Source organism: Allobosea sp. P4_E12, from assembly GCF_056401655.1.
Genome location: NZ_JBFUIY010000017.1, coordinates 104,289 through 158,887 on the forward strand (window position 1 = coordinate 104,289; position 54,599 = coordinate 158,887).

Consider the following 54,599-nt stretch of genomic DNA (forward strand, 5'->3'; position numbering starts at 1 on the left):
CAGACGGCAGGCCAAAGGCGGCAGGCCAGGGATGGTGATCGTCCCGCCCGTGCCTGGGCGGATGCCGGGATCGGACTGGGCGAGCAGCAGCGTTCCACCCAAGCCGAGGTCGATCGTCTGCGCGTTGAAGGTCGTGGCGCCGAAGTGTCCCTCGACCGGATACTCCGCAGGGAACCTGTCATGCTGGCGGCGGTCGGCGAAGACGGTGTGCCGCAGCAATGGCACGAAGCGCCCCATCAGTCCTTCGGCCTGGCGCGCGCCATCCGACATGGCGGCGCGCGCCTCGGCGCTGCGGGCCGCTGCGCCCAAGGCCATTTCGTCGATCTCACCGACCTGCCGGGAAACCGTATCGATGAAGCGGGCCGTCTCGTCGGCGCTGCGCGACAGTTCCGAGGCCGCTGCTGCCTGCTCGAGCGAGGCGCTGCCGATCGCCGCGATCACCGGATTGACGTCCCGCACCATTTGCAGCGCATCATTGACGATCGCGGCCGAGCCCTGGGCCGTCTGGGTCAGCCGATCGACACGGTTGCGGATATGGTCGACCGCGTCGCGCACCTCGATGGAAAGCGCCTTCACTTCCTGGGCAACCACGCCGAAGCCGCGGCCGGCCTCGCCGGCGCGCGCCGCTTCGATGGTCGCATTCAAGGCAAGCAGATTGGTCTGGCGCGCGATCTCGGCAATGGAATCGACGATGCTGCGGATCTCGACCGTGGCGGAGGCGAGGCCTGTCATCATGTGCGTCGCCTCGCCGGCACGCATGGCCGCCGCCTCCAGCATGTCGCGCGCGCCATTCATCGAGCTGCCGACCTGCTCGGCCGCGTCGGAGACCTGCTGGGTGGCGGTCGCGAGCGCGCTCGAATTCATGCTGGCCGTCTCGGCCGCCTGCCTCAGATCGCCGGTACGCCTGTGAATGCCGATCGAACCACCCTCGGCCTGGCTCGATGTATGCTCTGCCTCATAGAGGCGCCCGGTGAGGCGTCGCAGGGCGGCAACGACATCCTGCTCGAGCGCATTGACGGCTTCGCGGATCGAGGCATCGTCGAGCGGATCGGGAAGTTCGATCGCTTCTGCCGGCGACGTCGGCTCCGCAGTGGCGACAGGCCCGGCTGCAACGGCACGGTCTTGGGTGCCCAACCAGCGCCGGACCCTTTCGCGAAACATCAGCCAATCCCGGACAGCGCAAAGTCGAACCTTTATGGTCGGGCAATGTTAACAAAGCTTCTCCCGAAGCCACGACTTGCCCAAACGAGAGGCCGAAAGCGCGCAGGGCCATGCGCCGGAAGCGGGATTCGCCGTCCCGGACCGGCATGGACCCGATGCGAGGCTGCAGCTAAAGCTCTGATCATCCGCATTGCCCTCCCCCAGGCCAGCCCATGACCAGTCATAGCTACGACGTGATCGTTGCCGGTGTCGGTGCCATGGGCTCCGCCGCCTGCTGGCATCTCGCGCGGCGCGGACTGAAGGTCCTTGGCCTCGAGCGCTTCGACCTCGGCCATGCGATGGGCTCGTCGCATGGCATGACGCGGATCATCCGCCTCGCCTATTTCGAAGGCTCGCATTACGTGCCGATCGTCCGGCGCGCGCATCAGCTCTGGTCCGAGACCGGCGCGGAAGCGGGCATGCAGTTGCTGCACGTCACCGGTTCGCTCGATCTCGCCCCCGAAGGCGCCGGGCCGGTCGAGTCCTCGCTGCGCTCCTGCCTCGACCACGGGTTGACGCATGAGGTGCTCTCGGGCCAGGAGATCGCGCGCCGTTTCCCTGGCTTTCAGCTGCCGGCGGGACATGTCGGTCTCTGGCAGCCCGATGGCGGGTTCGTCGCCTCCGAGAAGGCGATCTATGCCCATGTCGGCCTCGCCCAATCGCGTGGCGCCGAGATCCGGACCAATGAGCCGCTGCTCGACTGGGCGCCGACAGCGCAAGGCGGCGTGGTCGTTCGCACCGAGCGCGGCACCTATTCCGCTGGCCGGCTGGTGATCACCTCCGGCGGCTGGATCGCCGACGCGGTCCCGGCATTGGCTGCGAATGTCTCGACCGTGCGGCAGGCCATCGGCTGGTTCACGACGCGACGGCCGGAGCTGTATCGTCCGGGCGCCTTCCCCGTCTTCATCCTCAGTGTCGAGGAAGGCACCTTCTACGGCTTTCCGCTCTACGAGCATCCCGGCTTCAAGCTCGGCGGCCCGCATTTCGGGCGCGAGCCGATGGATCCGCGCGAGCCGGACCGCACGCCGAGCCCGCGCCAGGTGGCGCTGATCCGCGATTGCCTCGCCCGCTACCTGCCCGATGCCGCCGGAGAACCGCTCAGCCTCAAGGGCTGCGTCTACACGGTGACGCCGGACGAGGATTTCGTAATCGACGCCGTGCCGGGCGTCCCGCAGGCCGTGTTCGCATCCGCCTGTTCCGGCCATGGCTACAAATTCGCCAGCGCTATCGGCGAAATCCTCGCCGACCTCTCCACCACCGGCCAATCCGCTTTCGATCTCAAACCCTTCTCGCTCAGCCGCTTTCCGGAAGCGTGAGCCGCCGCGAGCCCGGCGCAGAACTTCTGCGCGACGGCCTCTCGACGCCACCAGGACCTTGCCTTGGCCAGTTCAGCCGAAAACCGTCGCGGAATCATCGCCATGCTGCTGGCGATGTTTCTCTTCACCTGCAACGACGCGCTCATGAAGCTGGCACGTGAAGTCTACCCCGTCGGGCAGGCGATCTCGCTGCGGGCCGTCTTTGCGGTGACGACGGCCCTCGCCATGATCTGGATGATGGGCGAAGGCCGCAAGCTCGGCGAAATGTTCAGGCCGCTGGTCCTGCTCCGCGGGATGATAGAGGCCGCAATCGCCCTGATCTTCATCTGGTCGGTGGCCAAGCTCCCACTCGGGAACATCACCGCCATCCTGATGGCCTCACCGCTCATCATCCTCGTCCTCGCGGTGGCGCTCGGCATCGAGAAGGTCGGCTGGCGCCGGACGGTTGCCGTCGCGGTCGGCTTTATCGGCGTGCTGGTCGTGATCCGGCCGACGCCCGAGCATATGAACATCGCCGCGATTGCGGCCCTCGTCAGCGCGATATTGGCGGCGGTTCGCGATCTGGTTACCCGCAGGATTGGCAACCACGTCCCTTCGACGGTGATTTCGTTCACGGCGACGATCATCGTCGGCCTCTCCGCCTTCGCACTCGGCTTCTTCGAGACCTGGGTGCCGGTCCAGCGGATCGAGACCGTCTATGTCGGCGGCGCGGCCGTGCTGGTTTCGCTTGGCAGCTTCTGCATCGTCAACGCCTTCCGGAACACCGATGTCGGGGTCGTCACCGGCTACCGCTATTCCGGCGTCGCCTTCGCGGTGCTGATCGGGCACCTGCTCTGGGGCGAGATTCCGGACGCCTGGGCCGTCACCGGCATCGCGCTGATCGCCGGCAGCGGCCTCTACACCCTGCATCGCCAGCGCGTCGTTCCCAGTGCCAAGCTCAAGATCGAGGGTGGCCCTGCGTCATGAGCGGCCAGCCTGTTGCAGCGAAGCCCGCCCTGCTCGTCCTGGTCGCGATCTCGACCCTGCAGCCGATCGCCCTCAACCTTCTCGCGCCTGCGACACCAGCCGTGGCGCGCCATTTCGGCACGAACTACGCAACGATCCAGCTCACGCTGACGCTGTATCTCGTCTCTGTCGCGCTGATCCAGTTGCTGATCGGCCCGCTCTCGGACCGCTTCGGGCGGCGGCCCTGCGTCAATGGCGGGATCATCGTCTTCATTCTCGGCTCGATTCTCGGAGCATTGGCCCCCACCACGGAAGTCCTGCTGGCGGCGCGCGTGCTGGAGGGCGCTGGTGCCGGTACGACCTTCGCGCTCGCCCGGGCCATCATCCGCGACAGCGCCCATCGCGACGAGGCAGCGAGCCAGATCGCCAGCGTCACCATGGTCATGGTGGTGGCGCCGATGATCGCACCCTATCTCGGCGGCCATATCGAAACCTGGTTCGGCTGGCGGATGATCTTCTGGGCAATGACCGCAGCCGGCGTGCTCGTTCTCCTGCTGACGGCGGCCCGATTGCCGGAAACCGCTCCGAATGTCGGCATCAGGACATCGCTGCTCGGCGTCTTCCGCTCCTTCCCGCTCCTGGCGCTCGACCGGGAGTTCATCGTCAACGTCATCGCGCTTTCGATGACATCGGCCGCGTTCTTCGCCTTCGTCGCCGGAGCCCCCTTCATCGTCGTCGAGACGATGGGCCGGGGCTCGGATGTCTATGGCGCCTACTTCATCCTGAGCGCGTTCGGCTACATGGTCGGGAATTTCGCGATGTCGCGGCTCGCGGTCAGGCGCGGGGCCGCTCCCCTGGTGCGGCTTGGCCTGATCATCTCCGTGGTGATGATGAGCATCGCGATGGTGTTCGCGATGAGCGATTACTGGACGCCGCTGACCCTGTTCCTGCCGCTGGCGATCAGCTCGGTCGGCAATGGCTTGACGATTCCCGGTGCGGCAGCTGCAGCGCTGTCCGCCAAACCCGAACTTGCCGGCTCCGCAGCCGGGCTGATGGGAGCCATCCAGCTCGGTGTCGGTGCGTTGGCCACGATCGTGATCAGCTGGCTTGTCATACTTTGGCCGCAGTCCCTGATCGCCACGATGTGGCTGATGATGGCGATCGGGCTATTTTCCTTGCGTTTCAGCGGCTTCCGGCGACACAGCTGATCCCCAGCCTGTCGCCCTGCGTAATCTTGTGCTGCCCCAGACCTTCGTATAACCAGCGCTTAACCAGCGCGACATGGCCCTCATGCGTCGCGTGCATTCATAATCTGGGAGAGCGGGTGTGCAGGGACTTCTCAAGGTCAGCCGCATCATCGACGCGATCAACAGTCAGATCGGCAAGAAAGTTGCCTGGCTGATCCTGCTGGCAGTCATCGTCGCAGCGGTGAATGCGATTATCCGCAAGATGTTCAACATGTCGTCGAATGCCTGGCTCGAGCTGCAATGGATGCTGTTCGGCGCCGTCTTCCTGATGTGCGCCTCCTGGACGCTGCAGGTGAAAGAGCATATCCGCATCGACATCCTGAACAGCCAGTTGCCGAAGCGCGTTCAGCAATGGATCGACCTTCTCGGTCATCTCCTGTTCCTGCTGCCGTTCTGCGCGCTGATGATCTACCATTCCTGGCCGTTCTTCTGGCGCTCCTACGCGGTCAATGAGCAGTCGCTCTCGGCCGGCGGCCTGCCCCAGTGGCCCGCCAAGGGGCTCCTGATCGTCGGCTTCTTCATGCTGTTCTGCCAGGGCATTTCGGAGGTCATCAAGCAGATCGCGATCATGCGCGGCCTCCTGGAGGACGAAGAGACGTTGCGTGGCCATGCGGCCGCTGCGGAAGCGGAAGCGCAACGCCTGCTGGATCAAGCCAAGGCCCAGGGCCTGGCTTCGTGAGCAACCCAGAAGAACTCCGGAAACCGCCGATGACCGCCTCCCGCTTCGCGCGCGCAGCCGGGCTTTTGCTCGCGCTCACCCTGACTGCCTTCTTCAGCCTGCATATGGGCGATGCCCATGCCGCGGGGATCGGGGATTTTCTGCGCGTCAACATGGCGCCGGTGATGTTCGCCGCCCTCGTGCTCTTCCTCCTGCTCGGCTACCCCGTCGCCTTCGCACTCGCCGCCAACGGTCTGCTCTTCGCGCTGATCGGCATCGACCTCGGCATGTTCCAGGAGAACTTCCTGCAGGCGCTGCCGGAACGCATCTACGGCACGATGAACAATGACGTGCTGCTCGCCATTCCCTTCTTCACCTTCATGGGATTGGTGCTCGAGCGCTCGGGCATGGCGGAAGACCTGCTCGACACCATCGGCCAGCTCTTCGGCCCGATCCGCGGCGGCCTCGCCTATGCCGTGATCTTCGTTGGCGCCCTGCTCGCCGCCACGACCGGTGTCGTTGCCGCCTCCGTCATCTCGATGGGCCTGATCTCGCTGCCGATCATGCTGCGCTACGGCTATGACCGCCGACTCGCCTCGGGTGTGATCGCAGCGTCCGGAACGCTGGCGCAGATCATCCCGCCTTCGCTGGTTCTGATCGTGCTTGCCGACCAGCTCGGCCGGTCCGTTGGCGACATGTATGAGGGCGCCTTCATCCCAGGCCTCGTCCTCGCCGGGCTCTACGCCGGTTACGTCTTCCTTGTCACCATCGTCTACCCGAAGCGCGCTCCCGGCCTGCCGCCAGAGGCACAGACCCTGCGCGACGCCGACGGCAAGACACGCCGGTTCTCGCTGCTGGTTGTCGCGATCATCTCCTTCTGCGTCGCCTACGCCTATATGAAGCTCTATACCAAGGTCGATGCCGGGGCCGATTTCGTCGTGCTGACGATGTCGATCATGGTTGGCGTCTCGCTGGTCATCGCGCTGATCAACAAGATGCTGGGGCTCAAGCTGCTGTCGCGCATGACCGAGCAGGTCATCTTCGTGATGGTGCCGCCGCTGGCGCTAATCTTCCTCGTGCTCGGGACGATCTTCATCGGCGTCGCGACACCGACCGAAGGCGGCGCGATGGGCGCGGCGGGTGCGATCCTGCTCGCCTTCAGCAAGCGCCGCCTCTCCTTCGAGCTGCTGAAGCAGGCGACGGAGTCGACGGCCAAGCTCTCGGCCTTCGTGCTCTTCATCCTGGTCGGCGCGCGCGTGTTCTCGCTGACGTTCTACGGCGTCAACGGCCATGTCTGGGTCGAGCATCTGCTGGTCGGGCTGCCCGGCGGCGCGACGGGCTTCCTGATCGTCGTCAACGTGATGGTCTTCCTGCTGGCCTTCTTCCTGGATTTCTTCGAGCTGGCCTTCATCGTGGTGCCGTTGCTCGGCCCCGCGGCCGAGAAGCTCGGCATCGACCTGATCTGGTTCGGCGTTATCCTGGGCGTGAACATGCAGACGAGCTTCATGCACCCGCCCTTTGGCTTCGCGCTGTTCTTCCTGCGTTCGGTCGCGCCCAAGCACCGCTACAAGGACAAGGTCACGGGCCTGCAGATGGAGCCCGTCACCACCGGCCAGATCTATTGGGGCGCCGTGCCCTTCGTGGTGATCCAGTGCATCATGGTGGCGCTCGTCATCATCTTCCCGAAGATGGTGATGCACTACAAGGCGTCGGCCATTCAGCTCGACCAGAAGTCGATCGACAAGCAGTTCGACTCGATCCAGATCCCGGGACTGGGCGGCAGCATGCCAGGTCTCGACCTCAACGCCCCGCCGACGCTCAACCTCAAATAGGCGCCGGTCAGCCGAAACAAAAAGGGCGGGGAGCGATCCCCGCCTTTTTTCATGTCCGTACGGCAGCGCTTGGGATCAGCGATAGAAGCTGTCGCCGAACAAGCCCCGGTCGGATTGAACCTTGCCGCGGACGATCGCGCGCACGGGCCCGAGGGTGGACTCGCCGCGTGCCTCGAGCTGGGCCGTGGCACCGACGGCAGAGCCATAGCGATTATCGGAGCGCTTGCCGAATTCGGCCCGAACCGAGCCGCCCGCGCGCACGCAGAAAGAGGAACCATCGACCCTGACATAGCCGGGGCCACATTCCGGGCAGGGACGCGTCGCCTTATCCAGCTTGGGTGCAGGCAGCTTGGCCGACGGGACGCCGCGGCCAGGGAGGGGCTCGCCGATCGACTGAGCCGCGGCGGGGACCGTTGCAGCGAACACGGCGAGCAGACCGACAATCAGACGCGGCATTCGCAAGACTTCCCGAACAAATGCGCAAGCGGCGCGCAAGGCGTGACCAGCCCTGAGTCTAGCCCGCAAGCGCGGCAAAGCAATGGCCGGCCGCCGCCCCATTGGCATGCCCGGCGGATGCGAAAAACCCCGGCCTCGCGGCCGGGGTCCGACAGGGATCGAGTTCGCCGGTTTCCCGGCGGGTCGCTCTCTTCAGAGCTGGTTGGCCGCGCGCGCGCGGATCAGAAAATTGTCGAAGCTGTATTCGGCGATCTGGAACCAGAGATATTCGTCGCCGCGGAAGGCCGACATCGCCTCATAGACCTTCTTGAAGTCGGGGTTCTTGGCTGAGGTCTCGGCATAGACCTCCTTGGATGCCTTGAGGCAGGCTTCCATGATCTCCTGCGAAAACGGTCGCAATTGTGCACCGGCGCCGACGAGACGCTTCAGGGCCGCGGGATTCCTGGCATCGTATTTGGCCTGCATGTCGACATTCGCCAGTGCCGCCGCCGTGGTCAGCACCGATTTGTAGACCTTCGGCAGCGATTCCCACTTCGCCTGGTTGATGAAGAAATGCAGCGCAGCGCCGCCTTCCCACCAGCCCGGATAGTAATAGAACGGCGCAACCTTGTTGAAGCCAAGCTTCTCGTCATCGGCCGGGCCGACCCATTCGGCCGCGTCGATCGTGCCCTTTTCCAGCGCCGGATAGATGTCGCCACCGGCGATCTGCTGCGGCACGACGCCAAGCTTGCTCATGACCTGTCCGGCGAAGCCGCCGATGCGCATCTTCACGCCCTGCATATCGGCGACGGTCTTGATCTCCTTGCGGAACCAGCCGCCCATCTGGCAGCCGGTATTGCCACCGGGAATCGCGTAGATGTTGTGCTTCTTGTAGAATTCGTTGAGCAATTCATTGCCGCCGCCATGGTAGAACCAGGCATTCTGCTGGCGCGCATTGAGGCCGAACGGCACCGCAGTGCCGAAGGCGAAGGTCGGATCCTTGCCGACATAGTAATAGGAAGCGGTGTGGCACATCTCGACAGTGCCATTGGTCACCGCATCGGCGGCCTGCAGGCCGGGAACGATTTCGCCGGCTGCGAAGACCTGGATCTGGAAATTCCCGTCGGTCGCTTCCGACACGGCCTTCGCGAGAATCTCGGAAGCGCCGTAGATCGTGTCGAGGGATTTCGGGAATGACGAGGTCACTCGCCATTTCAGCTCAGGCATAGGCTGGGCGATGGCCGGGCTGGCAATGGCGCCAGCGGCAGCCCCCGCCCCGGCAACCTTCAAGAAATGGCGACGCTTCATCTGGATTTTTCTCCCCTCAGAGACGTTCAGCGGCACCGGTTGATCCGGCTTTGCGCGCGCGCTCCAGAAAAGCAGGTCCTGTGATCCGCGCAAGTGGAAAGCATGCCCCCTATGCATTTTTTGCAGGATAGTACTTTCGTCGCAGGGGAAAGCGAGTTCCGTCAAACAAGACCGGCCCGCCTGCCCCGAAGGGAAGACCGATCTCGCGCGAACGACCAAAGAAAAAGCCCGGCTTGCGCCGGGCTTTCGCGTTGATCTCGACCGAGAAGATCTCAGTCGATGTTGCCGATCTCAGCGCGCGCGCGAACGCACCTGGAAGACGTCGAAGGTCAGTTCCGCGACCTGCCACCAGAGATACTGGTCCGAGCGGAAAGCGGTCATCGTATCGATGGCCTTCTTGAAGTCCGGGTTCTTGGCCGAGATCTCGGCGTAGAGTTCGTTCGTGGCCTTGAGGCTGGCTTCGAGGATCTCCTGCGAGAACGGGCGCAGCTGTGTGCCGGCACCGACCAGGCGCTTCAGCGCCGGCGGGTTCACGACATCATAACGCGCGCCCATCTGCGTGTTGGCATAGGTGCAGGCGGCGGTCAGGGCTGCCTGGTAGGCCTTGGGAAGGGCGTTCCACTTCTCCAGGTTGACGAAGGCATGGACCGTCGGCCCGCCTTCCCAGAAGCCCGGATAGTAGTAGTACGGCGCGACCTTGGAGAAGCCGAGCTTCTCGTCGTCATAGGGGCCGACCCACTCGGCGCCGTCGATCGTGCCCTTTTCCAGCGCCGGATAGATGTCGCCACCGGCGAGCWGCTGCGGCACGACGCCGAGCTTGGCCAGAACCTGGCCGGCGATACCGCCGATGCGCATCTTCAGGCCCTGAAGATCGGCAACGGTCTTGAATTCCTTGCGGAACCAGCCGCCCATCTGCGCGCCGGTATTGCCGCAGGGCAGGCCGTAGATGTTGAACTTCTTGAAGAACTCGTTGAACAGCTCATTGCCGCCGTTCTGATAGAGCCAGGCATTCTGCATGCGGGCGTTGAGACCAAACGGCACCGATGCGGGAATCGCGAAGGTCGGATCCTTGCCGACATAGTAATAAGAGACGGTGTGCGCCATCTCGATCGTGCCGTTGGTGACGGCATCCGCCGCCTGCAGGCCGGGAACGATTTCGCCCGCCGCGAAGACCTGGATCTGGAAATTGCCGTCGGTCAGTTCGGAGACCATCTTGGCCATGATCTCGGCGCCGGCATAGATCGTGTCGAGAGACTTCGGGAAGCTCGACGCCAGGCGCCATTTCACTTCCGGTTTCGACTGCGCAACGGCCGGCATGGCGACAGCGGAGGCCGCAGCGCCAGCAGTGGCGGCCTGAATAAATTGACGACGCTTCATTATGGACATCTCCTCGGATTTCGACTTTGCGATGCGCAGGCGGGTTCGGTCCCGTTACGGCGAAGTTTCAAGGATCATTCTGGCTAGGAATGCAGTCGATCTTGCGGGCATGTTTGGTTGATCCAAACTTTCATTCCTGCCGCCGATCCGCGCCTGCACAAGATTTGCGCAGCTCTCCCCAAACATCGCATCACCGTCAACCAACCCAGACGCCTCGACAATTGCGCTCAAGGCATGGCACGGCTGCACACGAAGCGCATGGTACTTTCGCGGGGCCCGGTCAACCTCCGATCGCGCAATGCAGACAAATTGATGAGAGACGCGACATGGATCAGGATAAACTCGCCAGGCTGAGAGCCCGCTATGCCGGCGCGAGCGGGGGCGACATCCACGACCCGCGCTTCGCCAAGGTCGCTGCCGACCAGTTCAAGGGCGACCGTCGGAAATGGCCCTTCTCCGACGTTGCGACCTTCATCAGCGCGCCCTACCAGCCCGATGCACTGAGCAAGCCCGATCTCGGCGGGCTCGACGTCGCGATCATTGGCCTGCCGATGGATCTCGGCGTCACGAACCGTGCCGGCACGCGGCTGGGGCCGCGCGCGGTCCGGGCCGTCGAGCGCATGGGGCCGATGGATCACGTCACCGGCATGGCGCCCTTCGGCCAGCTCAAGGTTGCCGATATCGGCGACGTGCCCTTCCGCTCGCGCTATTCGCTCGAGAGTTGCCACGAGGATATCGAAGCGACTTTCAAGACGATCGTGAAGGCCGGCGTCTCGACGCTTGCGGTCGGTGGCGACCATTCGATCACCTATCCGATCCTCAAGGCCGTCGGCGAGAAGCGCCCGGTCGGCATGGTTCATATCGACGCGCATTGCGACACGTCCGGGCCCTATGAAGGCTCGAAATTCCATCATGGCGGGCCATTCCGGCAGGCCGTACTCGATGGTGTGCTCGATCCCGAGCGCGTCATCCAGATCGGCATCCGCGGCGGCGCCGAGTATCTCTGGGAGTTCTCCTACGAGTCCGGCATGACCGTGATCCATGCCGATGAGGTCGACCGCATGGGGCTCGATGCGGTGATCGCAAAGGCGCTTGCCGTGATCGGCGACGGGCCGACCTATGTCTCCTTCGATGTCGATTCGCTCGACCCGGCCTTCGCGCCCGGCACCGGCACGCCCGAGGTCGGCGGCCTGACGCCGCGCGAGGCCCTTGCGATCCTGCGCGGCCTCAAGGGCCGCGATATCGTCGCGGCTGACGTGGTTGAAGTCGCGCCGCAATATGACGCGACCTCGAATACGGCCCAATGCGCGGCGCAGGTCCTGTTCGCCGAACTCTGCCTGATCGCCGAGGCGCGCGCTGCCGGCAAGGGCAGGCCGTGAAACGCAAGGCCGTCCAGCTCGACGCGATCGACCGCAGGATCGTCACGATCCTGCGCGCGGAGGGCCGCATCACCAATCAGGCGCTCTCGGAGCGGGTCGGCTTGTCCGCCCGCCCCTGCCTCGAGCGCGTGCGCAAGCTCGAAGCCTCGGGGCTGATCCTCGGCTATGGCGCGAGGCTGTCGCCGGAGATCGCGGGCCACGCCATCGTCGCCTTCGCGCAGATCTCGCTGCGCGACCACTCGGTCGGGCGGCGCGAACGGGTCGAGAAGGTCTTGAGGGCCTGTCCGGACGTGGTCGAGGTGCAGGTGGTCAGCGGCGAGGCGGATTATCTTGCCCGCATCGTCGCGGATTCACTGGCGGAGTATGAGGAACTGACGGGGACCTGGCTGGCCGATGCGCAGCTCGGCGTGGCCAAGATTGCCACCACCTTCGCACTGAAGGCGCTGAAGGACTTCGACGGATACCCCCTGGCGGAGCAGTAAGCAGCGCAGCGGGCGCCATGCCCTGAATTCATGGCGCCCTGCCCTACGCGCGATTGAGCCCTTGGGCTCTTGCGTCGAACGCATGTCGGAGACAATATATTGCAGCGCAGCGTGAACATCGCGCCGCAGCATCGCGCCTTCATCACCCGGACGAATTCCATGACCTCCTCCAGCACGGGAGCGGCTGTCGCGCGCCCAGCAGGATCGCTTGCCGCGCCGGCTCAACGCACCAGCCTCGTTCTGTTCGCATTGGCGATGGGTGGCTTCGCCATCGGGACGGCCGAATTCGCGGTCATGAGCCTGCTGCCCTATTTCTCAGTCGGCCTCGGCGTCGACGGGCCGACCGCCGGGCACGTGATCAGCGCCTATGCGCTCGGCGTCGTTGCCGGCGCCCCCGTCATCGCAGTGCTCGCGGCAAAACTCTCGCGGCGGACGCTGCTGATCGGGCTGATGGCGGCCTTCGCCATCACCAACGGCTTGAGCGCGCTTGCTCCCACCTATGGCTGGATGCTCGTCTTCCGCTTTCTCAGCGGCCTGCCGCACGGCGCCTATTTCGGCGTCGCAGCCCTGGTCGCCGCCTCGCTGGTGCCGAAGAACCGGCGTTCGCAGGCGGTCGCCCGCGTCATGCTGGGGCTGACGATCTCCACCATTCTCGGCGTGCCCCTCGCCAACTGGCTGGGCCTCGCGCTCGGCTGGCGCTGGGGCTTTGGCGTCGTTGCGGCCCTGGCCCTCCTCACCGTCATTCTGGTCGCGGCGTTCGCACCGAAGGACAGGCCGCAGCCCGGGGCGAGCCCGCTGCGCGAACTCGGCGCGCTTCGGCACAGGCAGGTCTGGCTGACGCTGGCGATCGGCGCGATCGGCTTCGGCGGCATGTTCGCGGTCTACACCTATGTCGCCTCGACACTGATGGAGGTCACGCATGTCGCGCCGGGCATGGTGCCGGTCGTGCTCGCCATCTTCGGGCTCGGCATGACCGTTGGCACGATCGTCAGTGCCTGGGCGGCGGACCGGGCCCTGATGCCGTCGGTCGGTGGCATCCTGCTCTGGAGCGCGGCCTCGCTCGCCCTGTTTCCGCTCGCCGCCGGCAATATCTGGACCGTCTCGATCGTGGTCTTCATGATCGGCTGTGGCGGCGGCCTTGGCACGCCTCTGCAAACCCGGTTGATGGATGTCGCGGAGGACGCGCAAACCCTCGCTGCCGCGTTGAACCACAGCGCCTTCAACCTCGCCAATGCGCTCGGCCCCCTGCTCGCCGGCATGGCGATTGCCTCCGGCTATGGCTGGACCTCGACGGGCTGGGTCGGCAGCGCGCTCGCGCTCGGTGGCTTCGCGATCTGGCTGCTGACGCTGTGGGACATGCAGGCCAGCGAGGCAGGCAGGGCAGCGCTCGCCCCGGGCGAATAGCGTCTCCAATAAGCCCCTGCCAAGCGTCCCGTCAGCGGGACGCTGGCGCTGCGATCAGACTCATGGCCGCAGGAATGGCCGCCCGCCCCTCGTCGAGGCGGTCGGTCAGGACATAGTACCAGTTGAAGCCGATATAGAGCGCGAGCCGCGTCTCGATCTCGCTTTCGGCAATCTCGCCTCGCCCGGCCGCAGCGGTGAAGAGCTTGCTCAGGTGGAGTGTCCGCTTCGGCAGGAATTTCAGGCGCAGGGCGTCGAGAGCGGCGCTGTTCGATTGGGCTTCGGCGATGAGGGCGCGAAAGGTCCGGCCTGATGGCGTTGCCGACCAGAAGTCCCAGAGCCCCTCGGTATAGGCGACCAGGTCCCCCGTCAGGTCCCCCGTCATCGGCTGCGTCAGCATAGACGCCTTCTCGGCGTCATAGACGTCCATGAGCAGATCGGCGCGCGTCTTCCACCACCGATAGATCGTCGGCTTGCCGGCACCCGCGCGCCGGGAGACGGCGTCGATCGAGAAACCCGCATAGCCCCCTTCAGCCAGCACGGCGCGGGCCGCGGCGAGAATCGCAGCCTCAGAGGCCGGACTGCGCTTGGCCCCAATCGAGGCGCGCCGTGGCGTGGGCTGATCGATCCCGCTCATGAGTGACGACGCGACTCCTTTATGTCATCCGCCTCTTGCATAACGAAACGGGCTGTGCATATCAATATATCGAAACGGTACGTTTCGTTTTGGAGAAGAGCATGTCTCAATCGTCATCACTCCCCGGCATCCTCGCCAGGCTTCGCTTCCTGGGCACGCTCATGGTCGGCGCCTATCTTCTCATCAACGCCCTGCTGAGCCTGCTTGCTCCCCTGACGGCCGGCTGGTCGACCTGGTCGGTCACCGCGCTGGCCGTGCCGCCCATGGTGCTCGGCATGGTCTATCTCGTCATACCGATCGCGCGTCGCGGCACGGCCTAGCCACGTCCATGCGGCGCTGGCGTGTCCGATTCTGTCGCTCACTCGACAGAATCGGCCGCCGATGGAGCTGATTCCAACACGAACCGGTCGTCTCGGCAGATTTACCCTCGCTGGAACGAGGGAGAACGACCATGGATGCAATCGCGCTCGAGCAGCAGGTCTGTGCCGCCAACTACGCGCCACTGCCGATCATGCTCTCACATGGCGAGGGTGTCTGGCTGACCGATACCTCCGGGGTGAAACGGCTCGACATGATGAGCGGCTATTCGGCCGTCAGCCTGGGCCACGGTCACCCGCGTATTCTCAAGGTCCTGAGCGAACAGGCGCGCAAGCTCGCGGTGACGAGCCGGGCCTTCCACTGCGAACCTCTCGGCCCCTTCCTCGAGAAGCTCTGCGCCGTATCGGGCCAGGACATGGCGCTGCCGATGAACACCGGCGCCGAGGCGGTCGAAACCGCCATCAAGGCGGCACGGCGCTGGGGCTACCGGGTCAAGGATATCGCCAGGGATCAGGCCGAGATCATCGTCGCCGCGGGTAATTTCCACGGGCGTACCACGACGATCGTCGGCTTCTCCTCCGAGAACAGCTATCGCGACGGTTTCGGCCCCTTCGCACCGGGCTTCGTGACGGTGCCCTTCGGTGATTCAGCGGCCGTCGAGGCGGCGATCACCCCCCGCACCGCCGCCATCATGATCGAGCCGATCCAGGGAGAGGCGGGCATCGTCATGCCGCCTGCGGGCTATCTCAAGCGGTTGCGCGAACTCTGCGACCGCCACAACGTCCTGCTGATCCTCGACGAGATCCAGTCCGGGCTCGGACGCACCGGGCGCTGGTTCGCGCATCAGCATGAGGGCATCCGAGCGGACGGCCTGATCGTCGGCAAGGCGCTTGGCGGCGGTGTCTATCCCGTCTCGGCCTTCCTTGCCTCTCGGGATGTCATGCGCCTGTTCGAGCCCGGCTCGCATGGCTCGACCTTCGGCGGCAACGCGCTCGCCGCCGCGATCGGGCTGGAGTCGCTCAAGATCATCGAGGAAGAGCGGCTGGTGCAGCGCTCCGCCGAACAGGGCGCTCACATGAAGCAGCGCCTTGCCGCGATGACCCGCGGTATCGCGCGGGACGTCCGGGGAGCCGGTCTGTGGATCGGCGTCGATATCGATCCGGCAGTGGGTTCCGCCAAGGCGCTCGTCAAGGCACTGGCCAGCGCCGGCGTGCTGACCAAGGAAACGCACGAGACGGTCATCCGATTCGCCCCGCCGCTGACGATCAGCCGGGCGGAACTGGACTGGGGACTCGACCGCTGCGAGGCAGTCTTTGCCGCGTTTGGCGGACAGCGCAGGGCCAGCGCAGCCTGAGCACGGTGTCGAAGCGCGCAGGCACAATCCGCGCGGAATCAGACAGGGGCATAAACAATCAATAAAATCAATGATTTGCGCTGCCTCCCCTTTAAGCGGCTTCGCTCAGAAAAGCTGCATGCCCCCACTTGCGGGCAGGGCACAGGATCGCACAATCTGTAAGCACAAGCCGGACACGGGAACTCGAAACGCCCGGCCGGTCAAACCTGTGGGAGGTACCATGAAAGGTTTCGTTCGTTTGATCGCCGCCGCTGTGCTGACGGCTGCCGGCGCCACTGGCGTCCTGGCCCAGGCAAAGGAGTGGAAGGAGATCCGGATCGGCACCGAAGGCGCCTATCCCCCCTTCAACAATCTCAACGCCAAGAAGGAACTCGAAGGCTTCGAGATCGACTACGCGAACATGCTTTGCGAGAAGATGAAGGTGAAATGCACCTGGGTGGTCCAGGACTGGGACGGCATCATCCCGGCGCTGCTCGCCAATAAATACGACATCATCATCGCCGGCATGAACGCCACCGATGAGCGCAAGAAGCAGGTCGACTTCACCGCGGTCTACACCAAGACCCCGATCTGGGCGATCAGCGCCAAGTCGGCTGGAACCGACATCTCGCCGGCAGCCCTGAAGGGCAAGGCCATCGGCACGCAGGGCTCGACCATCCACGCCAACTTCCTCGAGAAGTTCTACAAGGATTCGACCATCCGCCTGTACCCGACCCAGGAAGAGGCGAATCTCGACCTGGCGAATGGGCGGCTCGACTACATCATCGCCGACTCGCTCTCGCTCGAGGACTTCCTCAATGGCAAGGGCAAGGATTGCTGCAAGAAGGCGGCCGACGTTCCGCGTGACGCCACCATCCACGGCCCCGGCACGGCCGGCGCGGTGCGCAAGGCCGATGTTGAACTGAAGGCGATGTGGGACAAGGCGATCGCCGAATCGATCGCCGACGGCTCGCACAAGAAGATCCAGGACAAGTGGTTCAAGTTCCCTATCCTGTGACAATAGCCGGCTGACCGAACCCCGTCGGCGTGCCTCGCGCGCCGGCGGTGGTCCATTTCCCTCCCCTCGCCGGCTTATCCATGTTCGACAAACTCGCACTGCTCGGTTTCGGCGACGGCGGCTGGGGCCTCGCCCTGCTCCAGGGCGCCGGGATCACCATCGCAATCGCGCTGGCAACCCTGCCTTTCGGCCTGCTGCTGGGCCTGATCGTCGCGCTCGGCAAGCGCTCCGAGAACATTGTTCTGCGCTGGCTGGCCACGGTCTACACGACCGTTTTCCGCGGGGTGCCGGAGCTTCTGACGCTCTACATCATCTATTTCGGCATCCAGATCGTGCTGCAGAAGGCCTGGGTCTCGCTCGGCCTGCCCGGCAATTTCAGCATGCCACCCTTCGTCGCCGGCATGGTGGCGCTCGGCGTGGTGCTCTCCGCCTTCTCCAGCGAGGTCTGGGTCGGCGCCCTCAACTCGATCCAGAAGGGCCAGCGCGAGGCCGCCGCCGCGCTCGGCCTGAGCAAAGGGCAGGCCTTCCGCCTCGTGGTCTTCCCCCAGCTCATCCGGGTGGCGCTGCCCGGCTTGGGCAATAACTGGATGGTGCTGCTGAAGGAGACCTCGCTGGTCTCGGTCATCACCCTGCCCGACATCATGTTCATCACCACCCGCGCCAATGTCGCGACCAAGGAACCGTTCCTGTTCTTCGGTGCGGCGATGCTGATCTACCTGTTCTTCTCGCTGATCTCGGCCTGGGGCGTCGGGCGTCTCGAGATCCGCGCCAATCGCGGCTTTGCTGCCTTTGGTGGAGCGACGCGATGAGCTGGTGCGAATATCCGGGCTATCTCTTCGGCAGCGAGGTTTTCCAGAACTACGGCTGCCGGATGGCGAGCGGCCTGTGGGTGACCTTCGAGCTGGTCATAATCTCGGTCGCGATCGGCTTTGTGCTGGCACTCGGGCTCGCCATCGCACGGCTTTACGGGCCGCGCTGGGCCAAGGCCGCGATCAACGGCTACACCACCTTCTTCCGCGGCACGCCGCTGCTGTGCCAGCTCTTCCTGGTCTATTACGGGCTCGGCCAATTCCGGCTGTTCTGGCAGGATGTCGGGCTGTGGTGGTTCTTCCGGGAGCCGTTCTACTGCGCGCTGCTGACCTTCACCGTGAACACGGCCGCCTATCAGGCCGAAATCCTGCGCGGCGCCATCCAGTCGATCCCGCGCGGCCAGTTCGAAGGCGCCATGGCGCTCGGGCTGCATCGCTGGTCGACCTTGCGCCTTGTGATCATGCCCCAGGCGATGATCCTGGCGCTCAGGCCACTCGGCAACGAGCTGATCGTGATGATCAAGGCCAGCGCAATCGCCTCGCTCGTCACGCTGTTCGACCTCATGGGCGCGACAAGGCTCGCCTTCGCCCGGTCCTTCGATCTCACGATCTATCTCTACGCCGCGCTGATCTATCTTCTTCTGGTCGAGGTGATCCGGCGGGTCTGGGACCGGCTGGAACTCAGGCTGACGCGGCATATGGCGCTACGCTGAGCGGGGCGCGCCGCGCGCCCCCTCTCCATTCCTGACAAAGTGCCTTGGCGTCCGCGCGACTTCCCCCTACGGGTCGCGCGCGCTACAGGCCGAAGCGAAACCAGAACCTATCAGCGGAGCGGAACATGGCTAAGGTTGCCTTCCTCGGTCTCGGCGTCATGGGCTACCCCATGGCCGGCCATCTCAAGGCCAAGGGCCACGACGTCACCGTCTATAACCGCAACGCGGCCAAGGCCCAGGCCTGGGTGGCGCAGCATGGCGGCAGATCCGCCCCGACACCGGCCGAGGCGGCCAGGGGCCAGGAGATCGTCTTCGCCTGCGTCGGCAATGACGACGATCTGCGCTCCGTGACCACCGGCGAAGCCGGAGCCTTTGCGGGCATGGCGATGGGCGCTGTCTTCGTCGACCACACCACGGCCTCGGCTGGCGTCGCCCGCGAACTCGACGCGGCCGCGAAGGCCGGCGGCTTCGGCTTCATCGATGCACCGGTCTCCGGTGGCCAGGCCGGCGCCGAGAACGGCGTGCTGACCGTGATGTGCGGCGGCGCCCCGGAAACCTATGCCCGGGTCGAGCCGGTGATCGGTGCCTTCGCGCGGATGTGTAAGCTGATGGGCCCGGCCGGCTCTGGCCAGCTCACCAAGATGGTCAACCAGATCTGCATCGCCGGACTGGTGCAGGGGCTGTCCGAGGGCATTCATTTCGCCAAGCGCGCCGGCCTCGATGTCGAGTCCATGCTGGAGGTGATTTCCAAGGGTGCCGCCGGCTCGTGGCAGATGGAGAACCGCGGCAAGACCATGAATGCCGGGAAATTCGACTTCGGCTTCGCCGTCGACTGGATGCGCAAGGACCTCGACATCGTGCTCGAGGAGGCGCGTCGCAACGGCGCCCAGCTCCCGGTCACCGCGCTGGTCGACCAGTTCTATGCCGAAGTCCAGAAGATGGGCGGCAGGCGCTGGGATACGTCCAGCCTGATTGCGCGCCTCGAGGATTGAGCGGGGCTCTCCGCGTTCACAGGACCAGCCGCGCCACCTCCTCGCGCAACACCGGCAGAAGCTCCGCCTCGAACCAGGGATTGCGCTTCAGCCAGGCGTTGTTGCGCCAGGAGGGATGCGGCAGCGGCAGCACGCGGGGGCGGCGCGGCTCCGCCAGGATCGCGCGCCAGCCCGCGACCGTGGCGGAGAGATTGGCGCCCGCCTTCGCGCCGAGATGCCAGGCCTGCGCATAGCGGCCGATGGCGAGCACGAGCTCGACCTGCGGCATCGCCGCAAGCACGCGTGAGCGCCAGATCGGTGCGCATTCGCGGCGCGGCGGCAGATCCCCGCCCTGCGCGTCGAGCCCCGGGAAGCAATGGCCCATCGGCACGACCGCGACCCTGGCTGCGTCGTAGAACGCCGCTTCGTCGAGCCCGAGCCATTGCCGCAGCCGGACACCGGACGGATCGGTGAACGGCTTGCCGCTGGCATGGACGCGGGTGCCCGGCGCCTGGCCGGCAATGCAGAGCCTGGCCGTCGGCGAGGCCTGGATCACCGGGCGCGGCTCATGCGGAAGCGGCGGCTGGAAGCGCGGCTCGTCGCGACAGATGCGGCAGGCAGCCAGTTTCTGCAGCACCGCGGCGAGCGTTTCCGATGGGCGCTCCCGATCCGACTTCATCGCGCCGCCAGACGGGACGGCTCCCCGCGCCGCTGCGAGATCAGGCCGTCGCAGGTCCAGATCTTGGCGCTGGTCGCATAGCCATGCGGGTCACCCGCTTCGATGGTGGCGATGCCGTTGATGCGGCCGCTCGGCCGGTTGCGCAGGACATAGAGGCCTCCGCTGCGCTCGACCGTGAAGCAATAGGTGCGACGCTGCTCGGGCGGTCCGTAGTAATAGCAGACCGCGTCCGGTGTGGTCGTCCAGCAGGCGTCGCGGTTCGGCACGTGCCGGTTATGTCCGCTCGCCCGGCCGTCGGCGTGATGGTACTCGCTGAACGGCATGCCGTTATTGTAGCGGCCGCTGACGGTATTGCCTTCGAAGACACGGCGGATGTCCTCGCCGCTCAGGCGCTCCGCGGCCGTCACCGGAGAGTTGGCGGCGGCCTGAAGCATGAGCGCGGCCGCAAGGAGCAGCAGACGCATCATCGCGAGGCAAGCCTGCGCCGTGACATCGGGACCTCAGGTGCCCGCGAGATCAGGCCGTCGCAATACCAGGGCTCCCCCTTGTCGGAATGCCCGCGCGGATTGCCGGGCTCGATCGTGGCAAGAGCATTGATCTGCCCGTTCGAGACATTGCGCAGGACATAGAGCCGATCCGTCAGCTCGACCGTGAAGCAATGCACCGTGCGGTCGCTGGGAGGGCCATAGTAGTAGCAGACCTGATCCTCCTTCGTGATCCAGCAGGCATCCTTGTTCGGCTGCCAGCCATTATGGCCGAGTGCGCGGCCATCCGGCTCATGATACTCGGTGAAGAACCCGCCATTGGTGTAGCGGCCGCTCACCGTGTTGCCCTCGAAGGCTCGCTTGATCGCCTCGCCGTTCAGCCGTTCGGCCGCGACGGAGGGCTGGACCAGCACCAGCAGCGCCAGAATGGCGAAGACCGGTCGCATCAGGCCTTCCAGCTTGGCCGCGCAGACACTTCGTCATGCCACCGGCGGATGTTGACGCATTCCTCAGGCAACCGAACCCGGGACGGCTTCATGAAGTCGACGGCGATGCCTCCAGTGATATCGGCCACCGTGAACCGATCCCCGGACAGGAAGCGGCTACCCGCGAGCTGGAGCTCCATGATCAGGAGGTGGTCATCGATCTGCTCGCGGCTGGCCTCGGCCCATTCCGGCACCTGATGCTCGAGCTCCGCCATCGACGGGTGGCTGTGCCGGAAGACAGACATGACACTGCTGAACAGGCCCAGCTCGACGCGCCGGTTCCACATCTCGATCTGCGCCTGTTCCTTGGCATCCCCACCGAAGAGCACGGGTTGGGGATGCAGGCTTTCGAGATAGCGGCAGATCGCAATCGTCTCGGCAAGCGCCGTTCCATCGTCGAGCATGAGCACCGGCAGGCGCTTCAGCGGGTTGATGCGGGCGAATTCGGGCGTGAGGTGTTCCTTCCGGGTGATATCGACCGGCACGAGCTCCGGCAGGGGAACGCCCTTCTCTGCGAAGAAGATGCGGACCCGCCGCGGATTGGGCGCGCGCCCGCCATCATAGAGCTTCATCGTCAACCTCATCGGAAACCGCGTGCGAACCCGACCATGGCGGAGGTCCGGCGGTCAACCATTTCAAACCCATTCGTGATGGCGCAGCCATGCGCGCTAGAGTCGCCCTGCGTCCGTTCGGACGCAGGATCGGCGATCCAGCTCCTTGCTTAAGCATCGGATTTTCCGAAAGCCGGATTCCACTTTTCGGTCCAATGCTCTACCGCGGATGAGCCTTGCGCCACGCCTCCGGCCGCTCGAACTGCAGCGCCCAGATGCCGCGCCCGGCGGCTCGCGCCTCGTCTTCCTCGCTGCGATAATCACCATAGGCGACGGCATGGCCCTGCCGCACCATCGCGGCGTTGATATCGGTCTCGCCCTGCCTGCAGCGTGCGAGGCCGCGGCCGTAGCGATCGACCCGGCCGATGTCGCAGGTGACGAGACCGCGCCCGATCAGCGCCAGCAGGGCACGGCGGGCGGCACGGCCGCAATCCACATCCCTGCCCGCGCTGTCGCGACAGCTCTGGCGGAATTCCGGGGCATCGATGCCTTCGAGCCTGAGCTCTTCGCCATTCAGCCGCAGCGAATCGCCATCGATCGCCTGGGCGGCTCCGGCAAGCATGCGGGCGGGGCCAAGCTTGTATTGCAGGACAGCGCCGGCAATCGCCAGCAGGCCGAGCAGCCCGAGTGCGACGACCAGATCGACCGGGCGGCTGACGCGGCGCCAGCCGAAAGGTCCATACCGAGATCGTCCGAATCCGAAGCGCGCCATCAGTAAGAGCTTAACGATTTCGAGACCATAATGGCGAGCCGGGCGTGCAGGGTCTGCCGCCGGAAGAGGTACATGCGTTCCGATTATGGCGGAAGTGACGGCCGAACAGATCCAGCGAGGGCGCGGTCCCGACCCTACGGCGTTGGCGCGGCGCAAGCTCGTCACGCGCGAGGTCAAGTCCGTGCGCGAGCGGCTGACCTCGACGACCGGCCTCGAACGCGCCTTCGACTACGAATTGCTGCGGGTCTTCGCCCAGTATCGGATGCACGGCTCGGTCGGCGCGCTGGTCCTGGCGTTGTGCATCGCGACCGCCGCTTGCCTCTGGGTCCCGGCTTACCAGGTCACCACCTGGCTCGGCATCGTCATCCTGGCCTCGGCGGTCATGGTCCTGCTTTGCCGCCGCTTCCTGGCGCAGCCGGCCGGCGAGGTGAATATTCGGCGCTGGCGCCGCCTGCTGCCGGCGGCGGAAGCCTTTCACGGCCTGTCCTGGACGCTGATCCTCGTCCTGTTCGCGCAGGTCGACGGACCGGGCGCCAAGGTCTTCGTGATGACGACGCTGCTCGTCGTCAGCGCGCTGACCGTGATGCTGGCGGCGACGATCCCGCTTGCGGTGTATTCCGGGCTGGGGCCGGTCACCATCGGCATCACGCTGTTCTTCTGGGGCCGCTCCGACATCGACAGCGTCACCATGGCGCTGATGGCGGCATCGGCCCAGCTCTTCTTCATCTTCCTCGCCCACCGGCTCTATTCGAGTTCGGTCGCAACCATCGAGTTCCGCGCCGAGAAGGACGCGCTGATCGCCGAGCTCGAGACTGCGACCGCGAATTCCGACGAGGCGCGCCGCAAGGCCGAAGAGGCCAACCTCGCCAAATCCCGCTTCCTCGCCACGATGAGCCATGAGCTGCGGACGCCGCTCAATGCCATTCTCGGCTTCTCCGAGGTGATGAAGAACGAGATCTTCGGCGTTCACGCCAACCCGGCCTACAAGGAATATTCGGGCGACATCCACGGCTCGGGCCAGCATCTGCTCAACCTGATCAACGAGATTCTCGATCTCTCGCGGATCGAGGCCGGCAAATACGCGCTGAACGAGGAGGCCCTCAGCCTGGCAGGCGTGGTCGACGAATGCCGGCACATGCTGAAGCTGCGCGCCAAGGCCAAGGGGCAAACGATCCGCGAGGCGGCCGAGCCCGATCTGCCGAAGGTCTGGGCGGACGAGCGCGCGATCCGGCAGGCGGTGCTCAACATCCTGTCCAACGCGATCAAATTCACGCCGCAGGGCGGCGACATCACCATCAAGGTCGGCTGGACGGCGAATGGCGGACAATATGTCTCGGTCACGGACACCGGGCCGGGCATTCCCGAGGATGAAATCCCGATCGTGCTGCAGACCTTCGGGCGCGGTTCGCTCGCCATCAAGACCGCCGAACAGGGCTCCGGCCTGGGGCTACCGATCGTGAAGGGGCTGCTCGATCTCCATAATGGCGGCTTCCATCTGAAATCCAGGCCGCGCGCCGGCACGGAAGTGACGATCACCCTGCCGCCCGAGCGCGTGATGGACACGCTGGCGGCGCTGCCCGAGCCGGCACGATCGGCGGCTTAGGCGCGCGCACGGGATGCGCTCGCCAGAGCGGAGTTCCGATCGGATGGAACGAGGCCGCCGAGACTGCCCGGTTCCATCACGCAGATCGCCGGAACGGCCTCCCCGCTCGCGAAGGGAGAGAGAATGAGCGCTGCCATGGCGCGCGATCCGCCACGCTGCCGGGGCAGGTGGTGGGGCATATCTGAGGGGCTGCCGCGCCAACCGTGACAGCATCCGAAGCGATCACTTTGACGCTCCCGGCAAGTCCAGCAGTCACCGCTCGCCCAGCTGGCTTCAAGTAGAAAATCGATACCGCAACCGCCCATTAAGGATTAAAATGGCGGCTACGCCCTTGTTTCACGGCGGGTAGGAGGGAATGACGGCTCGCGGCGCCCATGGCCGTTGGAGCTCCCCTCGAGCGATACAGAGCTTCATACGGCAAGCGCAGCGGACGGCACCCCACAGCTGTCACGCGTGGATTTCGCGGTGCGAGCCATCAAGCGTGAAACACCGGAGAAAGTGCCTTGAAGTAAAGGGAGGGCGCCATGCCCATCCAGATCCCGAGTGATTTCCGCCGCGTGATCGTCGCTGCATCGGTGGGGAATGTCATCGAATGGTATGACTTCTACATATTCGGCAGCCTGGCCGCCATTCTGTCGGTCAAGTTCTTCGAGCAGAGTCATCCGGTCGCGGCATTACTGAGCACGATCGCGCTGTTTACCGCCGGTTTCCTGATCCGTCCGCTGGGAGCATTCCTCTTCGGATGGATGGGCGATCGGGTCGGCCGCAAATACACCTTCCTCGTTACGCTCAGCGGAATGGGGCTGGGCACCGGGGCGATCGGGTTGATCCCGACCTACGACTCCATCGGTCTGACTGCCGCATTCATTCTCTTCGGTTTGCGGATCATCCAGGGCCTGTGCCTGGGTGGCGAATATGGCGGCGCCATCACCTATGTCGCCGAGCATGTTCCGGACGAGCGCCGCGGCTACTACACGGGCTGGCTGCAAACCTCCCCGACGCTCGGGATCGTGGTGTCGCTCATCGTGATCATCGCGACCCGCACCTATTTCGGCGAGGCGACGTTCAAAGCATGGGCTTGGCGCGTTCCATTCTTGATATCCTTCCTTCTGGTCGCCGTCGCAATCTACATCCGGCTCCAGCTCCAGGAGACGCCGATCTTCGAGGCGATCAAGGCCAGGGGACAGATGACCAGGAACCCCTGGAAGGAAGCCTTTCTCAGCTCCAACATCAAATATGTCGGGATCGCCACCCTCGTGCTGATCGGACAGGGAGTGGTCTGGTACAGCGGCCAGTTCTGGGCGTTGTATTTCCTGCAGCAGGTTTCAAAGCTGGACCCGCTGACCTCGTCCTACATCGTGGGAGCAGCGCTGCTCCTCGCAACCCCGAGCTTGATCTTCTTCGGCTGGCTATCCGACATCATCGGCCGCAAGCCAGTGATCCTGGGCGGCATGCTGCTCGCCGCGATCACGTACTATCCGCTGTACCTGTGGCTGGGAACGGTCACGCGACCCGGCAATGTCCACTTTCCGACCGCGATCTTCATCATCTTCATCCTCGTTTGCTATGTCGGGATGGTGTACGGGCCGGTCGGGGCCTTCCTCGCCGAATACTTCCCCGCCAGGATCCGGTACACGTCGGTATCGGTTCCCTATCACATCGGAAATGGCTGGGGTGGTGGATTGGTGCCATTCATCACGTCGGCGGCCTTCGCGGCGACCGGGAGCGTCGGCTACGCGTTGATCTACCCGATCGCCGTCCCGGCCGTGTGCTTCGTGCTCTGCCTCTTCCTGATGCCGGAAACGCGCCAGATCAGTATCTGGGAACCCTTCGAGACGAAGGCCGCAACCTGACGAGGTCGCGCATTTGCGGGGCTGCCCGGGCCCCGCACGGCGCGCTCAGGGCCTGAGTTCGAGACGAGCCTTGGGAGCAACGCTGCCGTCAGGCTCCCGCAGTTTCAGTCCTTCTTCGAGACCTGCGCCTGATCGAAGGTCGCCATGCCGGAATGGATGGCGGCGGCGGCCTTGACGAGGCTTGCCGCAAGCGCCGCCCCCGTGCCCTCGCCGAGCCGCATCTCGAGCGCCAGCAGCGGCTGCTTGCCGAGCCGGAGCAGCGCTTCGCGATGGGCGCCCTCGGCAGAGAGATGGCCGGCAAGGCAATGGTCGATCGAGGACGGTTCGATGGCATGCAGGACGGCAGCGGCGGCAGTGACGACATAGCCGTCGAGGATCACCGGGATGCGCTGCAGCCGGGCGGCGATGATCGCGCCGCAAATGGCTGCGATCTCGCGACCGCCGAGGCGGCGCAGCACTTCCAGCGGGTCGCCCAGATGCGCGGCGTGGAAAGCGAGGCCCGCTTCGACAGCGGCAATCTTGCGATTCAGACCGTCATCGTCGACGCCGGTGCCGCGCCCGCACCACATCGCAGCGCCGCCGCCATAGAGCGCCGCGTAGATCGCAGCCGCTGACGTGGTGTTGCCGATGCCCATCTCGCCGAGGCAGAGCAGATCGGCCCCGCCGGCAAGCGCCTCCATGCCGAAGGCCATGGTCGCGACGCAGGCCTTCTCGTCGAGCGCATCACCTTGCGTGAAATCGCCGGTCGGCAGGTCGAGGGCCAGGTCAAAGACCTTGAAGCCGAGATCGAAGGCCGCGCAGATCTGGTTGATCGCAGCGCCGCCGGCGGCAAAATTCTCCAGCATCTGGCGCGTTACCGCCTGCGGATAGGCCGAGACGCCCTGCGCCACGACACCGTGATTCCCGGCGAAGACGCAAACCAGCGGCCGGTCGACGCGCGGGGGCGCCTTGCCTTGCCAGGCTGCAAGCCATTCGGCGATCTCCTCCATGCGGCCGAGGCTGCCGGCGGGCTTGGTAAGATCCTTGTCTCGGGCCCGCACAGCATTGGCGGCACCCATATCGGGGCCGGGCATGTTGGCGATGAGATTGCGGATGTCGTCGAAGGGAAGGCCGGAAGCGGGCATCGCTGGATGTCTCGCGAAAGATGGAATCGGGCGGGATGCGGCGTGGCCGCCGGGTTGCCGCTGCTGCTATAGGCTTGGACGGCGGAAGACAATCGAGGATACCGAGACCGCATGGCCGACGCCCCTCTCGACATCTCGGAGTTGCCGGCCGGCCGGCCGCATTGGCCGGGCTGGCTGATCGCGACTGCGATCTGCATCCGTTTCTATTCGCGTCTTCCGGTGCCGCGCCTGCCCGGCGAGGATTCAGCGCATGGCCTGCCGGATTTCAGGCTGGTGCCGCGCGCCGTACCGCTGGCTGCGCTCGTCATCGCTTTGCCCGCAACGCTTGTCCTCCTAGCTGCTGGCGCGGCCGGCATCAGCCCGCCGCTGGCAGCAGCGCTTGCCGTCACGGTCGCGGCACTGACGACGGGTGCTTTCCACGAGGACGGCCTTGCCGACACCGCCGACGGGCTGTTCGGAGGGCATACGCCGGAACGGCGGCTGGAGATCATGAAGGACAGCCGCGTCGGCACCTTCGGGGCGATGGCGCTGGGGCTCTCCCTGCTGCTGCGGGTGACGGCACTTGCGGCCATTCTCCAGGCGCTCGGATCTCTGGCTGCAGCCGCCGCGCTGCTGATCGCGGCGCCATGGTCGCGCGCCACTGCGCTCTATCTGCTCGCCACCGAGCCCCCTGCCCGGAGCTCCGGCGCCTCGGCTGCGGTTGGCCAGCCCACCGCCGCAACGGCCTGGACAGCGCTGGCGCTTTCGGTCGCGTTCGCCGTCGCAGGGACACTGGCCACCGGGCTGCCGGGTACGGGCCTTGCGCTTGGCCTGGCGCTATCCGTGCTCGTCCTGGCGGGGCTCGCCCGGCTCGGCCGCCGCCTGATCGGCGGCCAGACCGGCGATATTCTGGGTGCAGCACAGCAACTCGCCGAGATCGCGCTCACCTGCGGCTTCGCCTTCGCGCTGGGCTCTGCCTGGCAATGAGCGGCGCCTCCAGCCCCTGCGTGCAGATCTGTGTGATCGACCCCGTATCGCGGCTCTGTGAAGGCTGCCTGCGAACGCTTCAGGAGATCGCCGACTGGTCGCGGCTGAGCGAGCCCGAGCGGCTGGCCATCATGGCCGAATTGTCTCGCCGCAAGATTCCGTCGGACCGGTCGAGCCAGCCGACAGGCTAGACCATCGGCTTTCCCGAGAACCGCAATCCACTTTTCGGGCCGGTGCTTTAAGCCTCGGCTTCGCGCCCCAGCCGCTGCAAGGCATCGCCGGTCAGCCGATAGAAGATCTTGTCGGGATGCGGCGCAGCCCCGAGCGCCTCGTAGAAGCCCCTCAGGCCAAGATCATCGCGCGCCGCCGTCCAGTCGATGCGCTGGAAGCCGCGTTCGAGCGCCAGCCGCGCCAGCCCCCGCATCAGCGCCTTCCCCGAACCGCTGCCGCGCGCGGACGCCGCGACATAGAGCTCCTTGAGGAAGAAGCCAGGCTGGAGGCCTGGCCCGGGATAGATCGCAGCGACGGCGGCAAAGCCGGTGATCGTGGCGTGCTCCACCGCCAGCAGGATCTCGGTGCCGGCGGGTCGATCGCGAAGCCCTGCCAGAATGGCCTCGGGCGCAGGGCACGGCACCGCGTAGTGGCCCTGCATCTCCACGAGCACGGCCATCAGCCCGGGATGGTCAGCCGGTGTCGCCAGTCGGGTCGTGACCATGCGCGCCCTCGCCCCGCATGCAGCTCGCCGGATCGATCAGAACAGCAGCGACCAGATGAAGCGGCTCGCGACGAAGAGCAGGAAGATGCCGAAGACGACCTCCAGCTTGCGCTTGGAGAGCCGATGCGCCAGCCGCGCTCCGATCGGGGCCGTCCAGATGCTGGTCGGGATGAAGAGCAGGAAGCCGATGAAGGAGACGTAGCCGAGCGAGAGCGGCGGCAAAACGTCCATCTTCGGCCAGCCGGCATAGATATAGCCCAACGCGCCCGGGATCGAGATCAGCACGCCGAGGCCCGAGGAGGTCGCCACGGCCTGATGGATCGGTCGGCCATAAAACGTCATGAACAGGCTGGAGAGCTGACCGCCGCCAATGCCCATCAGCGCAGAGAGCACGCCGATGATGCCACCATAGACCGTCATCAGCCCCTTGCCCGGCATGTCATCGCCGAGCTTCCAGCGGTCCGAGGCGAAGAGCAGGCGGATCGCGCTCACCACGGCGACCGCGACGAAGATGATCTTGAACAGGTCGGGCGGCGCATAGCGCGCGATATAGCTGCCGCCCATGACGCCGAGCACGACCGGGACCGCCCAGACCTTGAGAATGTCGAGATCGACGAGCCCCTTGGCCCGGTGGGCGTTGAAGGAGCGGATCGAGGTCGGGATGATGATCGCGAGCGAGGTGCCGACGCAAAGCGGCATGCGCACCTCCTCCGGCACGCCGATGACGCGGAAGACCTCGTAGAGGATCGGCACGATGACCGCGCCGCCGCCGACGCCGAAGAGCCCGGCGAGAACACCGGTGACCGCACCGGCCAGAACCAGCGACACGGCAAGAAAGGCGAGATCGCCCAAGGGGATTCCAGCAATCATAGAAACAATCCGTTGGCGGCGGGCGGCCACCTCTGGGCGATTTTGCGCGCCGGGGCAAGGCTTGCGCGGCAAGGCCGCTATGTCTGCGGCAGTTTCGGTGATTGTATGGCCCTGGGGCGCACAGGGGACTGCCTGTCCATGCCGCTGCTGCAATCCCGCTCGCAAGCGGCAGAGGCTCGACCGGTTGCTGCAGTGTTGGCAGTGCTGAGTGCGGCCTTAAGTCTAGCCTGACAGGAAAGGACAATATTCGCACGGAGACGAAGGCCACAGGGTCGGGGGGATATCTCATCAAAAGCCACTCAGGGAGGTTAAAGATGACAGATCAACTGACTGACACGCAGCAACGCCCGGAGCTCTCACGGAGACATCTCATCGCTGCGATGGGAACCGGCGCGCTCGCCATGGCGACGAACCCAGCCCTCGCCCAGGCCCCGTCCGGCCCGGTCGGACCGCCCAGCACGATTACCAGCCCGCCCCGGGATTTCAGCCGCAACGGCGCCCCGACAACCTATTTCACCGATCCCGACGTCCTCGCGGTCGACCCGGTGTTCAACAATTATGCCCAGCCCAACAGCGCGATCCAGCGGCTCTGGACCGGCGCGCTCTGGGCCGAAGGACCGGCCTGGAACGCGCAGGGTCGCTATCTGGTCTGGAGCGACATCCCCAACAATCGGCAATTGCGCTGGCTGGAAGATGACGGACGGGTCAGCATCTTCCGCACACCGTCAGGCAACAGCAATGGCAACAGCTTCGACTTCCAGGGCCGCCAGCTCTCCTGCGAGCACCTGAACCGCCGCGTCGTGCGCTATGAGCTCGACGGGTCGGCGACCGTGCTCGCCGACAGTTTCGAGGGCAAGAAACTGAACTCGCCCAATGATATCGTTGCCCATCCCGACGGCAGCTACTGGTTCACCGATCCGCCCTATGGCGGCCAACTCTACGAGGGCGCGCCGGACGCCGCCGGAGGTCCGAGCAACCCGAGTGGGCGGCTCAATCCGCGGCTCGGCCAGCTCGCCGGCATCGGCATGGCCAAACGCGAACTGCCGACGAACTGTTATCGCATCGACCCGTCCGGCCGCATCGACCGCGTCGTCACCGAGGAACAGGTGCCGGACCCGAACGGGCTCTGCTTCTCGCCTGATTTCAAGAAGCTCTACGTTGTCTCGACCGGAAAGGGGCCGGGCGATACCGGCCCCGGCGGCAAGGGCGACATTCATGTCTTCGATGTCGGTGCCGACAACAAGCTTGGCAATCAGAAGCTCTTCTCCGATTGCATGCTCGACGGCGTGAAATGCGGGCCCGACGGGATACGCAGCGATGTCGACGGCAATCTCTGGGTCTCGAGCAATGCCGGCCGCGCCGTCGGCTATAATGGCGTGCAGGTGTTCAACCCGGCGGGCAAGCTGATCGGGCGCATCCGCCTGCCGGAGGTCTGCGGCAATATCTGTTTCGGCGGACCGAAGCGAAACCGCCTGTTCATGGCAGCGAGCCAGTCGATCTACGCGGTCTATGTCAATACGCAGGGCGCCGGGCCGGGCTGACCTCTTACCGTCTCGCGCTATTGCATCGGCCCGAAAAGTGGATTGCGGTTTTCGGAAAAGCCGATGCAAACACAAAGGGTTAGATCATCGGACCGGATACGATTTCCGGTCCGATGATCTAGCCGTCGCAGCTGCGGCAGCTAGCGCGCAACCGGAGCCGGCGCGCCGGCCTCGTGGTGCTGGTCCGGGCCGCCACCAACGCCACGCAGCATCACGACCGCAAAGAGGCCGGCAAGGACCGCAATCGCCGAACAGAGCCCCGCCGTGATGGCGAAGGAGCGTGTGAAGGCCGCACGCGCCGTCGCAAGCAGGTCTGCCCCGGCTGTCCCCGCGACCTCCTTTGCAATGGTCAATGCGCCACCGAGCGTATCACGCGCAGCAGCGGCCGCCTCCGGCGACACGCCCGACGGCACGGCCAGGCCCATCTGATAGCGATACAGCGCAGTCAGGACGCTTCCGAGGATGGCGATGCCGAGAGCGCCGCCGAACTCGGCGCTCGTTTCGGACAGGCCCGACGCCGTGCCGGCGCGCTCGGGCGGAACGCTGCCGACCACGAGATCGGTCGTCAGCGTGACGATCGGCGCGAGCCCCAGCGAGAGCAGAACCGTCCCGGCGACGATGATCATGGGGCCTTCGACATGGCTGATCCCGGCCAGCGTCGCAAAGCCCAACGCGGTCAACGTGAAGCCGCCCGCCATGACATGCGCAGGGCTCGCGCTGCCGACGATACGGGGCGCGAACATCGATCCCAGGATGAAACCAAGCGCAGAGGGCAGGGACCAGAGCCCGGCCTCCAGCGGCTTCATTCCCAGCACGAGCTGCAGATACTGACCGGTGAAGAGGAAGCTGCTGAAGGCGATGAAGAAGCCGAGGATGTTGACCGTCAGTGAAGCGCTGAAGGCCCTGGAGCGAAACAACGCCAGATCGACCAACGGTTCGGCCAGGCGCACCTGGCGGCGCAGGAAGAGGCCGGCAAGCGCCATCCCAGCCAGGATCGCCATGATGGGCAGCCAGCCCAGGCCATCCTCGGCAATCCGCTTCAACCCGTAGATCACGGCCAGCACGGAAACGAGCGACATGGCGGCGCTTGCAAGATCGAGCCTGCCGGCATTCGGGTCGCGGAATTCCGGCAGCAGCACGGGGCCGAGCAGGAGCAGCAGCACCATCACCGGCACATTGATCAGGAAGACCGAGCCCCACCAGAAATGCTCGAGCATGATGCCGCCGACCAGCGGGCCGATCGCGCCGCCCGCCGAGAAGCTGGCGATCCAGATGCCGATGGCCGCGGTCCGCTGGCGCGGATCGAGGAACATGTTGCGGATCAGGGAGAGCGTCGAGGGCGCGAGCGTCGCCCCCGCCACACCCAATGCGGCGCGCGCCGCGATCAGCGTGCCGGCGCTATTGGCGAAAGCGGCCAGGATCGATGCGAGGCCGAACGCCGCCGCACCGATCAGTAGCAGCCGGCGCCGGCCGATCCGGTCTCCCAGCGTGCCCATGGTGATCAGGCAGCCGGCGATCATGAAGCCGTAGATATCGACGATCCAGAGCAGTTGCGAGGCACTGGGCCTGAGTTCCGCGCTGAGCTGCGGCACAGCGAGATTCAGGACCGTCAGATCCATCGAATAGAGCAGGCAGGGCAGCGCGATGACGGCAAGGCCGATCCATTCGCGCCGACCGGCCTGAGGGGCTTGATCGTGCATCGTTATTGAAGGCTCCGGAGGCGTTGCCGCCCCTTGGTGATGATGTCCCTTGAGCTCGCCCGGCTCTGTCAGGAGAAGAGCTGCTCCAGCTTGACCAGCGAACCTGTCCAGCCATGCACATGGCGGCCGGCCGCGGCCTCGTCGTAGAACTGCTCGTGAAGCAGCGTCAGGATGGTGACATCCCCGTCCGGCTTGAGGGTCACCGTCACGCGTGAGACGCGCTCCGGCGTCGAGATCCAGGCCCAGCTGAAGACGAGGCGCTCATTTTCGACGACCTCGTGATACTCGCCGGACACGTGATGCAATTGACCATCACTGCCGCGCATCGAGATGCGATAATGGCCGCCGACGCGCGCATCGATCTCCGCCTTCTCGGCCCGGACATTCTCCGGCCCGAACCAGCGCGCGAGCAGTTCCGGTTGCGTCCAGGCGCGGTAGACCTCCGCCGGCGTCGCATTGAGCCGCCGCTTCATCGTCAGGCTGGGCGCGGTCTCGACCTTCTTGTCCATGATTATCCTCCGGTCGATCGATCAGGTCTTGTCGCTGGTCTTGCATGGTGGCGCGCCGCGATCAGGCTCCCGATCCTTGCGCGGGCGGTTGAAATAGGCCTCGAGCGCATCGAGTTTCTCACGCCAGAAGCGCTCGTAGCGGCGCAGCCACCCCATAGCTTCCTCCATCGGTGCGGCGTTCAGGCGGCACGATACCGTGCGGCCTGTCTTTTCCCGCGTGATCAGCCCGGCATCCGACAGCACGTCGAGATGTTTCATGATGGCCGGCAGCGTGACCGGAAAGGGTCGCGCTAGGTCACTGACCGAGACGGAATCCACCCCTTCGAGCCGCGCCAGAAGCGCCCGCCGCGTCGGGTCGGCCAAAGCGGCAAAGGTGCGGTCGAGCGACGGCTCTTGATACTTAACCATTGAGTTAAGTTTAGGCATCGATTCAGGCAGCGTCAAGCGCTCGTGACCAAGGGGCAGGAGACGCGGCTACGAGGCGCCTACTCCATCCAGCGCCACGCCGGCACACTCAATCCGGCACATAGCGCCGGGACAGTTCGTTGCGATCGTCATAGGACGCTTCAAAGATGGATGCGGCCAGGGTGGCGCGTACGTGCAGGATTCCGGCGCCGACATTCCTGAAGCCATGGCGGGCGCCTGCCGGAATCAGCACCGACTGATTGGCCGTCACGGTCCGGGTCTCGTCGCGCAGGGTGATCTCGGCCGTGCCCTCGATCACTTCGAGCACCTCCTCGACGGCGTGGAGATGCATCGGCGCGCCCAGGCCGGGCTCGCAATATTGCTCGAAGATGCAGAGCTGCCGGCTCTCGACCCGTGCCGAAACGCGCATCAGCGTCCTCACCCCGTCGCGCCAGTGTTCCTGCGGCTGAGTGGCGTGATCGAGGATATCCATGGCGCTGCCTTCTTCCGCGGTCGGAGCACGCATTCAGTCGGACACGCCGTCGCGACCGGCAATGGTCATGCAGGTCGCCGTCATCATCGCGCAGAGCCTGGCCGCGCCGTCCTTCAGCGCGAAGACTTCGGCGGTCGCGAGCGTCAGGGTGCGGCCGGCCTTGACCACCCTGCCCTTCGCCACCAGCCGTTCGCCGGCAGCAGGCGCAAGAAGATTGATCTTGAACTCGGCAGTGAGGATGCCGGTGCCCGGCGGCATCATCGTCAGCGCCGCATAGCCTGCGGCGGAATCGGCGATGGTGGCGACCGCTCCGGCATGGACGAAGCCGTGCTGCTGGGTGAGATGGGCCGAGACCGGCAGCTCGATCTCGACCTCGCCAGGAGCGACACGAGCAAGCCGGGCGCCGAGCGTCGTCATGAAGGCCTGTTTGCCGAAACTCGCCTCGATGCGCCTGACCACGTCCGCATCTGGAAGCGACTGGTCGGGCACGGTCATGGCAGACTCCTATGCAGCGGCGGCCGCCTCTTCGTAGCGCGAGACATGGGCGACAGCCGCACGCAAATCCGCCAGCCCCGCTTCGCTTCCGACGCAATGCTCGGCGAGATGGCGGCGGAACTGGCGCGCCCCCCGGCGGCCCGGGAACAGCCCGACGAGATGACGGGTGAAGGCATGCAGCCGGCCACCCTTCTCGAGATGCGTCGCGATATGCGGTTCGAGCGCCTCCAGCATGGCGAAGGCATCGTCGACCGGAGCCGCCTCGCCAAAGAGCAGCGGGTCGACCTGCAGCAGCACCTCGGGATTTTGATAGGCCTCGCGGCCGATCATCACGCCGTCGAGATGCGCCAAGTGAGCCGGCCATTCCGTGGGAGCGCGGATGCCGCCATTGATCGCCACGATCAGGTCCGGATTTGCCGCCTTCAGACGATAGGCGCGCTCATAGTCGAGCGGCGGGATCTCGCGGTTTTCTTTCGGCGACAATCCCTGCAGCCAGGCCTTTCGGGCATGCACGATAAGGGCATCGACGCCGGAGGCGCGCACGCTGGCGGTCAGGGCATCGAGCGCTGCTTCCGGATCCTGATCATCGACGCCGATGCGGCATTTGACGGTGACGGCGACGGAGACCGCCGCCTTCATCGCCGCGACGCAGTCACCGACCAGCGCGGGCTCCCGCATCAGGCAGGCGCCAAAGGCCCCGCCCTGCACGCGGTCGGAGGGACAGCCGCAGTTCAGATTGATCTCGTCATAGCCGAAATCGGCGCCGATCTTCGCGGCCTCGGCCAGCAGGGCCGGATCATTGCCGCCGAGTTGCAAGGCAACGGGCTGCTCCATCGCGTCGAAGCCGATCAGGCGCTGCCGGTCGCCGCGGATCACCGCCTGCGCCGTCACCATCTCCGTATAGAGCCGCGCCCGGCGCGACATCAGGCGATGGATGACGCGGCAATGCCGGTCCGTCCAATCCATCATCGGTGCGACGGAGAATCGATATGACTGATAGTGCTGCATTTTATCCGGACATGGGCGGCGCGTGTTGAGCTTCACGCGCCCTTATACGCGAAACCAGGCAATTTTCGACCGGTTTTGCGCATGGGATTCAGCCCGGCGATCTGCCGCGCTCAAAACTGGAAGCGGAGCAGCCGGCCCATGCGCCCGAGAGGCGGAAAGGCGGAGAGGAAGAGGACCGTCAGACGGGCGGGCCAGGACATTCTGGCAATCTGGGCAGAGTCATAACCGCGCGGATCATAGGCGGTCAGGTCATTCCTGAGCTTCAGCCCGGGAATGCGGTCTTCAAGCTCGCGCGGCTCGTCGATGCTCCATAACAGCGTGGCGCCGGTCGCCCGCACCGCGCGGTGATGGCTGACAAGCCATAATCCGAACGGGCTGAAGGCATCGAAGGCCAGTTCGCCATGCCCGAAATGCGCAACCAGCCGTTTGATCAGCCGTGGCACGGCATCCGGTCGGAGATACATCAGCAGCCCCTCCGCAATGATCATTGTCGGCCGGCCCGAAGGCACGTCATCGAGCCAACCCGACTCCGTCACCGGGGAACCGATCAGGGTGTAACCCTGTCTTTCCGGATAGAGACGCCGGCGGAGCGCGACGACGTCGGGATAGTCCAGATCGAACCAGCGTACGCTCGGGGGCGGATCGATCCGGAAGACCCGGCTGTCGAGGCCGCAGCCGAGATGCAGCACCGTCGCATCGGGATGCCGCATGATGAAATCACTGGTCCAGCCATCGAAAATATGCGCCCGCATCGCCAGCGCGATCATGTCATCCCGGCTGACGCCCAGTTTCCGGAAGTCATAGTCGATCCGGCGGACCGCGCTCGCGGCGAAGCGATCATGCAGCAGGGAATCCCGCAGGCGGCTTTCCTCGCCCTTGGCGTAGAGGGTGATGAGGAGCGTTTCCCGCTCCCTGGTCAGGGTCACTTTCTCGGACAGCAATGACTCGGGATCAGTCTGCACTGGCCGCGCCATGTTTCGGGTGGTCTGGCTGCGCACCATTGGGCGATCCCGGATCACGTTGCTGGATCGATCGGCACGGGTCTCGGACGCTCCCTGAGCCCCTGGGCCCGCCGATCAGGGCCTGTGCAGCACCTGCGTATGTGCCGGCATGACTTCGTCCTCGAACAGCTCGGGATAGTTCTGCGCAATCCGGGGCAAGGCGTTGAGGATCTCGCGCAAATGCCTGCGCATCTCGCATTCGGCTCCATCGGCGTCTCCGGCCTCGATGGCATCGAGGATCGCAGCGTGTTGCGCAACGAGCAGCGGAACCGGCGAGGCACCGGGCAGCGACAGATAGCGGACGCGGTCAGTCTGGGCGCGAGCACCTTCGACGATGCGGGCGGCGTAGTCGCAATCGACGATCTCGGCCAGGGTCTGGTGGAAATTCTCGTCGAGCACGGCAAAGGCAGCGCGATCGGCGAGGGCAGACACCTCGCGCTGACGCTCGATCAGCCAGCGCAGCCGCATCACGTCGTCCTTGGTGATCAATGCGCTGGCCGCGCGCGCAATGGCACATTCCACCGCCTCGCGCACGAAGCGGGCATTGGCGATCGCCCGCATCGAAACCTTCATCACATAGGTGCCGCGGCTCGGCAGGACCTGCACGAGACCGGCTTCGGAGAGTTTGATGAAGGCCTCACGGACCGGCTGACGGCTGACGCCGAAGCGGCCGGCGATATCTTTTTCGGAGAGCGCCTCGCCGGGCCTGAGCTGCGTGGCAATAATCGCCTGCCGCAAGGACGAAACCAGTTGCGGAGCGATCGGATCCTTAAGGCGGAGGCTGGGTTCCATCGTCATGGGCAGAGCGTCCCGCTCATCCCCCATCCGTTGGTCTATCTAGCATACCGGTATGGTGGATGTCGCCATGCCCATACGTCGCAGGGGCCCGGCCGCCCAAAGGCGGCCGGGATCACTTCGGCATTCTATTTCTTGGCGCGGGCGACAATCTGCGTCGGGTTAACGAAGCGCAGCGCGATCACCAGCCAGATCAGCGTCGTGATCATGTAGATCACCGCCATGGCATCGATCGACTGCACGGCGCGGACGCCCGCAGCGAAGACCGCATAATAGAGGGCGACGACGAGTGTCTGGCTGGTCGGGCCTGCGGTCAGGAAGGTCAGCTCGAACATCGCGATCGTCCTGACCAGAACCAGCAGCAATGCAGCCAGAATGCCCGGCATCAGCAGGGGCAGCAGGACGTGAATGAAGAGCTTGAAGGTGTTCGCCCCGAAGACGCGGGCGGCCGCCTCGATCTTGGTGTCGATCTGCTCGATGAACGGGATCATCACCAGGATGACGAAGGGAACCGTCGGCACCAGATTGGCGAGCACGACACCCGACATGCCGCCGGCAAGACCGAGCTTGTAAAGCACCGTCGCGAGCGGGATGCCGAAGGTGATCGGGGGCACCAGCAACGGCAGCAGGAACAGCAGCATGACGAGCTTCTTGCCCGGGAAGTCCCGCCGCGCCAGCGCATAGGCGGCTGGAACGCCGAGCAGGCCCGAGAGGAACACGACCAGGAAGACGATCTGGAAGGTCACGCTCAGCACGTCGGAGAGCTGGAACTCGCTCCAGGCGGCCGAATACCAGCGCGTGGTCCAGCCGGCCGGCAGCCATGTGCCAAGCCAGCGGGTCGCGAAGGAACTGGTCACCACCGTCGCGATCATCGCGCCGAGATTGAGGATGAAGAAGCCGATGAGCGTCCAGTTGGCGGCAGCCCAGAGCTTGCTGGAGAGGCGGGTATCCTTGACCATGATCTCAGCCCTTCCCGCCACCGGCGGGGCCACGGTAGAGCATGCCGCGCGCGGCCAGCACGACGACGACAATGCTGAGCTGCACCACGCCCATGATCATCGCGACGGCAGACGCCATCGAATAATCATACTCCTCGAAGGCAGCCTGATAGGCCGCGATCGAGATGACGCGCGTCGGCCCGGCCGGCGCCCCCAGCAAGACCGCCGAGGGAAAGACCGAAAAGGCCTGCACGAAGCTGAGGCAGAAGGTGATCGCCAGACCCGGCAGCAGGAGCGGCAGCAGGATGTGCTTGAACCGTTCCCAGGGCCCGGCGCCCAGCGTCGCACCCGCCTGCTCGAGCGCCGGATCGACACCGGAGAGGTAGGACAGGGTCAGCAGGAAGGTGAAGGGGAAGCCGGTGATGACGAGTGAAATGCAGACGCCCCAGTAATTGTGCAGGAGCTTCACCGGCGTCGAGATCAGCCCGAGCGTCAGCAGGGTACGGTTAAACCAGCCCTGGGGGCCAAGATAATTCAACAGGCCCTGCGCGACGAGAACCGTGCCGAGCGTGATCGGGATCACGAGGATCGTGGTCAGCAGGCGCTGATGCTTCATCATCCGCACGCGGAAGGCGATCGGGATCGCCAGCAGAAGCGTCACGATCGTGACCGGCAGTGCCAGCCAGAGCGTCGTCGCGATCGTCCCGTACAGGAAGGAATCCGAGAAGAAGCGCGTGTAGTTCGCCAGCATCGGCCCGGTCTTGGGCGTGAAGGAGAGCACGAGCCCATAGAGGAACGGGTAGATGAACAGCGCCAAGAGGAAGAACACCGCTGGCAGAACCAGCAATGTCAGAGAATCGATGCCGCGTGCGGCGAGCCTCTGGCTGAGGGGGATGGATGTCGTCGCGCTCACGCCGCCCCCCCGAAAACCAGGACGCGATCGGGATCTGCCGCCAGAGTGACCTCGCCGCCCGGCGCGATGCGGTCATGCGCCAGGAAGGAGAGATCGGTTCCATCCGCCATGCGGGAGAAGCCGACGAATTCGCGACCGCGGAACTCGGTCGAGACGACGGACGCCTTGAGCCCGGCGCCCCCGGCAGTTGCGGGGTGAAGATCCTCCGGCCGGATCGCGAGCCAGGCCTGAGCACCGGGCGCCACCGCGCCACGCACCCGCCCGACGATCTTGGCGTCACCGACGGTGACGGTCGCACGCTCGCCCTCGACAGAGGCGACGCGACCGGCGACCTTGTTGCGGAAGCCCATGAACTCGGCGACATCGAGATGGTCGGGGCGGGAGAACAGGTCTTCCGGCCCACCGACCTGACGGACCTCGCCGTCACGCATCACGACGATGCGGTCGGCCAGCGACAACGCTTCTTCCTGGTCATGCGTGACGTAGATCGTGGTTGCGCCGAGCGTATTGTGGATGCGGCGGATCTCGGCGCGCATCTCGAGACGCAGCTTGGCATCGAGGTTGGAGAGCGGCTCGTCCATCAGCACGAGCGGCGGCTCGACGACGATGGCCCGGGCGATGGCGACACGCTGCTGCTGTCCGCCGGAGAGCTGGCCGGGCAGTTTTTCGGTCTGGCCCTGCAACCGGACCAGGGCTGCGGCTTCGCCGACACGCCGCTCGATCTCGGATTTCTGGACGCCGCGCATCTTCAGACCGAAGCCGATATTCCGCTTCACGCTCATATGCGGGAAGAGGGCGTAATTCTGGAACACCATGCCGAAGCCGCGCTCCTCGGGCCGCAGCGGGTCGATGCGCCGATCATCGAGCCAGATGCCGCCCCCCGTCGCCGGCAGAAGGCCCGCGATCAGGTTCAGCGTCGTCGACTTGCCGCAGCCCGACGGACCGAGAAGCGCGATGAACTCGCCCTTCTTGATCGTCAGCGACACGTCCTTGACGGCGTTGTGAGTGCCGAAGTCGCGGCTCAGATTGTCGAGCCGCAGCTCGCGGAAGTTCGCAGCGTGAATCGTCATTTAGGTCACGTCTTTGGAAAGCGGCTGATGGGTTCAGTCAGGAAATGTGACGGCGAAGCGAGCCGGCCGGAACCGGCTCGCTGTCGTTAGCGGGTTTCGTTCACTTGCGCTTGGCGCCGCCGACTTCCTCGTCCCAGCGGCGGAAGGCGAGCACCATCTGGTCGGGGTCGAGCGGCGTCTCGAGCGGAGCCTCGGCGATGAGCTTCTCGTATTCGGGGCGGCCGTATTCCTTGATCGCCGCCTGGCTATCGGCGGGCGCCATGTCGAGCGTCACGCCCTTCACCGCCGGACCCGGATAGAAATAGCCCTCGTCATAGGTGTAGGCCTGCTGCTCCTTGGTGAGCAGGAAGTTCATCAGGTCGAGCAGAACCGCGAGCTTCTCGTCAGAGACGCCCTTCGGGATGCACATGTAGTGCGCGTCGGTGACCCAATGGAATCCCTTGAGCGCGCCGACCTTGGCTTCCTTGGGCACGACGCCGAGCACGCGCGGGTTGATGTCCCAGCCCGTGGTCGTGACGGTCATGTCGCGGGAGCCTTCGCCGAGCTCCTTCATCACCGCACCCGTGCCGGCCGGGTAGTACTCGACGTTCTCGCCCAGCGCCTTGAGATAGGCCCAGGTCTTGTCCCAGCCCTTGACCGGGTCCTTCGGGTTCGAATCCCCGAGGATATAGGGCAGGCCCATGATCCAGGTCCGGCCGGGGCCCGAATTGGCGGGGCGCGCATAGAAGAAGCGGTTCTTGTTCTCGCGGGTATAGGCGAGCAGCTCCTCCGCCGTCGTCGGCACCTTCTTGACCTTGTCAGGCATGTACTCGAGCAGCGGCCCGGACGGATAATAGGTCACCACGACGCCCTGCCCGCTCGCGAGGCCCTGCATCTTGGCGGCACCTTCGAGATAGATCTCGTCGAGCTTCGGCAGCGAGCCTGCAAGCTGCGGCAACAGCGGCGTCCAAAGCTTCTGGTCGACACCGGCGGAAAGCGCATCGGTCCCGGTCAGCACCATGTCGATATCGACGCGGTTCGCTTCCTGCTGTGCCTTCAGCTTGCCGGGAAGCTCCGGCGCGGGCGCCTTGGTGAAGGTGATGCGCGAGACCAGGTTCGGCTTGGCCTTGCGGTAATTCTCAATGGCCTTCTGCGTCAGCGCCAGATTGCCGGCGACATCGACGACGGAAAGCGCGACCGGCGAGGTCGGCAGCTTGAGCTGCTGCGCGAAGGCGCCCGGCGCATAGGCCGCGGCACCGGCGAGACCTGCGACGCCGCCGAGAAATGTGCGCCGATTGATGCTGTCCTGGACCATGACTTCTCCCTTCGGTACGGATTTACCGCTTTTGGATTCTTAGACACCTTTCGGCATCAGCCTCGGCGAAGTTCACGTTGACGCCGCCTCGGATTGCCCGGTATCCTAGTATACTAGTGGACCAGAGCTTGGCAATGGGCAGCGCAGCGGCACGACAAAGCACAGACCAGATTCACCGCGCCTTGCGGGACGACGTCCTCAACGCGGTGCTCCTGCCGGGCGAGGCGATGTCGGAAGCGCGGATGGCCGTCCAGTTCGGGGTCAGCCGCACGCCCGTGCGCGAGGCCTTCAAGCGACTGGTCGACGAAGGTTTCCTGGTGGTCGTGCCGCAGGTCGGCACCTTCGTCGCGCCGATCGATCTGGCGGCAGTCTATGACAGCCAGTTCGTGCGCGAAACCTTGGAATGCCGCACTGTCACGCTGGCCGCGCAGCGGATCGACGATGCCGGGCGCGCCGCGCTGGAACGGCTGATCACCCAGCAGGAACAGGCGCTCGCAGTGGGCGATCGCGTCAATTTCTTCCGTGCTGACGAGGCCTTCCATGCCGAGCTCTCGCGGCTATCGGGCCACCCCTCGGTCTGGGGCCTGATCGAAGGCGTCAAGGCGCAGCTTGACCGCGTGCGCTGCCTGTCGCTCGAGGCCGCGTCCTGGCCCGGCATGATCATGGACCAGCATCGCGAGATCGCCGCGAAGGTCAGCGCCGGCGACGTGCTCGGCGCCGAGACGGCAATGCGGGCGCATCTGCGCACGGTGTTCGACGCCATCGAGGCGATCGCGCGCAATCATGTTGACGCCTTCGTCGCCAACACCCCGATCCGCAAGGCCTGAGCCGGCCGCATTCTCTGCATCACGACAAGAAACGACAAGGAAGGAACGCGACGATGGAACAAACTTGGCGCTGGTTCGGGCCGGACGATGTGGTGACGCTCGCCCAGGCACGGCAGGCGGGCGCGCAAGGCATCGTCAACGCGCTGCATCAGATTCCCTATGGCGTCGTCTGGAGCGTCGAGGAGATCGAGGCGCGCAAGGCGATCATCGAAAAGGACAAGAGCCTCGGCCTGCGCTGGTCCGTGGTCGAGAGCCTGCCGATCCATGAAAGCGTCAAGATCGGCGAAGGCGATCTCGAGCCGATCTTCGTCAACTACCGCCAGTCGCTGCGCAATCTCGCCGCCTGCGGCATCGAGGTGGTCTGCTACAACTTCATGCCGGTTCTCGACTGGACCCGGACCGAACTCGCCTGCCCCCTGCCCGGCGGCGGCACGGCGCTGCGCTTCAACCTGCATGAATATGTCGCCTTCGACCATTTCATGCTGGAGCGACCTGGCGCCGCCGACGGCCACTCTGCCGAGGTGATGGACCGGGCCAAGGCCTGGTTCGAGCGCTCGACCGAGGCCGATCGCGCCCGTCTGCTCGCCAATATCATGGCCGGGCTGCCCGGCGCCTATGATCGCTATGACGTGCCCGGCCTGAAGCGCATGCTCGCGCGCTATCATGAGATGAGCCATGACGGGTTGCGCGCCAATCTGAAGCGGTTCCTCGAGGCGGTGATCCCGACTGCGGAAGAGGTCGGGATTCGCATGTGCATTCACCCCGACGATCCGCCGCGCCCACTCTTCGGCCTGCCGCGCATCTGCTCGGACGAGAGCGACATCGCCTTCATACTCAGTGCGGTCGATACCCCGTCCAATGGCCTGACGCTGTGCTCGGGCTCGCTGGGGGCCAACCCAGGGAACGACGTGCCCGGAATCGCCCGGCGCTTCGCCGACCGGATCTGGTTCGCGCATCTGCGCAATGTCGCCAAGGATCCGGACGGCTCCTTCATGGAGGCAGAGCATCTCGGCGGCGACACCGACATGGTGGCGCTGGTCGATGTGCTGATGGTCGAGGAGCAGCGCCGCAAGGCCGCCGGCTGGCGCCATTGGCGCATCCCGATGCGGCCCGATCACGGCCATGAACTGCTCGACGATATCGGCAAGGGCAGCTTCCCGGGCTATCCGGCCGTCGGCCGCCTGCGCGGCCTCGCGGAGCTGCGCGGCGTGATGGCCACCCTGACCAGCCTGCGCGGCTACGACGCCTGATCAGGCCAGGGACGCTACTTAGGCCAGAAGACGCTGATCGGCGAGCTGCACCAGCTTGCCGCCAGCAATCGTCGCAACGACGCGCGGCTGCGGCGCATCCTCGACGATGATCAGATCCGCCCGCCTGCCCGGCGCAATGACGCCGCGATCGGCCAGGCCAAGGGCTTCCGCCGGGGCCTCGGAAACCAGCCTCCAGGCCTCGGGAAAGCTCGCCGTGCCGTTGCGCGCCAGCATGAAGGGCGCCAGCAGCAGCGCCGGATAATAGTAATCCGACGCCAGAATGGTGCAGAGCCGCTTGCCGACCATATCCTCGGCGGCCGGGCAGCCGGTATGCGAACCGCCGCGTACGACATTGGGCGCGCCGAACACCGTCGCCTCGTCATGCGCGACCGCCTCGCGCGCCGTCGCCTCATCCATCGGGAACTCCGCCACGGTCACGCCGAGCGAGCGATACCAACGCCGCATGTCCGGGCTCATGTCGTCATGCGAGAGCGTCGGAATGCCGGCGGCCAGCGAGGCCTTCGCCAGCCGCGCGACCGATTCCGGCACGTCGTCGCCGCGGTCATGGGCGTTCTGCGCCAGGGCCATGAAGTCGGCATGTGAGAGGCCGGTGCGCTCGACCATCTTGGCGACCTTGTCCGGCCGGGTCGTCTCCTTGAGGATCCCGCCGGTATGGTCGTTGAAGGCCAGCACTCCGACGCGCCCCGCCTGCAGCCACTCGATAATCTCGGCCTCGGCATCGAGGTTGAAGGTCTCGTGGCGCAAATGAAATCGGGTATCGGCCCCAAGTTCCGGCCCGAGCCGTGCAATCGCCTCGACCAGGCGCCGCGCATTACCGGCTCCGCGCAGGCCGGGTTCCCAGGACCAGGTGACGCCGTGGAAGGCCGTGGTGATACCGCAGCTCAGCATGGCGCGATCGGCATCGCGCAGAGCGAGATCGATATCGAACGACACGCGCGGTCGCGGCATGATGTGCCGCTCGAAGGCATCACCATGACAATCGACCATGCCCGGCAGGACGAGCAGGCCGGTGGCGTCCAGGCGCAAGGCGCCGGCAGGAGGAGACGCATCGAGCGCAGCGATGGACGATCCATCGGTGACGAGATCGGCACGGGTGAGCGCGGCGGTCAGAACTGTTCCGCCCGTGATATGAAGTGACACGCCCGCCTCCGCCGCAGCCCCTGGGAGGGCGCGCTTGACGGGTCAGCATGACGGCAGAATGACAAGCGGGCCGGTCAGGATGGCGTCCGGCCTTGTTCAACGCACCGAGACCGGCGACAACGTCATCGACCGGGCGGCCTTCCGCAAAGCCGGCATCGTCCACTGCGATCAGCAAGCGGCGGCATCGGCGAGGCGCAGGACGGTGACGCTCCGGCCCAGGATCATTTCAAGACCTCGGTCGCGGTGATGATGGAACGGGCGATGTCGACCAGCTTGCGCTTCTCGTTCATCGCGGTGCGGCGCATCAGGGCATAGGCCTCCGCTTCGGGGAGCCCCTTGAGGCGCATGACGATCCCCTTGGCATGATCGATCAGCGCGCGGTCGTCGCGCTGCGACCGCACCTCGTCCAGCCCCTCGCGCAGCTTCGAGGCAGCGTCGAAGCGACTGATGCAGGCCTGGAGGATCGGCTTGAGCGCCGCCCGGTTCAGCCCGTCGACGGCATAGACCGCGACCCCTGCCTCGACGGCCGCCTCGATCAAGGCCGGATCCGGCGGCTCGACGAACAGGGTGACCGGCCGCTTCGGGCGCTGGCTGACCAAAAATGCCTCAGCCAGCGCATGATGGTCGGGGCTCGCGAGATCGATCACGACTACATCGGGGTCATGTGACTCAACGCTAGTGACTTGCCCGTTTGTCGCACCGATTTGGACGAGATCGGTAAAGCCCGCCTCGCGCAAGCCCTCGTCGAGAATGGCAGCCCGGACCGGGTTGGCGTCGACGATCAGAATTTTCAACGCAGGTGTCATGAGCCACGACGCCTAACGCAGTGAGGATAAGGCCCGTCCTCAGCCCGACAGGATTGCGACACCTGCCAGAATGAAACCACCACCGGCGATGCGGGCAAGCTGCGGCATCCGCACCGCAAGCTGGCCCGCAAGAAGCAAGCCTACTCCATGCAGGGCAGATGTCGCGATCACAAAGCCGATCGCATAGCTCACACCGCTGGCATCCTCCGGCATCTCGGCGCCATGGGCAAAGCCGTGGAAGATCGCGAAGATCCCGCAGGCAAGGGCGCCGGCAGCGAGCGGCGGCGCGAGATTGAGTGCGATGGCAAGCCCGAGGATGACGATGGAAAAGGCGATACCGACCTCCGCGCCTGGAAGCGGTCCGCCGGACATCGCCCAGAGCCCGGCCAGCGCCATGGCCGAAACGAAGGTGACGGGGTAGGCGATGCGCGCCCTGCCACCGACGAGCCCGGCCCAGAGGCCGACCGCGATCATCGCCAGCGCATGATCCAACCCGGTGAGCGGATGCTGCAGCCCGTGAACGAGACCATCTACGGAGCCCACTCCGGTATGGGCAAGGGCGGGTGCCGCCATCATCGTCACGAGCGACGCCAGGGCGCCCGTCAACCGCGTCAGCATGTTCGCCTCCTCTATCCCGGGGCGATCGCCTTCAGGCCGCCCACGGTCTCGATGAAATCCACCACCGCATCGACGCCCTCGCCCTCCCGCGTATTGGTGAAGACGAAGGGTCGCTTGCCCCGCATGGTTCTTGAGTCCCGGTCCATCACAGCAAGATCCGCGCCAACATGCGGAGCGAGATCGGTCTTGTTGATGACGAGCAGGTCCGAGCGGGTGATGCCCGGGCCGCCCTTGCGCGGGATCTTCTCGCCGGCTGCGACATCGATCACGTAGATCGTCAGATCGGCGAGTTCGGGCGAGAAGGTCGCCGCCAGATTATCTCCGCCGGACTCGATCAGGATCAGGTCGAGCGCGGGAAATTTGCCGCGCATTTCGTCGACCGCGGCGAGGTTGATCGAACAATCCTCGCGGATCGCGGTATGCGGGCAGCCGCCGGTCTCGACGCCCATGATGCGCTCCTCGGGCAGAGCCCCTGCGACGGTCAGGAGACGCGCATCCTCCTTGGTGTAGATGTCATTGGTGATGGCGCAGAGATCGTAACGATCGCGCATGCGCTTGCAGAGCACCTCCATCAGGGCGGTCTTGCCGGAACCGACCGGGCCGCCGATGCCGACGCGCAAGGGGCCGTGGGGAGAGCGGGTCATGAGCGGAACAGCCTCGAATACTGGGTTTCGTGGCGCAGGGACGCAAGGTCCGAGCGCAGCGCGCAGCCGCCGAGATCAGCGAGCGTCGCGGTTTCCGCGCGCGTGGCAGCCGCATGCAAGGACGGCACCAGCCCAGCCGTAATCCTCTGCCCGTCGGTCTGTCCGATGACGCCGAGCCTGACCGAGGCCGAAACCAGATTGGCGACGAAGGCGAGGCTGTAAGCTTCCAGGGCCGGGCGCAGCGGCACGTCATGGCCGCTGGCGGCGGACGCGACCGCAATGGGATAGGCGACGTCGCCCTCCCAGGCAGCGCGGAGCCGATCAAATGCCGCGCAGGGCCAGGCGGCGCGAACGGCCGCGACGAACGCATTGCCCTGCGTCACCGTTTCCAGCCGCCGCTCCGCGGAGTTCGCCAGCGCCAGGGCCAGCTCCGCCACCTCGCTCAGCGCCGCGCCGTCCTCAGCCCCGAGGGCGTTGTAGGCGCACGTGAACAGGACGAGGTCGTTATGGAGGGAGCCGTGGCCGACGAGCGCCTCGAGCCAATCGCGAAGCGTGTCGGCATTGGTGAGGTCGCCGGCCTCGAAGGCCCATTCCAGCCCATGCGAATAGGCAAAAGCGCCGACCGGGAAGGACGGCGAAAGCCAGACCATCAACCGCAGATGGACGTGCGACATCAGCCCTCAATGGTCGTGCTTGTGACCCTTGTGCGCGTGTTCGGCGCCATGATGGTGGCCGTCGTCATGCTTGTGATCATGATCGCCATGGCCGTGGTCGTGGCCACAGCCGCAATCCGCACCGTGGGCATGCGCATGGGCGTGGGCATGGTTCGCGTGATCATCACGCTTGTTCTCGTGGTGGTCGTGGCCATGGTGATCGTGAGCATGATCATGGCCGGCGTGAGCGTGCCCCTTCTCGTGATGACCGTGGCCGTGATCGTGCCCGCAGCCGCAGGATGCGTCATGCGCGTGATCGTGATCATGACCGCGTTCATGGTCGTGGGCGTGACCGTGATCATAGGCGCCGCGCTCAGGCTGGAACGGACGTTCGACCACGCTCATGGCGCAGCCCTGGCCACGGACCATCTCGGCGAGGACGTGGTCGTTCTCGATATAGATGGCGTCCGCCGTGATCTCCGCGGGCGTGTGCCGGTTGCCGATATGCCAGGCGACGCGCATCAGCCGCAGCGGGTTCTCGGCCCGCACTTCGAGCAGGCTCTGCGCAGCGGCCCTGACCAGGACCAGGCCGCCGTCTTCGAGTTTCACGGCATCGCCATCGTTCAGAACCGTCGGTTTGTCGAGATCGAGCAGGATCTCGCGCCCGCCATCGCCTTTCAGCGCGATGCGGCGGCGATTGCGGTCCTCGTGGTCGAGCGTCAGGGTCTCGACGACCTTGTCCTGCTTGACCGCGGCCTTGCGGACGACGGAGGTGGCGCGCAGCATGATGGTACCCGTGACAACGAAATGGATCAGAGGCGATCGACCGATCGCGGCTCGACCACTTCGATCACCGGAGGCGTCGTGACGCAAGCCCCCGCGATCTCGAGGAACGCCTGAAGATGCGGCTGCTGCAGGTGGCGGTCGATATGCTCGCGCTGCTCCCAGCTCTCCACCGACACGAAATACCCGGGCTCCGTAATGCTCTCATGCATGTCATAGGCGAGACAGCCATGTTCGCGACGTGTCGCGGCGATACAGTCTTGCGCCGCAGCGACAAAGGCTGCGCGGGTTTCCGGGCGGATGCGCGCCCGCGCAATGACGATAACCGGATCCGACATACCGCGTTCTCCTCTCGTGCCTGAGGGCGCTTCACCCGCCCAGAGAGAATACGCACGTTTCGGCGGGCTGGATGCAGCCGCCGCGCCCTCTGCAGCAGAATGGCGCAGAGGGTCCGGATGCGTGGGATGCGCTTGCGAAGGCGAGGAGCCGGATTTCGCCGCCCTTACCGTGGCCGCGCCTTCACCTCGGTGTCGAACTTCTTCAACAGGCGCGAGCGTTCGGCCGGACTGCCCCAGCGCGGTGTATCGTAGTCGATCAGCTTGATCTCCGAGAACTTTGGCGCGTCGGGAGAGAGTTCGGCGTTCCTGTTCGACGGGATCGAGTTGATCTTGAGCTTGGCGTTGATGTTCTGCGCCTCGGGCGAGAGCGTGAAATCGATGAAACGGCGCGCCGCCTCGGCATTCCTGCCGCCCTTGATGATCGAAACCGAGCCGGTCTCGTAGCCCGTGCCTTCGCAGGGCGCGACGGTCTGGATCGGCGCCCCCTGCAGCTTCTGCGTCAGCATGTCGTGGATGAAGGCGATGCCGATCGCCGTCTCGCCCAGCGCCGTCGCCTTGACCGGTGCAATGCCGGACTTGGTGTACTGATTGATGTTCTTGTGCAGGGCCTTGAGATAGTCGAAGCCCTTCTCCTCGCCGAGGCGCTGCACGGTGGTCGCGAGGAAGACGTAAGCCGTGCCGGACGAGCTCGGGTCGGCAATCTGGACCTCGTCGCGATAGGCCGGGTCGAGCAGGTCTGCCCAGCATTTCGGCTCGGGCAGGCCCTTCTTCTTCAGCATCTCGGTGTTGTAGCCGACGCCAAGCGCGCCGAGATAAATGCCGGAGGTGCGGAATTTCGACTGCTCGGCATGGCGCTGTGCCCAATCATGCAGCTCGGCGAGCTTGGGCGAACGATACTCGTCGAGCAGCCCCTCCTCCGCCGCCTGCAGATGCGGCTCACCGGGGCCGCCCCACCAGACATCGCCACGCGGATTGGAGGCTTCCGCCTTGACCTGCGCATAGACCTCGCCCGTGCTCTTGCGCACCATCGAGACCTTGATGCCGGTGGCGCGCTCGAACATCGTCGCGCCCTCACGACACTGTTCTTCGAGAATCGAGCAATAGACTGTGACCTGCCCCTGCGCCGCAGCGGGCTGATAGGAGGCCAGAAGCGCAGCGCTGGCGAGCCAGAACGACGCCTGGCGAGCGAAACGGAAACCGGACACGAGCTCTCTCCCTGGCAAACTTGTCTGCCTGACAAATTCATTTGCCGACGAAGAAAGGATGCGCGAGCGGGCTAGTCAATACGGAAGCGGCGCGCGCCCATGCGGTCCACAGCCCCGGGCGCCACTCAATCGCTCAGAACAGGAAATAGCGCTGCGCCAGCGGCAGCTCGCTGGCAGGTTCGCAAACCAGCAACTCGCCATCCGCCACCACCGCATAGGTTTCCGGATCAATCCGGATGTCGGGCGTCGCGTCGTTGTGGATCATGCTCTTCTTGGAGATGCCGCCACGCGTGTTCTCGACCGCGACCATCTCCTTGTCCGTACCGAGGCGGGACTTGAGGCCACTCGCCAGCGCGGCCTGCGAGACGAAGACCAGCGATGTCGTGGTCACGGCCTTGCCGAAGGCGCCGAACATCGGGCGGTAATGCACCGGCTGCGGCGTCGGAATCGATGCGTTGGGATCGCCCATGGGCGCAGCCGCGATCATGCCACCCTTGAGGACGAGATCGGGCTTGGCGCCGAAGAAGGCCGGCGACCAGAGCACGAGATCGGCTAGCTTGCCGATCTCGATCGAGCCGATATGGCGCGAGATGCCATGCGCGATCGCCGGATTGATCGTGTATTTCGCGACATAGCGCTTGGCGCGGAAATTATCGGCGCCGGTGCCGGCGTCCTGTGGCAGCGGACCGCGCTGCACCTTCATCTTGTGCGCGGTCTGCCAGGTCCGGGTCACGACCTCGCCGATGCGCCCCATGGCCTGGCTATCCGAGGACATCATCGAGAGCGCGCCGAGATCGTGCAGGATGTCCTCGGCCGCGATCGTCTCCTTGCGGATGCGGCTTTCGGCGAAGGCGAGATCCTCGGGGATAGAGGGCGAGAGGTGATGGCAGACCATGAGCATGTCGAGATGCTCGTCGAGCGTGTTGACCGTGAAGGGCCGCGTCGGATTGGTCGACGACGGCAGCACATTGGGCAGGCCCGCCACCTTCATGATGTCGGGCGCATGGCCGCCGCCGGCCCCCTCGGTGTGGAAGGCGTGGATGGTGCGGCCCTTGAAGGCCGCGATCGTGTCCTCGACGAAACCGCTCTCGTTCAGCGTGTCGGTGTGGATCATCACCTGGATGTCGTAGTCGTCGGCGACGGAGAGGCAGTTGTCGATCGCGGCCGGTGTCGTACCCCAGTCTTCATGCAGCTTCAGCGCGCAGGCGCCGGCCTCGATCATCTCCGTCAACGCGCCCGGCAGCGCGGCATTGCCCTTGCCGGCAAAGGCGAGGTTCATCGGGAAGGCGTCGGCCGCCCTGATCATCTGGCCGAGATGCCAGGGGCCGGGCGTGCAGGTCGTCGCGAGCGTGCCATGGGCCGGGCCGGTGCCGCCGCCCAGCATCGTGGTGAGGCCGCTCATCAGCGCGTCCTCGATCTGCTGCGGACAGATATAGTGGATATGGCTGTCGAAGCCGCCGGCGGTGATGATCTTGCCTTCGCCGGCAATGACCTCGGTTCCGGGGCCGACAATAATGGTCTCGGACGGATTGAAGTTTCCGAACCCGTTCTGGATATCTGGATTGCCGGCCTTGCCGATGGCGCAGATGCGCCCGGCCCGGATACCGATATCGGCCTTGACGATGCCCCAATGGTCGAGGATCAGCGCGTTGGTGACGACGGTATCGACCGCACCAGCGGCATTGCTGACCTGGCTCTGGCCCATGCCGTCGCGGATGACCTTACCGCCGCCGAACTTCACCTCCTCGCCATAGGTGGTGAAATCCTTCTCGACCTTGATGACGAGTTCGGTATCGCCGAGGCGCACCGTATCGCCGGTCGTCGGGCCGAACATGGCGGCATAGGCATTGCGCGGAAAGGGAAAGGGCATCTCGAAGTCCCTGGTCGGTTCTTGCGACGTGTTAGCAATTCTCAGGCCGATGCATCCGGCTCCGATTTGGGCTGCCGGTCCTCAGCGCGCCGCTTCGTCTTGGCCTTCGCACCCGCGGGCTTGCGGCGGCGGGTAGCGCGCAGGCTCTCCTCCTGCAGCATCTCGAGCTGGACCTGCTGGATCTCGGCCAGGCGCTGCCATTGCCGGGTGATCAGATGGTCGATCTTCTCGTGCAGATGGCGGATCTCGAGTTCGGCCTTGAGGTTGACCTGATAGTCGTTGAACGAGCGCAGACGGTCCTTCTGCTCCTGCCGCTTCTGGCTCATCATGATGATCGGAGCCTGGATCGCCGCGATGCAGGAGAGGACGAGGTTCAGCAGGATGAAGGGATAGGGGTCGAAGGCATTGTCCATCCCTTCCACGACATTGATCATCATCCAGATCGCCAGCACGACGCCAAAGCTGATCAGGAAGGCCCAGGAGCCGCCGAAGCCGGCGAGACCGTCGGAGAGGCGCTGCCCTACCGTGCGATGCTCCTCGAAATCGTCCTCGACATTCGCCGCGATGGTGTCCTGCTTGGCGATGCTTTCGACGACTTCACGGTCGAGCTCCGTGTACTCGCCATGCTCCTCACGCAGGATTTCCTCGACATAGCGCGTGCGGTAGCGCGCGAGCTCCGCCTTGCTGATCAGGCTCTGCTCGGTAAGCTGCGGGAAGTCGGACTGGATGCGCTCGGCCAGGGAAGGACGCAGCGTGGCAAGCGGGACAAGGTTCTTGCGGCTGGTCTCGACACCCGAAATGGCGCAGGTCCCGCGCTTCTTTCCGTTCGCGGCCAGTTGTTGTGACGATTTCTCTGCGATCGCGGTCATCGGCACTCTCACCCCGCACCGGCATCGGTCTCGCTAGAGCTTACCCATGATCTCCTGCCGGAAGCCATAGACCTCGCGCTTGCCGCCGAGCGCCACGAGCCTGACCTCGCGGGTCTGGCCGGGCTCGAAGCGCACAGCCGTTCCCGCCGGAATATCGAGCCGAAAGCCCCTCGCCTTCTCGCGTTCGAAGGAGAGCGCGGGATTCGCCTCGAAGAAATGATAGTGGGAGCCGATCTGGATCGGCCGGTCACCGGTATTGGCAACCGCGAGCATCAGGCTCTCGCGACCTTCATTGAGAATGAGGTCGCCGGGTAGCGTCGTCACTTCGCCGGGCTTCAGGCGCCCGGCCGAGCCGCGGATCGGCTCATGCACGGTGACGAGCTTGGTCCCGTCTGGAAAGGTCGCCTCGACCTGCACGTCATGGATCAGCTCGGCGATGCCGTCCATGACCTGGTCGGCCGAGATCACATGCGCGCCTGCCTCCATCAGCTCGGCGACAGAACGACCGTCGCGCGCACCCTCGACCACGAAATCGGTGATGAGCGCAACGGCCTCCGGATAGTTGAGCTTGACGCCGCGCTCCAGCCTTCGCCGCGCCACCATGGCAGCCATGGCGACGAGCAGCTTGTCCTTTTCGCGCGGCGTCAGGTTCATGCCTTTTCCTTCTCGTCTTCCTCGTCCTCTTCGGACTCGTCTTCCGAGGTCTCGACCTCTTCGTCGTCCTCGTCTTCCGCCTCGTCCTCATCGAGGTCGAGATCGGCGTATTCATAGGCGAAGACGATCTCGCTGGTGGCGGGATCGAAGCTGCTCGTGGTGGATTCCTCGAAGGCCTCGATCAGCATCTCGGCATCATCAGGCCCGTCGACGTCGAAGCGACGCGTGACGGTTTCCCCCTCGTCGGCGAGGGCGAGCTCGACCGCCCAGCCCCGCGAGCCGGTGTCATAAATGCATTTCAGGCCTTGGATCGCCAGCATGGTGCTCTCCTCACGTGGACCATGTGCGCGGCAGCGCACGCCCCGTGACATGCCGAAGCAGCATGACGAGGGCGCGACGGAGCGCCTGGGCATCGCGGGAGAGAAGGCGAATGACGAGAAGGCCGGAGACGAGCCCGGCCCCGGCCTCGACGCTGACACAGGCGGGATCCTCGGCAAGCAGCGCACGAAGCTCATCGAGCCTGGCAGGATGCTCCGGGCCGGCGGCGATCACGGTTGCGACGGCCCGCGCCCCGGCGGCAATGGCAGGCCGCTCCAGCGTGGCGGCGACCGCGCCGTCAAGGCGAAGCTCGTCGGCGAAAATCAGGCGGCCGTCGCGGCGGATGCGCCAGCGATCGTGAATGGCACCGCGCTGCATCGTCTCGCCCATGGCGATGCGGCCGAAGACGATCGATTCACAGGCGACGAGGCGGGCGTCGGTGGCGAGGTCAATCGTCAGATTCCGGGCGAGGCGAGCGCCCGAAAACAGGATGCTCTCCTGCGGCAGCCAGGCGAGGCTCGCCCCGGCAGCAACCGAGAGATGGGTCTCGACCCGCGTGTCAGCGCCCTGGCTGCGATAAATCTTCTCGGCCGCCTGCGTGGTGATGACCGCCTCGGCCTGCGCCTCGATGACGGCATCGACCCGCATCGCGTCGCCACCGGCCATGCCGCCGCCGGTGTTGATCAGCACGGCCTCGCAGGTTGAGGCGAAGGTGTCGGGGAAGCGGGCGCGGTAGCCGCCGGACTCGGCGAGCTCGAGCCGGCGCGTCACTTCGCCGACCCTGGCGAAACGCAGGCGCACGCCGCCATTGGCCCGAACATAGGCCGGCAACAGCGGATCGGCAGAGGCCGGAAGCGGCGGCGCGAACATCGAAGGCCCTGGCGCGAATGAACCTTCAGCCATTCTCCGCCTGCGGCCTCGCCGGGCAAGAGGTGGCGCCGTCAGCGCCGCCCAAATTT

General features: G+C 65.4%; 59 protein-coding genes (1 of these 59 only partly in view). 21 read left to right on the forward strand and 38 right to left on the reverse strand.

Annotated features, from left to right (window positions below; all coding sequences use genetic code 11):
• Positions 1–1,161, reverse strand: partial view of a methyl-accepting chemotaxis protein gene (locus AC1DW9_RS21680; RefSeq protein WP_476775662.1) — the 5' portion only. 612 nt of this gene lie to the left of the window's left edge; 1,161 of the gene's 1,773 nt are visible here — the first part of the coding sequence; its start codon is at positions 1,159–1,161; its stop codon lies beyond the left edge, outside the window.
• Positions 1,162–1,373: 212 nt separating this feature from the next.
• Between AC1DW9_RS21680 and solA the strand changes: the two genes are divergently transcribed.
• The 5 genes from solA to AC1DW9_RS21705 all read left to right on the forward strand — a co-directional run bounded on the left by solA (position 1,374) and on the right by AC1DW9_RS21705 (position 7,198).
• The gene (gene solA / locus AC1DW9_RS21685; RefSeq protein ID WP_441506571.1) at positions 1,374–2,516 is read left to right on the forward strand and encodes an N-methyl-L-tryptophan oxidase; all 1,143 of its coding nucleotides are present in this window, start codon (positions 1,374–1,376) and stop codon (positions 2,514–2,516) included.
• 63 nt (positions 2,517–2,579) lie between these two features.
• Complete coding sequence (locus tag AC1DW9_RS21690) at positions 2,580–3,482, forward strand: DMT family transporter (protein WP_441506572.1); 903 nt, start codon at positions 2,580–2,582, stop codon at positions 3,480–3,482.
• A complete protein-coding gene (locus AC1DW9_RS21695) occupies positions 3,479–4,669 on the forward strand; it encodes a multidrug effflux MFS transporter (protein WP_441506573.1) in 1,191 nt (396 codons plus the stop codon). The genes AC1DW9_RS21690 and AC1DW9_RS21695 overlap by 4 nt, the downstream gene beginning before the upstream one ends.
• A 118-nt stretch (positions 4,670–4,787) precedes the next feature.
• Positions 4,788–5,387 (forward strand): TRAP transporter small permease subunit, encoded by a 600-nt coding sequence (locus AC1DW9_RS21700; protein WP_441506574.1) that lies wholly within the window; start codon positions 4,788–4,790, stop codon positions 5,385–5,387.
• Between the two features lie 104 nt (positions 5,388–5,491).
• Positions 5,492–7,198, forward strand: a complete 1,707-nt coding sequence (locus AC1DW9_RS21705; protein ID WP_441506665.1) for a TRAP transporter large permease — start codon at positions 5,492–5,494, stop codon at positions 7,196–7,198.
• A gap of 75 nt (positions 7,199–7,273) precedes the next feature.
• Here AC1DW9_RS21705 and AC1DW9_RS21710 read toward each other — a convergent pair whose 3' ends face one another.
• From AC1DW9_RS21710 to AC1DW9_RS21720, 3 genes are all read right to left on the reverse strand, one after another.
• Positions 7,274–7,654: a hypothetical protein gene (locus tag AC1DW9_RS21710; RefSeq protein WP_476775661.1), complete on the reverse strand. Its 381-nt coding sequence runs from the start codon at positions 7,652–7,654 to the stop codon at positions 7,274–7,276.
• A 192-nt stretch (positions 7,655–7,846) separates the two neighbouring features.
• Positions 7,847–8,941, reverse strand: coding sequence for a TRAP transporter substrate-binding protein (locus AC1DW9_RS21715; RefSeq protein WP_113514737.1), 1,095 nt, complete (start codon positions 8,939–8,941; stop codon positions 7,847–7,849).
• 291 nt (positions 8,942–9,232) lie between these two features.
• Positions 9,233–10,318, reverse strand: a complete 1,086-nt coding sequence (locus AC1DW9_RS21720; protein WP_476855178.1) for a TRAP transporter substrate-binding protein — start codon at positions 10,316–10,318, stop codon at positions 9,233–9,235.
• A 326-nt stretch (positions 10,319–10,644) separates the two neighbouring features.
• Between AC1DW9_RS21720 and speB the strand changes: the two genes are divergently transcribed.
• The 3 genes from speB to AC1DW9_RS21735 all read left to right on the forward strand — a co-directional run bounded on the left by speB (position 10,645) and on the right by AC1DW9_RS21735 (position 13,583).
• Positions 10,645–11,697: an agmatinase gene (gene speB, locus AC1DW9_RS21725; protein WP_441489204.1), complete on the forward strand. Its 1,053-nt coding sequence runs from the start codon at positions 10,645–10,647 to the stop codon at positions 11,695–11,697.
• On the forward strand, positions 11,694–12,179 hold the full coding sequence (locus AC1DW9_RS21730) for an Lrp/AsnC family transcriptional regulator (protein WP_069877198.1): 486 nt from the start codon (positions 11,694–11,696) through the stop codon (positions 12,177–12,179). The genes speB and AC1DW9_RS21730 overlap by 4 nt, the downstream gene beginning before the upstream one ends.
• Positions 12,180–12,338: 159 nt before the next feature.
• Positions 12,339–13,583 (forward strand): MFS transporter, encoded by a 1,245-nt coding sequence (locus tag AC1DW9_RS21735; protein WP_441506666.1) that lies wholly within the window; start codon positions 12,339–12,341, stop codon positions 13,581–13,583.
• A 31-nt stretch (positions 13,584–13,614) separates the two neighbouring features.
• On the opposite strand, the gene AC1DW9_RS21740 is transcribed toward AC1DW9_RS21735, so the two are convergent.
• Positions 13,615–14,217 (reverse strand): TetR/AcrR family transcriptional regulator, encoded by a 603-nt coding sequence (locus AC1DW9_RS21740; RefSeq protein ID WP_441489203.1) that lies wholly within the window; start codon positions 14,215–14,217, stop codon positions 13,615–13,617.
• Between the two features lie 101 nt (positions 14,218–14,318).
• Here AC1DW9_RS21740 and AC1DW9_RS21745 point away from each other — a divergent pair, with 101 nt between their 5' ends.
• From AC1DW9_RS21745 to AC1DW9_RS21770, 6 genes are all read left to right on the forward strand, one after another.
• Positions 14,319–14,537, forward strand: a complete 219-nt coding sequence (locus AC1DW9_RS21745) for a hypothetical protein (RefSeq protein ID WP_441489202.1) — start codon at positions 14,319–14,321, stop codon at positions 14,535–14,537.
• Between the two features lie 131 nt (positions 14,538–14,668).
• Entirely contained in the window at positions 14,669–15,889 is a 1,221-nt protein-coding gene (gene rocD, locus AC1DW9_RS21750) for an ornithine--oxo-acid transaminase (RefSeq protein WP_441506575.1), read from the forward strand.
• 220 nt (positions 15,890–16,109) lie between these two features.
• Positions 16,110–16,886: a transporter substrate-binding domain-containing protein gene (locus AC1DW9_RS21755; protein ID WP_441489200.1), complete on the forward strand. Its 777-nt coding sequence runs from the start codon at positions 16,110–16,112 to the stop codon at positions 16,884–16,886.
• 80 nt (positions 16,887–16,966) lie between these two features.
• Complete coding sequence (locus tag AC1DW9_RS21760) at positions 16,967–17,695, forward strand: ABC transporter permease (protein WP_069877202.1); 729 nt, start codon at positions 16,967–16,969, stop codon at positions 17,693–17,695.
• Positions 17,692–18,408 (forward strand): ABC transporter permease, encoded by a 717-nt coding sequence (locus AC1DW9_RS21765; RefSeq protein WP_441506576.1) that lies wholly within the window; start codon positions 17,692–17,694, stop codon positions 18,406–18,408. Before AC1DW9_RS21760 ends, AC1DW9_RS21765 begins: the two co-directional genes overlap by 4 nt.
• 125 nt (positions 18,409–18,533) lie before the next feature.
• The gene (locus AC1DW9_RS21770) at positions 18,534–19,400 is read left to right on the forward strand and encodes an NAD(P)-dependent oxidoreductase (RefSeq protein WP_476775659.1); all 867 of its coding nucleotides are present in this window, start codon (positions 18,534–18,536) and stop codon (positions 19,398–19,400) included.
• 16 nt (positions 19,401–19,416) lie between these two features.
• On the opposite strand, the gene AC1DW9_RS21775 is transcribed toward AC1DW9_RS21770, so the two are convergent.
• The 5 genes from AC1DW9_RS21775 to AC1DW9_RS21795 all read right to left on the reverse strand — a co-directional run bounded on the left by AC1DW9_RS21775 (position 19,417) and on the right by AC1DW9_RS21795 (position 22,351).
• Positions 19,417–20,058: a uracil-DNA glycosylase family protein gene (locus AC1DW9_RS21775; protein WP_476775658.1), complete on the reverse strand. Its 642-nt coding sequence runs from the start codon at positions 20,056–20,058 to the stop codon at positions 19,417–19,419.
• Positions 20,055–20,525, reverse strand: coding sequence for a hypothetical protein (locus tag AC1DW9_RS21780; protein WP_441506579.1), 471 nt, complete (start codon positions 20,523–20,525; stop codon positions 20,055–20,057). Before AC1DW9_RS21780 ends, AC1DW9_RS21775 begins: the two co-directional genes overlap by 4 nt.
• On the reverse strand, positions 20,522–20,989 hold the full coding sequence (locus AC1DW9_RS21785; protein WP_441506580.1) for a hypothetical protein: 468 nt from the start codon (positions 20,987–20,989) through the stop codon (positions 20,522–20,524). Before AC1DW9_RS21785 ends, AC1DW9_RS21780 begins: the two co-directional genes overlap by 4 nt.
• Positions 20,989–21,600, reverse strand: a complete 612-nt coding sequence (locus AC1DW9_RS21790) for a glutathione S-transferase family protein (protein WP_441489195.1) — start codon at positions 21,598–21,600, stop codon at positions 20,989–20,991. Before AC1DW9_RS21790 ends, AC1DW9_RS21785 begins: the two co-directional genes overlap by 1 nt.
• A gap of 199 nt (positions 21,601–21,799) precedes the next feature.
• A complete protein-coding gene (locus AC1DW9_RS21795) occupies positions 21,800–22,351 on the reverse strand; it encodes a thermonuclease family protein (protein ID WP_441489194.1) in 552 nt (183 codons plus the stop codon).
• A gap of 85 nt (positions 22,352–22,436) precedes the next feature.
• Here AC1DW9_RS21795 and AC1DW9_RS21800 point away from each other — a divergent pair, with 85 nt between their 5' ends.
• Both AC1DW9_RS21800 and AC1DW9_RS21805 read left to right on the forward strand, forming a co-directional pair.
• Entirely contained in the window at positions 22,437–23,954 is a 1,518-nt protein-coding gene (locus tag AC1DW9_RS21800) for a sensor histidine kinase (RefSeq protein ID WP_441489193.1), read from the forward strand.
• A 524-nt stretch (positions 23,955–24,478) separates the two neighbouring features.
• Positions 24,479–25,807 (forward strand): MFS transporter, encoded by a 1,329-nt coding sequence (locus tag AC1DW9_RS21805; RefSeq protein WP_441506581.1) that lies wholly within the window; start codon positions 24,479–24,481, stop codon positions 25,805–25,807.
• A 104-nt stretch (positions 25,808–25,911) separates the two neighbouring features.
• On the opposite strand, the gene cobT is transcribed toward AC1DW9_RS21805, so the two are convergent.
• Entirely contained in the window at positions 25,912–26,931 is a 1,020-nt protein-coding gene (gene cobT, locus AC1DW9_RS21810; protein ID WP_441489191.1) for a nicotinate-nucleotide--dimethylbenzimidazole phosphoribosyltransferase, read from the reverse strand.
• A 111-nt stretch (positions 26,932–27,042) separates the two neighbouring features.
• On the opposite strand from cobT, the gene AC1DW9_RS21815 reads away from it, so the two are divergent.
• Together AC1DW9_RS21815 and AC1DW9_RS21820 are read left to right on the forward strand one after the other, a co-directional pair.
• Entirely contained in the window at positions 27,043–27,897 is an 855-nt protein-coding gene (locus tag AC1DW9_RS21815) for an adenosylcobinamide-GDP ribazoletransferase (protein WP_441506582.1), read from the forward strand.
• Positions 27,894–28,088, forward strand: coding sequence for a DUF1289 domain-containing protein (locus AC1DW9_RS21820; RefSeq protein WP_441506583.1), 195 nt, complete (start codon positions 27,894–27,896; stop codon positions 28,086–28,088). Before AC1DW9_RS21815 ends, AC1DW9_RS21820 begins: the two co-directional genes overlap by 4 nt.
• Positions 28,089–28,135: 47 nt before the next feature.
• Here AC1DW9_RS21820 and AC1DW9_RS21825 read toward each other — a convergent pair whose 3' ends face one another.
• Positions 28,136–28,612: a GNAT family N-acetyltransferase gene (locus AC1DW9_RS21825; protein WP_441506584.1), complete on the reverse strand. Its 477-nt coding sequence runs from the start codon at positions 28,610–28,612 to the stop codon at positions 28,136–28,138.
• A 36-nt stretch (positions 28,613–28,648) separates the two neighbouring features.
• Positions 28,649–29,482 (reverse strand): sulfite exporter TauE/SafE family protein, encoded by an 834-nt coding sequence (locus AC1DW9_RS21830; protein WP_441489187.1) that lies wholly within the window; start codon positions 29,480–29,482, stop codon positions 28,649–28,651.
• A 314-nt stretch (positions 29,483–29,796) separates the two neighbouring features.
• Here AC1DW9_RS21830 and AC1DW9_RS21835 point away from each other — a divergent pair, with 314 nt between their 5' ends.
• Positions 29,797–31,023 (forward strand): SMP-30/gluconolactonase/LRE family protein, encoded by a 1,227-nt coding sequence (locus tag AC1DW9_RS21835; protein WP_441506585.1) that lies wholly within the window; start codon positions 29,797–29,799, stop codon positions 31,021–31,023.
• 140 nt (positions 31,024–31,163) lie between these two features.
• Here AC1DW9_RS21835 and AC1DW9_RS21840 read toward each other — a convergent pair whose 3' ends face one another.
• The 12 genes from AC1DW9_RS21840 to AC1DW9_RS21895 all read right to left on the reverse strand — a co-directional run bounded on the left by AC1DW9_RS21840 (position 31,164) and on the right by AC1DW9_RS21895 (position 41,644).
• Positions 31,164–32,723, reverse strand: a complete 1,560-nt coding sequence (locus AC1DW9_RS21840) for an MFS transporter (RefSeq protein WP_441506586.1) — start codon at positions 32,721–32,723, stop codon at positions 31,164–31,166.
• Positions 32,724–32,791: 68 nt separating this feature from the next.
• Positions 32,792–33,232 (reverse strand): SRPBCC family protein, encoded by a 441-nt coding sequence (locus AC1DW9_RS21845; RefSeq protein WP_441506587.1) that lies wholly within the window; start codon positions 33,230–33,232, stop codon positions 32,792–32,794.
• Between the two features lie 21 nt (positions 33,233–33,253).
• Positions 33,254–33,676, reverse strand: coding sequence for an ArsR/SmtB family transcription factor (locus AC1DW9_RS21850; protein WP_441506588.1), 423 nt, complete (start codon positions 33,674–33,676; stop codon positions 33,254–33,256).
• A 70-nt stretch (positions 33,677–33,746) separates the two neighbouring features.
• A complete protein-coding gene (locus AC1DW9_RS21855; protein ID WP_441489182.1) occupies positions 33,747–34,130 on the reverse strand; it encodes a cupin domain-containing protein in 384 nt (127 codons plus the stop codon).
• A 33-nt stretch (positions 34,131–34,163) separates the two neighbouring features.
• Complete coding sequence (locus AC1DW9_RS21860) at positions 34,164–34,625, reverse strand: PaaI family thioesterase (RefSeq protein WP_441506589.1); 462 nt, start codon at positions 34,623–34,625, stop codon at positions 34,164–34,166.
• Positions 34,626–34,634: 9 nt separating this feature from the next.
• Positions 34,635–35,633: a tRNA dihydrouridine(20/20a) synthase DusA gene (gene dusA / locus AC1DW9_RS21865; RefSeq protein WP_441506590.1), complete on the reverse strand. Its 999-nt coding sequence runs from the start codon at positions 35,631–35,633 to the stop codon at positions 34,635–34,637.
• A gap of 110 nt (positions 35,634–35,743) precedes the next feature.
• Positions 35,744–36,634 (reverse strand): class I SAM-dependent methyltransferase, encoded by an 891-nt coding sequence (locus AC1DW9_RS21870; protein ID WP_441506591.1) that lies wholly within the window; start codon positions 36,632–36,634, stop codon positions 35,744–35,746.
• Between the two features lie 75 nt (positions 36,635–36,709).
• Positions 36,710–37,432: a GntR family transcriptional regulator gene (locus AC1DW9_RS21875; protein ID WP_441489178.1), complete on the reverse strand. Its 723-nt coding sequence runs from the start codon at positions 37,430–37,432 to the stop codon at positions 36,710–36,712.
• Between the two features lie 125 nt (positions 37,433–37,557).
• Positions 37,558–38,388 (reverse strand): ABC transporter permease, encoded by an 831-nt coding sequence (locus AC1DW9_RS21880; RefSeq protein ID WP_069882107.1) that lies wholly within the window; start codon positions 38,386–38,388, stop codon positions 37,558–37,560.
• A gap of 4 nt (positions 38,389–38,392) precedes the next feature.
• A complete protein-coding gene (locus AC1DW9_RS21885) occupies positions 38,393–39,280 on the reverse strand; it encodes an ABC transporter permease (protein WP_441478761.1) in 888 nt (295 codons plus the stop codon).
• Positions 39,277–40,350 carry an ABC transporter ATP-binding protein gene (locus AC1DW9_RS21890; protein WP_441489177.1) on the reverse strand — a complete coding sequence of 358 codons (1,074 nt, stop codon included), beginning with the start codon at positions 40,348–40,350 and terminating at the stop codon, positions 39,277–39,279. Before AC1DW9_RS21890 ends, AC1DW9_RS21885 begins: the two co-directional genes overlap by 4 nt.
• A gap of 100 nt (positions 40,351–40,450) precedes the next feature.
• Positions 40,451–41,644, reverse strand: coding sequence for an ABC transporter substrate-binding protein (locus AC1DW9_RS21895; RefSeq protein ID WP_441489176.1), 1,194 nt, complete (start codon positions 41,642–41,644; stop codon positions 40,451–40,453).
• A 77-nt stretch (positions 41,645–41,721) separates the two neighbouring features.
• Here AC1DW9_RS21895 and AC1DW9_RS21900 point away from each other — a divergent pair, with 77 nt between their 5' ends.
• Positions 41,722–42,471, forward strand: coding sequence for a GntR family transcriptional regulator (locus tag AC1DW9_RS21900; protein WP_441489175.1), 750 nt, complete (start codon positions 41,722–41,724; stop codon positions 42,469–42,471).
• 53 nt (positions 42,472–42,524) lie between these two features.
• On the forward strand, positions 42,525–43,721 hold the full coding sequence (uxuA, locus tag AC1DW9_RS21905; RefSeq protein ID WP_441506593.1) for a mannonate dehydratase: 1,197 nt from the start codon (positions 42,525–42,527) through the stop codon (positions 43,719–43,721).
• A gap of 18 nt (positions 43,722–43,739) precedes the next feature.
• On the opposite strand, the gene AC1DW9_RS21910 is transcribed toward uxuA, so the two are convergent.
• From AC1DW9_RS21910 to AC1DW9_RS21970, 13 genes are all read right to left on the reverse strand, one after another.
• Entirely contained in the window at positions 43,740–44,882 is a 1,143-nt protein-coding gene (locus AC1DW9_RS21910; RefSeq protein WP_441506594.1) for an alpha-D-ribose 1-methylphosphonate 5-triphosphate diphosphatase, read from the reverse strand.
• A gap of 221 nt (positions 44,883–45,103) precedes the next feature.
• Positions 45,104–45,688 carry an ANTAR domain-containing response regulator gene (locus tag AC1DW9_RS21915; protein WP_441506595.1) on the reverse strand — a complete coding sequence of 195 codons (585 nt, stop codon included), beginning with the start codon at positions 45,686–45,688 and terminating at the stop codon, positions 45,104–45,106.
• Between the two features lie 39 nt (positions 45,689–45,727).
• Positions 45,728–46,306 (reverse strand): HupE/UreJ family protein, encoded by a 579-nt coding sequence (locus AC1DW9_RS21920; RefSeq protein ID WP_441506596.1) that lies wholly within the window; start codon positions 46,304–46,306, stop codon positions 45,728–45,730.
• An 11-nt stretch (positions 46,307–46,317) separates the two neighbouring features.
• Positions 46,318–46,950 (reverse strand): urease accessory protein UreG, encoded by a 633-nt coding sequence (gene ureG / locus AC1DW9_RS21925; protein WP_441506597.1) that lies wholly within the window; start codon positions 46,948–46,950, stop codon positions 46,318–46,320.
• A complete protein-coding gene (locus tag AC1DW9_RS21930) occupies positions 46,947–47,624 on the reverse strand; it encodes an urease accessory protein UreF (protein ID WP_441506598.1) in 678 nt (225 codons plus the stop codon). The genes ureG and AC1DW9_RS21930 overlap by 4 nt, the downstream gene beginning before the upstream one ends.
• 6 nt (positions 47,625–47,630) lie before the next feature.
• Positions 47,631–48,389, reverse strand: coding sequence for an urease accessory protein UreE (ureE, locus tag AC1DW9_RS21935; RefSeq protein ID WP_441506599.1), 759 nt, complete (start codon positions 48,387–48,389; stop codon positions 47,631–47,633).
• 26 nt (positions 48,390–48,415) lie between these two features.
• Complete coding sequence (locus AC1DW9_RS21940; RefSeq protein WP_113514657.1) at positions 48,416–48,724, reverse strand: putative quinol monooxygenase; 309 nt, start codon at positions 48,722–48,724, stop codon at positions 48,416–48,418.
• A gap of 164 nt (positions 48,725–48,888) precedes the next feature.
• Positions 48,889–49,929, reverse strand: coding sequence for an ABC transporter substrate-binding protein (locus tag AC1DW9_RS21945; RefSeq protein WP_441506600.1), 1,041 nt, complete (start codon positions 49,927–49,929; stop codon positions 48,889–48,891).
• Between the two features lie 133 nt (positions 49,930–50,062).
• Positions 50,063–51,799, reverse strand: a complete 1,737-nt coding sequence (gene ureC, locus AC1DW9_RS21950) for an urease subunit alpha (protein ID WP_441506601.1) — start codon at positions 51,797–51,799, stop codon at positions 50,063–50,065.
• Between the two features lie 41 nt (positions 51,800–51,840).
• Positions 51,841–52,668 (reverse strand): DUF1003 domain-containing protein, encoded by an 828-nt coding sequence (locus tag AC1DW9_RS21955; RefSeq protein WP_441506602.1) that lies wholly within the window; start codon positions 52,666–52,668, stop codon positions 51,841–51,843.
• Positions 52,669–52,701: 33 nt separating this feature from the next.
• Positions 52,702–53,322: an urease subunit gamma gene (locus tag AC1DW9_RS21960; protein ID WP_113514651.1), complete on the reverse strand. Its 621-nt coding sequence runs from the start codon at positions 53,320–53,322 to the stop codon at positions 52,702–52,704.
• Positions 53,319–53,642, reverse strand: coding sequence for a hypothetical protein (locus AC1DW9_RS21965; protein ID WP_441506603.1), 324 nt, complete (start codon positions 53,640–53,642; stop codon positions 53,319–53,321). The genes AC1DW9_RS21960 and AC1DW9_RS21965 overlap by 4 nt, the downstream gene beginning before the upstream one ends.
• Before the next feature lie 10 nt (positions 53,643–53,652).
• Entirely contained in the window at positions 53,653–54,543 is an 891-nt protein-coding gene (locus AC1DW9_RS21970; protein WP_441506604.1) for an urease accessory protein UreD, read from the reverse strand.
• Positions 54,544–54,599: the final 56 nt, after the last annotated feature.

Coding starts and splice junctions, on each gene's coding strand:
- solA (WP_441506571.1), top strand. CDS start 1,374: ATGACCAGTCATAGCTACGACGTGATCGTTGCCGGTGTCGGTGCCATG.
- AC1DW9_RS21695 (WP_441506573.1), top strand. CDS start 3,479: ATGAGCGGCCAGCCTGTTGCAGCGAAGCCCGCCCTGCTCGTCCTGGTC.
- AC1DW9_RS21705 (WP_441506665.1), top strand. CDS start 5,492: ATGGGCGATGCCCATGCCGCGGGGATCGGGGATTTTCTGCGCGTCAAC.
- AC1DW9_RS21710 (WP_476775661.1), bottom strand. CDS start 7,654: ATGCCGCGTCTGATTGTCGGTCTGCTCGCCGTGTTCGCTGCAACGGTC.
- AC1DW9_RS21715 (WP_113514737.1), bottom strand. CDS start 8,941: ATGAAGCGTCGCCATTTCTTGAAGGTTGCCGGGGCGGGGGCTGCCGCT.
- speB (WP_441489204.1), top strand. CDS start 10,645: ATGGATCAGGATAAACTCGCCAGGCTGAGAGCCCGCTATGCCGGCGCG.
- AC1DW9_RS21735 (WP_441506666.1), top strand. CDS start 12,339: ATGACCTCCTCCAGCACGGGAGCGGCTGTCGCGCGCCCAGCAGGATCG.
- AC1DW9_RS21740 (WP_441489203.1), bottom strand. CDS start 14,217: ATGAGCGGGATCGATCAGCCCACGCCACGGCGCGCCTCGATTGGGGCC.
- AC1DW9_RS21745 (WP_441489202.1), top strand. CDS start 14,319: ATGTCTCAATCGTCATCACTCCCCGGCATCCTCGCCAGGCTTCGCTTC.
- rocD (WP_441506575.1), top strand. CDS start 14,669: ATGGATGCAATCGCGCTCGAGCAGCAGGTCTGTGCCGCCAACTACGCG.
- AC1DW9_RS21755 (WP_441489200.1), top strand. CDS start 16,110: ATGAAAGGTTTCGTTCGTTTGATCGCCGCCGCTGTGCTGACGGCTGCC.
- AC1DW9_RS21760 (WP_069877202.1), top strand. CDS start 16,967: ATGTTCGACAAACTCGCACTGCTCGGTTTCGGCGACGGCGGCTGGGGC.
- AC1DW9_RS21765 (WP_441506576.1), top strand. CDS start 17,692: ATGAGCTGGTGCGAATATCCGGGCTATCTCTTCGGCAGCGAGGTTTTC.
- AC1DW9_RS21770 (WP_476775659.1), top strand. CDS start 18,534: ATGGCTAAGGTTGCCTTCCTCGGTCTCGGCGTCATGGGCTACCCCATG.
- AC1DW9_RS21775 (WP_476775658.1), bottom strand. CDS start 20,058: ATGAAGTCGGATCGGGAGCGCCCATCGGAAACGCTCGCCGCGGTGCTG.
- AC1DW9_RS21780 (WP_441506579.1), bottom strand. CDS start 20,525: ATGATGCGTCTGCTGCTCCTTGCGGCCGCGCTCATGCTTCAGGCCGCC.
- AC1DW9_RS21785 (WP_441506580.1), bottom strand. CDS start 20,989: ATGCGACCGGTCTTCGCCATTCTGGCGCTGCTGGTGCTGGTCCAGCCC.
- AC1DW9_RS21790 (WP_441489195.1), bottom strand. CDS start 21,600: ATGAAGCTCTATGATGGCGGGCGCGCGCCCAATCCGCGGCGGGTCCGC.
- AC1DW9_RS21795 (WP_441489194.1), bottom strand. CDS start 22,351: ATGGCGCGCTTCGGATTCGGACGATCTCGGTATGGACCTTTCGGCTGG.
- AC1DW9_RS21800 (WP_441489193.1), top strand. CDS start 22,437: ATGGCGGAAGTGACGGCCGAACAGATCCAGCGAGGGCGCGGTCCCGAC.
- AC1DW9_RS21805 (WP_441506581.1), top strand. CDS start 24,479: ATGCCCATCCAGATCCCGAGTGATTTCCGCCGCGTGATCGTCGCTGCA.
- cobT (WP_441489191.1), bottom strand. CDS start 26,931: ATGCCCGCTTCCGGCCTTCCCTTCGACGACATCCGCAATCTCATCGCC.
- AC1DW9_RS21815 (WP_441506582.1), top strand. CDS start 27,043: ATGGCCGACGCCCCTCTCGACATCTCGGAGTTGCCGGCCGGCCGGCCG.
- AC1DW9_RS21820 (WP_441506583.1), top strand. CDS start 27,894: ATGAGCGGCGCCTCCAGCCCCTGCGTGCAGATCTGTGTGATCGACCCC.
- AC1DW9_RS21825 (WP_441506584.1), bottom strand. CDS start 28,612: ATGGTCACGACCCGACTGGCGACACCGGCTGACCATCCCGGGCTGATG.
- AC1DW9_RS21830 (WP_441489187.1), bottom strand. CDS start 29,482: ATGATTGCTGGAATCCCCTTGGGCGATCTCGCCTTTCTTGCCGTGTCG.
- AC1DW9_RS21835 (WP_441506585.1), top strand. CDS start 29,797: ATGACAGATCAACTGACTGACACGCAGCAACGCCCGGAGCTCTCACGG.
- AC1DW9_RS21840 (WP_441506586.1), bottom strand. CDS start 32,723: ATGCACGATCAAGCCCCTCAGGCCGGTCGGCGCGAATGGATCGGCCTT.
- AC1DW9_RS21845 (WP_441506587.1), bottom strand. CDS start 33,232: ATGGACAAGAAGGTCGAGACCGCGCCCAGCCTGACGATGAAGCGGCGG.
- AC1DW9_RS21855 (WP_441489182.1), bottom strand. CDS start 34,130: ATGGATATCCTCGATCACGCCACTCAGCCGCAGGAACACTGGCGCGAC.
- AC1DW9_RS21860 (WP_441506589.1), bottom strand. CDS start 34,625: ATGACCGTGCCCGACCAGTCGCTTCCAGATGCGGACGTGGTCAGGCGC.
- dusA (WP_441506590.1), bottom strand. CDS start 35,633: ATGCAGCACTATCAGTCATATCGATTCTCCGTCGCACCGATGATGGAT.
- AC1DW9_RS21870 (WP_441506591.1), bottom strand. CDS start 36,634: ATGGTGCGCAGCCAGACCACCCGAAACATGGCGCGGCCAGTGCAGACT.
- AC1DW9_RS21875 (WP_441489178.1), bottom strand. CDS start 37,432: ATGACGATGGAACCCAGCCTCCGCCTTAAGGATCCGATCGCTCCGCAA.
- AC1DW9_RS21880 (WP_069882107.1), bottom strand. CDS start 38,388: ATGGTCAAGGATACCCGCCTCTCCAGCAAGCTCTGGGCTGCCGCCAAC.
- AC1DW9_RS21890 (WP_441489177.1), bottom strand. CDS start 40,350: ATGACGATTCACGCTGCGAACTTCCGCGAGCTGCGGCTCGACAATCTG.
- AC1DW9_RS21895 (WP_441489176.1), bottom strand. CDS start 41,644: ATGGTCCAGGACAGCATCAATCGGCGCACATTTCTCGGCGGCGTCGCA.
- uxuA (WP_441506593.1), top strand. CDS start 42,525: ATGGAACAAACTTGGCGCTGGTTCGGGCCGGACGATGTGGTGACGCTC.
- AC1DW9_RS21915 (WP_441506595.1), bottom strand. CDS start 45,688: ATGACACCTGCGTTGAAAATTCTGATCGTCGACGCCAACCCGGTCCGG.
- AC1DW9_RS21920 (WP_441506596.1), bottom strand. CDS start 46,306: ATGCTGACGCGGTTGACGGGCGCCCTGGCGTCGCTCGTGACGATGATG.
- ureG (WP_441506597.1), bottom strand. CDS start 46,950: ATGACCCGCTCTCCCCACGGCCCCTTGCGCGTCGGCATCGGCGGCCCG.
- AC1DW9_RS21930 (WP_441506598.1), bottom strand. CDS start 47,624: ATGTCGCACGTCCATCTGCGGTTGATGGTCTGGCTTTCGCCGTCCTTC.
- ureE (WP_441506599.1), bottom strand. CDS start 48,389: ATGCTGCGCGCCACCTCCGTCGTCCGCAAGGCCGCGGTCAAGCAGGAC.
- AC1DW9_RS21940 (WP_113514657.1), bottom strand. CDS start 48,724: ATGTCGGATCCGGTTATCGTCATTGCGCGGGCGCGCATCCGCCCGGAA.
- ureC (WP_441506601.1), bottom strand. CDS start 51,799: ATGCCCTTTCCCTTTCCGCGCAATGCCTATGCCGCCATGTTCGGCCCG.
- AC1DW9_RS21955 (WP_441506602.1), bottom strand. CDS start 52,668: ATGACCGCGATCGCAGAGAAATCGTCACAACAACTGGCCGCGAACGGA.
- AC1DW9_RS21960 (WP_113514651.1), bottom strand. CDS start 53,322: ATGAACCTGACGCCGCGCGAAAAGGACAAGCTGCTCGTCGCCATGGCT.
- AC1DW9_RS21965 (WP_441506603.1), bottom strand. CDS start 53,642: ATGCTGGCGATCCAAGGCCTGAAATGCATTTATGACACCGGCTCGCGG.
- AC1DW9_RS21970 (WP_441506604.1), bottom strand. CDS start 54,543: ATGGCTGAAGGTTCATTCGCGCCAGGGCCTTCGATGTTCGCGCCGCCG.